Annotated in this window: 47 protein-coding genes, 2 other RNA genes and 1 other annotated feature (2 of these 50 running past the window's edge); of the genes, 35 read left to right on the forward strand and 14 right to left on the reverse strand. The window is 58.9% G+C overall.

Annotation, left to right across the window (positions count from 1 at the left end; all coding sequences use genetic code 11):
* From D3F01_RS04505 to gpmI, 12 genes are all read left to right on the forward strand, one after another.
* A protein-coding gene (locus D3F01_RS04505) for a sugar transferase (protein ID WP_242886169.1) crosses the window boundary here: on the forward strand, positions 1-464 show its 3' end. The gene continues 988 nt to the left of window position 1, outside the view; the window shows 464 of its 1,452 coding nt (coding positions 989-1,452); its start codon lies beyond the left edge, outside the window; it ends in the stop codon at positions 462-464.
* Entirely contained in the window at positions 461-1,465 is a 1,005-nt protein-coding gene (locus tag D3F01_RS04510; protein WP_242886177.1) for an NAD-dependent epimerase/dehydratase family protein, read from the forward strand. The genes D3F01_RS04505 and D3F01_RS04510 overlap by 4 nt, the downstream gene beginning before the upstream one ends.
* A gap of 2 nt (positions 1,466-1,467) precedes the next feature.
* Complete coding sequence (locus tag D3F01_RS04515) at positions 1,468-2,571, forward strand: glycosyltransferase family 1 protein (protein ID WP_242886180.1); 1,104 nt, start codon at positions 1,468-1,470, stop codon at positions 2,569-2,571.
* 9 nt (positions 2,572-2,580) lie between these two features.
* Positions 2,581-3,555, forward strand: a complete 975-nt coding sequence (locus D3F01_RS04520; RefSeq protein WP_242886188.1) for a glycosyltransferase — start codon at positions 2,581-2,583, stop codon at positions 3,553-3,555.
* Between the two features lie 15 nt (positions 3,556-3,570).
* Positions 3,571-4,569 (forward strand): glycosyltransferase family 2 protein, encoded by a 999-nt coding sequence (locus D3F01_RS04525; protein ID WP_242886190.1) that lies wholly within the window; start codon positions 3,571-3,573, stop codon positions 4,567-4,569.
* 12 nt (positions 4,570-4,581) lie between these two features.
* Positions 4,582-5,730: an EpsG family protein gene (locus D3F01_RS04530; protein ID WP_242886192.1), complete on the forward strand. Its 1,149-nt coding sequence runs from the start codon at positions 4,582-4,584 to the stop codon at positions 5,728-5,730.
* 11 nt (positions 5,731-5,741) lie between these two features.
* On the forward strand, positions 5,742-6,698 hold the full coding sequence (locus D3F01_RS04535) for a glycosyltransferase (protein ID WP_242886194.1): 957 nt from the start codon (positions 5,742-5,744) through the stop codon (positions 6,696-6,698).
* 13 nt (positions 6,699-6,711) lie between these two features.
* Positions 6,712-7,695, forward strand: coding sequence for a glycosyltransferase (locus tag D3F01_RS04540; protein WP_242886196.1), 984 nt, complete (start codon positions 6,712-6,714; stop codon positions 7,693-7,695).
* Positions 7,696-9,144: a flippase gene (locus D3F01_RS04545; protein WP_242886198.1), complete on the forward strand. Its 1,449-nt coding sequence runs from the start codon at positions 7,696-7,698 to the stop codon at positions 9,142-9,144.
* 267 nt (positions 9,145-9,411) lie between these two features.
* Positions 9,412-10,620 carry a phosphoglycerate kinase gene (locus D3F01_RS04550; protein ID WP_097773591.1) on the forward strand — a complete coding sequence of 403 codons (1,209 nt, stop codon included), beginning with the start codon at positions 9,412-9,414 and terminating at the stop codon, positions 10,618-10,620.
* A 199-nt stretch (positions 10,621-10,819) separates the two neighbouring features.
* The gene (gene tpiA / locus D3F01_RS04555) at positions 10,820-11,590 is read left to right on the forward strand and encodes a triose-phosphate isomerase (RefSeq protein WP_005931061.1); all 771 of its coding nucleotides are present in this window, start codon (positions 10,820-10,822) and stop codon (positions 11,588-11,590) included.
* A gap of 97 nt (positions 11,591-11,687) precedes the next feature.
* Entirely contained in the window at positions 11,688-13,214 is a 1,527-nt protein-coding gene (gene gpmI, locus D3F01_RS04560; protein WP_242886200.1) for a 2,3-bisphosphoglycerate-independent phosphoglycerate mutase, read from the forward strand.
* An 86-nt stretch (positions 13,215-13,300) separates the two neighbouring features.
* Here gpmI and D3F01_RS04565 read toward each other — a convergent pair whose 3' ends face one another.
* Both D3F01_RS04565 and pyk read right to left on the reverse strand, forming a co-directional pair.
* A complete protein-coding gene (locus D3F01_RS04565) occupies positions 13,301-13,753 on the reverse strand; it encodes an S-ribosylhomocysteine lyase (protein WP_097770351.1) in 453 nt (150 codons plus the stop codon).
* Positions 13,754-13,770: 17 nt separating this feature from the next.
* The gene (pyk, locus tag D3F01_RS04570) at positions 13,771-15,519 is read right to left on the reverse strand and encodes a pyruvate kinase (protein ID WP_242886208.1); all 1,749 of its coding nucleotides are present in this window, start codon (positions 15,517-15,519) and stop codon (positions 13,771-13,773) included.
* 335 nt (positions 15,520-15,854) lie between these two features.
* Between pyk and D3F01_RS04575 the strand changes: the two genes are divergently transcribed.
* Positions 15,855-17,033: a phosphopentomutase gene (locus D3F01_RS04575; RefSeq protein ID WP_242886210.1), complete on the forward strand. Its 1,179-nt coding sequence runs from the start codon at positions 15,855-15,857 to the stop codon at positions 17,031-17,033.
* A gap of 169 nt (positions 17,034-17,202) precedes the next feature.
* Positions 17,203-17,682, forward strand: coding sequence for a hypothetical protein (locus D3F01_RS04580; RefSeq protein WP_181967566.1), 480 nt, complete (start codon positions 17,203-17,205; stop codon positions 17,680-17,682).
* A gap of 80 nt (positions 17,683-17,762) precedes the next feature.
* On the opposite strand, the gene D3F01_RS04585 is transcribed toward D3F01_RS04580, so the two are convergent.
* From D3F01_RS04585 to rnpB, 4 genes are all read right to left on the reverse strand, one after another.
* On the reverse strand, positions 17,763-19,469 hold the full coding sequence (locus D3F01_RS04585; RefSeq protein ID WP_242886212.1) for an LCP family protein: 1,707 nt from the start codon (positions 19,467-19,469) through the stop codon (positions 17,763-17,765).
* 25 nt (positions 19,470-19,494) lie between these two features.
* Complete coding sequence (locus tag D3F01_RS04590) at positions 19,495-19,851, reverse strand: NusG domain II-containing protein (protein ID WP_117504707.1); 357 nt, start codon at positions 19,849-19,851, stop codon at positions 19,495-19,497.
* Between the two features lie 3 nt (positions 19,852-19,854).
* Positions 19,855-21,789, reverse strand: a complete 1,935-nt coding sequence (locus D3F01_RS04595) for an NAD(+) synthase (RefSeq protein ID WP_242886214.1) — start codon at positions 21,787-21,789, stop codon at positions 19,855-19,857.
* A 183-nt stretch (positions 21,790-21,972) separates the two neighbouring features.
* Positions 21,973-22,310: RNase P RNA component class A (gene rnpB / locus D3F01_RS04600), an RNA gene on the reverse strand.
* A 105-nt stretch (positions 22,311-22,415) separates the two neighbouring features.
* Here rnpB and D3F01_RS04605 point away from each other — a divergent pair.
* The 3 genes from D3F01_RS04605 to deoD all read left to right on the forward strand — a co-directional run bounded on the left by D3F01_RS04605 (position 22,416) and on the right by deoD (position 26,336).
* Positions 22,416-23,345 (forward strand): RluA family pseudouridine synthase, encoded by a 930-nt coding sequence (locus D3F01_RS04605; RefSeq protein WP_242886216.1) that lies wholly within the window; start codon positions 22,416-22,418, stop codon positions 23,343-23,345.
* Positions 23,346-23,464: 119 nt separating this feature from the next.
* Complete coding sequence (locus D3F01_RS04610) at positions 23,465-25,351, forward strand: M23 family metallopeptidase (RefSeq protein ID WP_242886218.1); 1,887 nt, start codon at positions 23,465-23,467, stop codon at positions 25,349-25,351.
* A gap of 265 nt (positions 25,352-25,616) precedes the next feature.
* Positions 25,617-26,336, forward strand: coding sequence for a purine-nucleoside phosphorylase (gene deoD, locus D3F01_RS04615; protein WP_242886220.1), 720 nt, complete (start codon positions 25,617-25,619; stop codon positions 26,334-26,336).
* Between the two features lie 51 nt (positions 26,337-26,387).
* On the opposite strand, the gene D3F01_RS04620 is transcribed toward deoD, so the two are convergent.
* Both D3F01_RS04620 and D3F01_RS04625 read right to left on the reverse strand, forming a co-directional pair.
* Positions 26,388-26,651, reverse strand: coding sequence for a Txe/YoeB family addiction module toxin (locus D3F01_RS04620; RefSeq protein ID WP_097773600.1), 264 nt, complete (start codon positions 26,649-26,651; stop codon positions 26,388-26,390).
* Positions 26,652-26,918 carry a type II toxin-antitoxin system RelB/DinJ family antitoxin gene (locus tag D3F01_RS04625; RefSeq protein WP_005931018.1) on the reverse strand — a complete coding sequence of 89 codons (267 nt, stop codon included), beginning with the start codon at positions 26,916-26,918 and terminating at the stop codon, positions 26,652-26,654.
* A gap of 274 nt (positions 26,919-27,192) precedes the next feature.
* Between D3F01_RS04625 and D3F01_RS04630 the strand changes: the two genes are divergently transcribed.
* The 8 genes from D3F01_RS04630 to D3F01_RS04665 all read left to right on the forward strand — a co-directional run bounded on the left by D3F01_RS04630 (position 27,193) and on the right by D3F01_RS04665 (position 37,209).
* Complete coding sequence (locus D3F01_RS04630) at positions 27,193-27,642, forward strand: cytidine deaminase (RefSeq protein ID WP_005931014.1); 450 nt, start codon at positions 27,193-27,195, stop codon at positions 27,640-27,642.
* Between the two features lie 202 nt (positions 27,643-27,844).
* A complete protein-coding gene (locus D3F01_RS04635) occupies positions 27,845-29,008 on the forward strand; it encodes a BMP family ABC transporter substrate-binding protein (protein WP_242886222.1) in 1,164 nt (387 codons plus the stop codon).
* A gap of 261 nt (positions 29,009-29,269) precedes the next feature.
* Positions 29,270-30,778 carry an ABC transporter ATP-binding protein gene (locus D3F01_RS04640; protein ID WP_242886421.1) on the forward strand — a complete coding sequence of 503 codons (1,509 nt, stop codon included), beginning with the start codon at positions 29,270-29,272 and terminating at the stop codon, positions 30,776-30,778.
* A 6-nt stretch (positions 30,779-30,784) separates the two neighbouring features.
* Positions 30,785-31,954: an ABC transporter permease gene (locus D3F01_RS04645; RefSeq protein WP_097770340.1), complete on the forward strand. Its 1,170-nt coding sequence runs from the start codon at positions 30,785-30,787 to the stop codon at positions 31,952-31,954.
* 1 nt (position 31,955) lies between these two features.
* On the forward strand, positions 31,956-32,873 hold the full coding sequence (locus tag D3F01_RS04650; protein WP_097770339.1) for an ABC transporter permease: 918 nt from the start codon (positions 31,956-31,958) through the stop codon (positions 32,871-32,873).
* A gap of 155 nt (positions 32,874-33,028) precedes the next feature.
* A complete protein-coding gene (locus D3F01_RS04655) occupies positions 33,029-34,348 on the forward strand; it encodes a thymidine phosphorylase (protein ID WP_242886224.1) in 1,320 nt (439 codons plus the stop codon).
* Positions 34,349-34,395: 47 nt separating this feature from the next.
* Positions 34,396-35,754: a Trk system potassium transporter TrkA gene (trkA, locus tag D3F01_RS04660; protein ID WP_242886225.1), complete on the forward strand. Its 1,359-nt coding sequence runs from the start codon at positions 34,396-34,398 to the stop codon at positions 35,752-35,754.
* 12 nt (positions 35,755-35,766) lie between these two features.
* Positions 35,767-37,209 (forward strand): TrkH family potassium uptake protein, encoded by a 1,443-nt coding sequence (locus tag D3F01_RS04665; RefSeq protein ID WP_117533332.1) that lies wholly within the window; start codon positions 35,767-35,769, stop codon positions 37,207-37,209.
* 54 nt (positions 37,210-37,263) lie between these two features.
* Here the strand turns inward: D3F01_RS04665 and D3F01_RS04670 are convergent, their stop codons facing one another.
* Complete coding sequence (locus D3F01_RS04670) at positions 37,264-38,469, reverse strand: MFS transporter (protein ID WP_242886227.1); 1,206 nt, start codon at positions 38,467-38,469, stop codon at positions 37,264-37,266.
* 427 nt (positions 38,470-38,896) lie between these two features.
* Positions 38,897-39,138 (forward strand) — a binding site (T-box leader).
* 85 nt (positions 39,139-39,223) lie between these two features.
* Here D3F01_RS04670 and pheS point away from each other — a divergent pair.
* The 3 genes from pheS to D3F01_RS04685 are packed head-to-tail and all read left to right on the forward strand — an operon-like array spanning position 39,224 to position 43,180.
* The gene (pheS, locus tag D3F01_RS04675) at positions 39,224-40,246 is read left to right on the forward strand and encodes a phenylalanine--tRNA ligase subunit alpha (RefSeq protein ID WP_005930972.1); all 1,023 of its coding nucleotides are present in this window, start codon (positions 39,224-39,226) and stop codon (positions 40,244-40,246) included.
* A gap of 18 nt (positions 40,247-40,264) precedes the next feature.
* On the forward strand, positions 40,265-42,676 hold the full coding sequence (gene pheT, locus D3F01_RS04680) for a phenylalanine--tRNA ligase subunit beta (RefSeq protein WP_242886230.1): 2,412 nt from the start codon (positions 40,265-40,267) through the stop codon (positions 42,674-42,676).
* Between the two features lie 3 nt (positions 42,677-42,679).
* Positions 42,680-43,180, forward strand: a complete 501-nt coding sequence (locus tag D3F01_RS04685; protein WP_242886232.1) for a methylated-DNA--[protein]-cysteine S-methyltransferase — start codon at positions 42,680-42,682, stop codon at positions 43,178-43,180.
* Between the two features lie 64 nt (positions 43,181-43,244).
* Here the strand turns inward: D3F01_RS04685 and ssrA are convergent.
* The 3 genes from ssrA to D3F01_RS04700 form a co-directional block, all read right to left on the reverse strand.
* Positions 43,245-43,593, reverse strand: a transfer-messenger RNA (tmRNA) gene (ssrA, locus tag D3F01_RS04690).
* A 62-nt stretch (positions 43,594-43,655) separates the two neighbouring features.
* Entirely contained in the window at positions 43,656-44,138 is a 483-nt protein-coding gene (smpB, locus tag D3F01_RS04695) for an SsrA-binding protein SmpB (RefSeq protein WP_005930963.1), read from the reverse strand.
* Positions 44,139-44,251: 113 nt separating this feature from the next.
* Entirely contained in the window at positions 44,252-44,770 is a 519-nt protein-coding gene (locus tag D3F01_RS04700; protein ID WP_242886234.1) for a GNAT family N-acetyltransferase, read from the reverse strand.
* A 324-nt stretch (positions 44,771-45,094) separates the two neighbouring features.
* On the opposite strand from D3F01_RS04700, the gene D3F01_RS04705 reads away from it, so the two are divergent.
* From D3F01_RS04705 to D3F01_RS04720, 4 genes are all read left to right on the forward strand, one after another.
* On the forward strand, positions 45,095-46,168 hold the full coding sequence (locus D3F01_RS04705) for an alpha/beta hydrolase (protein ID WP_242886236.1): 1,074 nt from the start codon (positions 45,095-45,097) through the stop codon (positions 46,166-46,168).
* An 18-nt stretch (positions 46,169-46,186) separates the two neighbouring features.
* Positions 46,187-47,668 carry a transglutaminase-like domain-containing protein gene (locus D3F01_RS04710; protein ID WP_242886238.1) on the forward strand — a complete coding sequence of 494 codons (1,482 nt, stop codon included), beginning with the start codon at positions 46,187-46,189 and terminating at the stop codon, positions 47,666-47,668.
* Positions 47,669-47,671: 3 nt separating this feature from the next.
* Complete coding sequence (gene rmuC / locus D3F01_RS04715; protein WP_227611906.1) at positions 47,672-49,003, forward strand: DNA recombination protein RmuC; 1,332 nt, start codon at positions 47,672-47,674, stop codon at positions 49,001-49,003.
* A gap of 89 nt (positions 49,004-49,092) precedes the next feature.
* Positions 49,093-50,274: an MBL fold metallo-hydrolase gene (locus tag D3F01_RS04720; RefSeq protein ID WP_215666103.1), complete on the forward strand. Its 1,182-nt coding sequence runs from the start codon at positions 49,093-49,095 to the stop codon at positions 50,272-50,274.
* Between the two features lie 152 nt (positions 50,275-50,426).
* On the opposite strand, the gene D3F01_RS04725 is transcribed toward D3F01_RS04720, so the two are convergent.
* Together D3F01_RS04725 and D3F01_RS04730 are read right to left on the reverse strand one after the other, a co-directional pair.
* Positions 50,427-50,804, reverse strand: a complete 378-nt coding sequence (locus D3F01_RS04725) for a PAS domain-containing protein (RefSeq protein ID WP_242886247.1) — start codon at positions 50,802-50,804, stop codon at positions 50,427-50,429.
* Entirely contained in the window at positions 50,792-51,802 is a 1,011-nt protein-coding gene (locus tag D3F01_RS04730; protein ID WP_242886255.1) for an RluA family pseudouridine synthase, read from the reverse strand. The genes D3F01_RS04725 and D3F01_RS04730 overlap by 13 nt, the downstream gene beginning before the upstream one ends.
* A 252-nt stretch (positions 51,803-52,054) precedes the next feature.
* Between D3F01_RS04730 and D3F01_RS04735 the strand changes: the two genes are divergently transcribed.
* The 3 genes from D3F01_RS04735 to uvrA form a co-directional block, all read left to right on the forward strand.
* A complete protein-coding gene (locus D3F01_RS04735) occupies positions 52,055-52,780 on the forward strand; it encodes a JAB domain-containing protein (RefSeq protein ID WP_242886257.1) in 726 nt (241 codons plus the stop codon).
* Between the two features lie 84 nt (positions 52,781-52,864).
* Positions 52,865-54,922, forward strand: a complete 2,058-nt coding sequence (gene uvrB / locus D3F01_RS04740; protein ID WP_005930935.1) for an excinuclease ABC subunit UvrB — start codon at positions 52,865-52,867, stop codon at positions 54,920-54,922.
* Positions 54,909-57,671, forward strand: the 5' portion of a protein-coding gene (gene uvrA, locus D3F01_RS04745) for an excinuclease ABC subunit UvrA (RefSeq protein ID WP_242886259.1). 120 nt of this gene lie beyond the right edge of the window; only the first 2,763 of its 2,883 coding nucleotides appear in the window; it begins with the start codon at positions 54,909-54,911; its stop codon lies beyond the right edge, outside the window. Before uvrB ends, uvrA begins: the two co-directional genes overlap by 14 nt.

Consider the following 57,671-nt stretch of genomic DNA (forward strand, 5'->3'; position numbering starts at 1 on the left):
TGGGCCGGAATGGACGTGTGTTCTACATCCACAAGCTGCGCAGCATGTATGTGGACGCGGAGGCACGCAAAAAGGAGCTGATGGCCCAGAACGAAATGAACGGCCTGATGTTCAAGATGGAGGATGATCCCCGAATCACCCGGGTGGGGCGCTTTATCCGGCGCACCAGCATCGATGAGCTGCCGCAGTTTTTTGACGTTGTGCGGGGCTCCATGAGCCTGGTGGGTACCCGTCCGCCCACGCTGGATGAGTACCGGCAGTACGAGAGCCATCACAAGCGCCGCCTTTCCATGAAGCCGGGAATTACCGGCCTGTGGCAGGTAAGCGGCCGCAGCGATATTGATGATTTTGAAGAAGTGGTCAAGCTGGATGTCCAGTACATCGACAACTGGTCCATCTGGATGGATATCTACCTGCTGTTCAGGACGGTGGGCGTTGTGTTTGACCGGAAAGGGGCAAAATGAATTATATTCTTTTTGGTGGGTCCGGTTTTATCGGCACCCATCTCATTCATTTGCTGCTGAGGGAATGCGTCAGACCCGGCGACGTGATCTACGACCTGGATCTTGTGATGCCCGGGGAAGAGGGCGTGGTGCCGGGCGTTGTGGAAAAGAACGATGGGGTGCAGTATATCCGGCTGGATGTGCGCAAGCCCATCGATTTTGAGTTCGTTCCGACTCCGGAGGATGTGATCTTTGATCTGGCAGCGGTCCACCGCACCCCCGGCCACCCGGAAGAAGCCTATTTTGAAACAAATATCCGGGGTGCGGAAAATGTGACCGCATTTGCGGAAAAATACGGCATCCGGAAGATCCTGTTCACCAGCTCCATTGCACCCTATGGCGCGTCTGAGGACCTCAAGACGGAGGAGACTCTGCCAACGCCCAACACGCCGTATGGGATCAGCAAGCTGGTGGCAGAAAAGATCCACCAGATCTGGCAGGCCCGTGATCCGGCCCGGGAGCTGACCATCGTGCGGCCGGGCATTGTTTATGGCAAAGGGGAGCACGGCAACATGACCCGCCTGTACAGGGGGCAGAAGAAGGGCTACTTTTTCTATGCCGGCCGGAAGGACACCATCAAGGCGTGCATCTACGTCAAGGAGCTGGTGCGCTTCTTCAAGTACCGGATGCTGGATCATTCCTTCCCCGGAGCAGAGATCTATAACTGTACCTACGAGCCGGCCTATACCATTGAAGAGATCTGCGATGCAATGCAGAAGGCGACCGGCCTGCACCGCCATGTGCCGTTGGTGCCCGCCGGACTGCTGCTGTTTGCGGCGGGCATTCTGGGACCCATCGGGGGCAAAAAGGTGGGCATCCATCCCGCCCGTGTCCGGAAACTGATGGTATCCACCAATGTCTGCGGCAGAAAGCTGGCCGCCACCGATTACAGGTTCCACTATACGCTGGAGGAGAGCTTCCGGGACTGGTTCGAGGATTGTGACCGCAAGGAGCTGGTATGACCATGGAGCAGAATGCACAGCCCATCCGTGTGGCCCAGATGATGACGGATATGAACTACGGCGGTGTGGAGATGGTGGTGATGAACTACTACCGCCACATGGACCGTTCCAGAGTTCAGTTCGATTTTTTCGCGCTGAAAGGCTCGACCCTGCCCCAGCGGGAAGAGATCGAACGGCTGGGCGGCCGGGTGTATGTGGTGCCAAAATATACCCACCTGCCGCAGTATGAACGGGAGATCGGGCGGCTGTTCCGTCAGAACGGATACCAGATCGTTCACTCCCACATGAACACCCTGAGCGTGCTTTCCCTCTGGGGGGCAAAGCGTGCAGGGGTGCCCAACCGGATCGCGCATAACCATTCTACGGTGGGCAGGGGAGAAGGGGCAAAAAATGTGATGAAGTACCTGCTCCGTCCCTTTGCCGCGGTGTATCCCACCCGGCTCTGTGCCTGCTCCAGAACGGCAGGCAGCTGGCTTTATGGCGAAAAGCCCTTCCGGGTGTTCAACAATGCCATTGAGCTCGACCGCTTTACTTATGATGCCTCCAAACGGAAAGCCGTCCGGCAGGAGCTTGGCCTGGGGGATGAACTGGTGCTGGGCCATGTCGGACGGTTCTGCTATGCCAAGAATCACGAATTTCTGCTGGATGTAATGGCAGAGGTCTGCAAACAACGGCCGGATGCCGTTTTACTGCTAATTGGAGAAGGGGAAAGCGAAGCCGCTGCCCGCCGGAAAGCGGAGGCGCTGGGGCTGCAGGAGAATGTCCGTTTTCTGGGCCGACAGAGCGATCCTGCAAAGTTCTATCAGGCCATGGATGCCTTTGTTCTGCCATCGCGGTATGAGGGGCTTGGGATCGTGCTGATCGAAGCACAAGCGGCGGCATTGCCGGTCATCTGTTCCACAGAGGTGCCGCAGGAGGCTCAGGTCCTGCCCGAGATGCAGTACCTGAGCTTGCGGGAAAGCCCGGCAGTCTGGGCGGATGCGGCGATCCGGGCTGCAGAAGATGCCCGGCGGCGGGACACCTCTGCTGAGATGCGGGCAGGCGGTTTTGATATCGTCACCGAGGCGAAGAAGCTGGAAGAGTTTTACTTCGACCTGCTGAAATGAGGAGATAAGATGGACCCTTTGGTAAGCATCGTTGTTCCTGTTTATAATGTAAAGCCATATCTGAACCGCTGTGTGGACAGTCTATTGGGGCAGAGCTATCAGAACATGGAGCTGCTGCTGGTGGACGACGGCTCCACCGATGGCAGCGAGGCCCTCTGTGATGAATATGCGGCACAGGATGCCCGGGTGCGGGTGCTCCACAAGAAAAATGGTGGTCTGTCCGATGCCCGCAACGCTGGTGTGGACGCGGCAAAGGGGGAATACCTCTCTTTTGTGGACGGCGATGACTGGGTGTCACCCTATTACATCGAGAACCTGTACCGGGCACTGGAGCAGGCGGGAGCGGATTTTTCAGCCAGCTGTTTTGAAGAGGTGTTCGAGGGCCAGCCGGTGCAGTCCGTGCCCACAGAGCGTCTGGAAGCATTCGAGATCCTGACCCGGGAGGAATGCCTGCGCCGCATCCTGTATCAGGAGGGCATGGAGGTGACCACCCCCACCAAGCTCTATAAGCGTGCACTGTTTGAGGGCGTGCGCTACCCGGTGGGCAAGCTCTATGAGGATATCCCGGTCGCCTACGAGGTGACAAAGCGTGCCCATAAGGCGGCACATATCGCAAACCGGGATTACTACTATTTCCAGCGGGGCAGCAGCATCCAGAATATGGTCTTCAACCCCAGAAAGCTGGACAGCGTGCGGCACTGCCACGCGCTGATGGAAAACGTAAAGCGTGATTTCCCCCAGTTGAGCCGTGCGGCGGAGTGCCGCTATCTGAGCAATGTCTGCAATATCCTGTTCCAAATCCAGGACAGGCAGCATGAAAAGATTGAAAAGGCCCTCTGGCAGGAAGTGAAAAAATACCGCCGGAACGTTCTGCTGGACCCGCAGGCCCGCAAAAAGGCCCGGCTGGCGGCGGCGCTCTCCTACAGCGGCTATGCCATGACCCGACGGGTCTATGAAAAAACGCAATGGCGTGGAAAAAAGTAAAGTGGAGGGATCCGGTTGGAGGAAAGAAAATCGCTTGTATCGGTCATTGTGCCGGTCTATAATGTTTATCCGTATCTGAGGGACTGTGTGCAGAGCGTGCAGGCGCAGAGTTACCAGAACTGGGAGCTGCTTTTGGTAGATGACGGCTCCACCGATGGCAGCGGAGAGCTTTGTGATGAACTGGCTGCGGAGGATGGCCGCATCCGGGTGTTCCATAAGCCCAATGGGGGGCAGTCCGATGCCCGGAATGTTGGGTTGAAACAGGCGCAGGGAAAATATTTTTACCTGCTGGACAGCGATGATCTGATCCGCTCCACGGCGCTTGCTCAGTTCGTGGAGCGCTGTGAGGCAGATGGTGCTGATGCAGCCCTGACCCCGCTGGAGATGTTCTCGACAGAGCAGCCGGAGGGGCGGACGGAAAATCCGCACCAGATCCCAGAGTTGCTGAACCGGGAAGAGACCATGCGCCGGATGCTGCTGCATCAGGGCATCGGGCATGGGGCAGGCGGCGTTTTCTTCCGGCGGGAGGTTTGGGGAGATCTGCAGTTTCCTGCGGGCATCCTGTACGAGGACTATGCGGTGATGTACCGTGCCATTGCCCGCTGTGCAAAAGTGGAAGTGTTTCCGGAACCGATGTACGATTACCGCATCCATACCGGTTCGACCATGAAGAGCGGCATTGCCGAGAAGAATCTGGTCATTCTGGATGTGGGCGAGGACGTGACCCGCTTTATTGCAGAAACGGTTCCGGTGCTGAAAGCAGAAGCGGAATACCTGCAGCTGGTTACATACCTGAAGACACTGAAAGGCATTCTGGATGGCGGCTTTGGCAGCTATCCGGAGGCTCAAGCACGGATCTGCCGGTTTGTGCAGGAGTACCGGGTGCTTGCCCGGCGGCCCTGGGCCAAAAAGGCAGACCGGATCAAGGTGGAAACACTTTTGATCAGCAAGCGGCTGTTCTATGCCGTTTATGGGCTGGGAGAATGGAAAAATAAACACACAGTCGAAAAATAAAATGGAGAAGTTATGCTGATTTATCTGGGAACCTTTGCTGCTTCTGTGGGCATTGCTGCCTATGGCGAGCACCTGCGGACGAAGAAAAACAACGAGAAGGGCTTTTATCTCTGCCTGGCGCTGGCGGTGCTGGTGATGGCGGTATTGGCAGGCTTGCGGGACCCGTCCATTGGCACGGACAGCGTGGTGTATGAGGGATGGATGACAGATGCAAAGCTGCAGGATGGTCTGCTGGCCTGCATCCGGCAGCGGTGCAAAACAGAGCCGCTGTTTATGACGCTGGTCTATCTGGCGGCCCATGTTTTTGGCGATGTCCATTGGCTTTACTTTATGGTGGACCTGTTGGCCTGCGGCCTGTTTATGATCGGGCTGGTGCAGTATAAGGAGTATGTCTCTGTGCCCTATGGCTGGCTGGCTTACCTCTGCCTGTATTATGGCGATACTTATAATGCCGAGCGGCAGTCTGTGGCGCTGGGGGTGGCATTTCTGGCGTTCAGCTTTGCGTGGAAGAAAAAGTATCACTGGGCGGTCCTACTGCTGGCGGTCTCCTGCCTGTTCCACAATGCCACCTTTATCTCGTTTGGTGCACTGCTGATCTATATCCTGCTTCAGCATTTCGACAACCGATGGGTCAAGGGTGGCCTGGCGGCATTTTCGGTCTACCTTGCCTTTTTCAGCAAGGCTGTGGTCAGGCTGGCCCTGAATGTGGACTTCATTGATCGACATTACGGATATTATTATGATGCCAATGCGGGCGGTTTCACGCTGAATCCCATCATTGTGCGTCTGCCGTTCCTGATCCTGCCCATTGTGCTGTACCGCTGGTACGCAAAAGAGGAAGGGGAGGGCCGCCGCCGCTTTACCCGCTCGGATGCTGATTTCTGGATCGTGATGATCCTGATCGAGATGGCAACGGCCCAGCTGCGCAACATCAATGTGCCGCTCTACCGCATCTGCCTGTATTTTGCGTTCTTCCGTTACCTCGCCATTGGCCGTGTGGTCAAGTGCGTGGAGGATGAGCGTCTGCGCAAGCTGCTGAAGGCTGCCATGTGGGGAATGCTGGTCATCATCTGGATCTATCAGGCGTATATTCAGGGCAACAATGCCATTTGCCCGTACACCTCGGAGATCCTCCACATCGGCAGAGAAACATTCTTCTGAGGGAACAGAACATGGAGACAGAGCTGATCAGTGTCATTGTTCCGGTCTACAATGTGGAGCGATATCTCCGCCGCTGCGTGGACAGCATCCTGCACCAGACCTATCAGGATCTTGAGGTCCTGCTGGTGGACGATGGTTCCACCGATGCCAGCGGAGCCATCTGCGACGAATATGCCGCACAGGAAGAACGTGTAACGGCAGTCCACCAGAAAAACGGGGGACTCTCTGCAGCGCGCAACACAGGGCTCGAACGGGCACAGGGAACGTATCTCTGCTTTGTGGACAGTGATGACTTTCTGGACAGCCGGATGCTGGAAACGCTTTGCCGTGACCTGCAGGAACAGAATGCGGATGTTGCTGTGGTGGGCTTCCGGATGTTTGAACGGGAAGAAGAGCTTGCCCCGGCTGAACTCACCGTACCGGTGCAGTGCATGACAGGCCGGGAAGCCATCCGCAGCACCCTTGTCTCGGATGAGCTGGGGGATTTTGCCTGGAACAAGCTCTACAAGCGGGAGCTGTTCCGGGATGTCCGCTATCCGCTGGGCCGGATGATGGAGGATCAGGGTACGACATACCGCATTTTTCAGCAGTGCAGCAAGGTCGCATACCGTCCGGTGCCGCTGTATTATTACTATCAGCGCCCGGACAGCATCCTTCACCGCAGGAACATGAAGTTCTACGAGGATAAGCTGGATATGGGCTACCAGAAGTACCGGGCCATCCGGGAAGCGTACCCGGGAATGCCGGAGAATGATGCCGCCATGCTGAGCGTGGTGGAGCACTGCTATCCGTATCTGATGCAGGACACGGAGCGCCGCGCAAAGATGGAGGCCTTTCTGCAGGAGTGTGACCCGGCGGCGGCAAAGCTGCTCTGCACCAGCAGCCAGCGGAAGTATCAGTTGCTCAGATGCAGCCGGAGGCTGTATGCAAAACTGTTCCTGCTGAAAAACGGCCCGGCGGCAAAATAAGGGAGGAGAATTTGTGCTGAACGATACCGTCAGTATCATTGTGCCGATCTATAACAAAGAAAAGTATCTGGAAAAATGTCTGGACAGCATCCTTGGTCAGACCTATCGGGATCTGGAGATCATTCTGGTGGATGATGGGTCAACAGACAACTCCCTTGCCATCTGCCAGCGCTACGCGGAAAAAGATCCGCGGATCAAGATATACCATAAGTCAAACGGTGGTGTTTCCTCTGCGCGAAATCTGGGATTGGAAAAAAGTACAGGCACACTGATTTCTTTTGCTGACCCGGATGATTCGCTCCATGCCGAGTGCATAGAGCGGCTCAAAAGAGTGCTAGATGAGACCGGTGCGGAGATTGCTTATTGCTACGGTCTGGATCTTCTGGGCACGACCGGACTAACCCAGACAAAGAGCGATGAGACGGAGAAAGTCAGTGTTATGCCGGTCAGACGATATGACTGGAACAGCCGGAAGGCACATACAGTGTGCTGGGGTGCGCTTTACCGCCGTGCGGTCACACAAGATGTTGTGTTCGATATTGACTTGAAAATTGGTGAGGATACGCTGTTTCTTGCAAAATGTATCCGAAAGGCAGAAAAAATTTCCTGCATCGACAAGGCACTTTACTATTACTATGTCAACGATGACTCGGTGACGAGCGGGCATTATTCGGCAGGAAAACTGACAGAGCTGAAGGCATGGCGGCGTATCTGTGAAGTGTTTGTAGATGAACCGTTCGTGTACCGGTCTGCACGGGCCGGATATGCGCTGCGGTGCAGAGAAATTGTGGTGAAATACTGCAAGGATGATGCTTTTATGGAGCAGGCGTGTGCCGAAGCGGAACGGGAGTTTAAGAGAAATGCCGGCCCCCTTCTGGCAGGCTGGCTTCGTGCAGGGCAGTATCGGTATTTTATAAAAACGTTGTATTCGTATCTGCTCTGGAACAGCTGGCTGAAAAAGAAACAGGCCAGAAAAACTTACGAAGTGGAGATCTGAATGAAAAAGTCCCTCAGTCTGAATGCGGCAATGAGCGCATTCAAAACATTGATGAATATCATCTTTCCGCTGATCACATTCCCCTACGCTTCCAATGTTCTTCAGGTGGAAAACCTGGGCAAAGTGAACTTTGCAAGCTCCGTCTGCGGGTATTTTCTGCTGTTTGCAGGCCTTGGCATCTCCTCCTATGCGGTGCGTGAGGGGTCCCGCTATGTGAACGACCGGGAAAAACTGTCGGCTTTTGCATCGGAGATGTTCTCCATCAATATGATCTCCACGGCCCTGACCTATGCGGCATTGGCGGTGACGATGCTTTTCTGGACAAAGCTCCATGCCTATACCGACCTGATGTTGGTACTGAGTTTACAGATCTTATTCACGACCATCGGCACCGAATGGGTGTTCACGATCTTTGAGGAGTATACCTATATCACCATCCGAGGTCTGCTGTTTCAGGTGCTGTCTATTTTCATGCTGTTTGCCTTCGTCAAGACCCGGGATGACTACTGCATCTATGCGGGCATCACGGTGTTTGCGGCGGTAGGTGCCAATGTGCTCAACTTTTTCCGGGTCCGGCGGTACTGCACCATCTGGCTGACAAGAAGGATCGACTGGAAAAAGCACCTCAAGCCAATCCTCATCATCTTTGCATCCACGCTGGCAACGACCCTTTATGTCAGCTCGGATACCACGATCCTGGGCATTCTGGGAACAGATTACAATGTGGGCATTTACTCGGTGGCGGGTAAGATCTATGGCATTGTAAAGAACCTGCTTTCGGCGGTGCTGGTGGTGTCCATCCCGCGGCTGTCCCATTATGCGGGCGTGGGAGACAAGGCAAACTTCAACAAGCTGTTCAACAATATCTTCAACGCGCTCATCGTGGTGGTGGCTCCGGCTGTGGTGGGACTGTTTGCCCTCAGCCGGGAGGTCGTCCTCTTTATTTCCGGGGAAAGCTATCTGGATGCGGTGATGCCACTGCAGATCCTGAGCCTTGCCCTGATCGTCTGTCTGTTTGGCTGGCTGTACAATTCCTGCGCGCTTCTGCCCTGCGGAAGAGAAAAGGAACTGTTCTGGATCACGCTGGTCAGCGGTCTGCTGAACGTGGGGCTGAACATCCTGCTCATCCCGCGGTTCCGGGAGAATGCGGCGGCCTTTACCACCCTGCTGGCAGAGCTGTGCTCCATGGTGCTCTGTATCCGCTGCTCCAGGGGTCTGGTCACGGTCTCAGCTGACCGGCGCACCGTTGGCTCGGTGCTCTGCGGCTGTGTGGGCATCGTTCTTGTCTGTACCGGGGTCAAGGCACTGGCTCTGCCCAATCTCGTCTCCATTCTGGCGGCGGTGCTGGGCGCAGTGGCTGCATACGCGGTCATCCTGCTGGGCATGAAAAATCCGCTGGTGCTGGAATATCTGGAAAAAGCGAAGCAGAAGCTCCGGAAAATATCCTGAATGGACAGACCCGCTGCGGGGGGCGAACACTCCCTGCGGCGGGACTTTTTCAGAAAAAACGGCGCTTTTTGGTGCGTTCCGGCAAAATCACCACATTTCTTTGCTTCTGCAACAAATGTTTGTTAATAAATTATCCATCTCCCATCCTTGCAATACACACGCTTTTTGTTTATAATAAGGATGTACGGGGAAGTTCGCAGTGCGCGGCCCCCGATGAAGAGCAAAATTCGATTCCGAACGAAAAGAATTTGAGAGGAGTTTGTTACCATGGGTTTAGGTAAGAAAACGATCGACGATCAGAATTACTGCGGCAAGAAGGTCCTTGTCCGCTGCGATTTCAATGTCCCGATGAAGGACGGCGTGATCACCAACGAGAACCGCATCAATGCGGCTCTGCCCACCATCCAGAAGCTGGTCAACGATGGTGCTAAGGTCATCCTGTGCAGCCACCTGGGCAAACCCAAGAACGGCCCCGAGGCAAAGTTCAGCCTGGCACCCGTTGCTGTGGCTCTGAGCGCAAAGCTGGGCAAGACCGTTGTGTTCGCTGATGACGATAACGTTGTGGGCGAGAACGCAAAGGCTGCTGTTGCTGCAATGAACAACGGCGATGTCGTTCTGCTGCAGAACACCCGTTTCCGCAAGGAAGAGACCAAGAACATGCCTGAGTTCAGCCAGGAGCTGGCTTCTCTGGCAGATGCATACGTTGACGATGCATTCGGCAGCTGCCACCGTGCACACTGCTCCACCGCAGGTGTCACCGACTACATCAAGGATACCGCTGTCGGTTACCTGATGGAGAAGGAGATCAAGTACCTGGGCAACGCAGTCAACGATCCCGTCCGTCCCTTCACCGCCATCCTGGGCGGCGCTAAGGTCGCCGATAAGCTGAACGTCATCTCCAATCTGCTGGAGAAGGTCGATACCCTGATCATCGGCGGCGGCATGGCTTACACCTTCGTCAAGGCTCAGGGCTACGAGGTCGGCAAGAGCCTGTGCGACGATACCAAGCTGGATTACTGCAAGGAAATGATGGCCAAGGCCAAGGAGAAGGGCGTGAAGCTGCTGCTGCCCGTGGATGCAGCCTGCATCAAGGACTTCCCCGATCCCATCGACGCTCCCGTGGATGTCACTGTGGTGCCCGTCACCGCCATCCCTGCTGACATGGAGGGCTGCGACATCGGCCCCGAGACCATGAAGCTGTTTGCCGATGCTGTCAAGGCATCCAAGACCGTGGTGTGGAACGGCCCCATGGGCGTGTTCGAGAACCCCACCCTGGCAGCCGGCACTCTGGCTGTTGCCAAGGCTATGGCTGAGAGCGATGCTACCACCGTGATCGGCGGCGGCGACAGCGCAGCAGCTGTGCAGCAGATGGGCCTGGGCGACAAGATGACCCACATCTCTACCGGCGGCGGCGCTTCTCTGGAGTATCTGGAGGGCAAGGAGCTGCCTGGTATCGCTGTGATCCAGAACGCATAAGCATCTGAACCAGCATCACTGAGGTGCGGCGGCATATACGCCGCCGCACTTTTTATTTTGGGTAATAAGATCTCTCAGCCTTGCCGACGTTCGCCAGCCCCCATCCGGGAGGCAGGAGATGTCGTTTATCCTGCCTCTCCTGCCGGGAGAGGCGGCAACGAAGGCGGCGGAGAGATATTTTGATAAGGAGATCGTAAGAATGGATAAGGCAAAGCGTAAGGCAATCATTGCAGGCAACTGGAAGATGAACAAGACCGCCACTGAGGCAGCCAAGCTGGTGGATGAGCTGATCCCCGCCGTCAAGGATGCTTCCTGTGAGGTCGTTATCTGCACCCCCTACACCGATCTGGTCACCGCTGTGGAAAAGACCAAGGGCACCAACATCCATGTGGGTGCTGAGAATGTCCACTTTGAGAAGTCCGGTGCGTTCACCGGCGAGATCAGTGCCGATATGCTGGTGGATCTGGGTGTGGAGTACGTCATCGTCGGCCACTCCGAGCGCCGCCAGTACTTTGCAGAGACCGACCAGACCGTGAACAAGCGCGCTCTGGCTGCCCTGAATGCGGGCCTGAAGGTCATCATCTGCGTGGGCGAGAGCCTGCAGCAGCGCGAAGAGGGCGTGACCGAGGAGCTGGTGCGGATGCAGACCAAGATCGCCCTGCGCGACGTGACCGCCGAGCAGATGGCAAATGTGGTCATTGCCTACGAGCCCATCTGGGCCATCGGCACGGGCAAGACCGCGACCGCTGACCAGGCCGAGGAGGTCTGCGCTCAGATCCGCAAGGTCATCGGTGAAGTGTACGGCGAGGCTGTGGCCGAGGCTGTCACGGTCCAGTACGGCGGCAGCATGAACGCCAAGAACTGCGAGGAGCTGCTGAGCAAGAAGGATGTGGACGGCGGCCTGATCGGCGGCGCATCTCTGAAGGCTCCTGATTTTGCTGTTATCGTCAATGCCGCTTCCAACGGCTGAGAAAGCCCTCTGACCTGTTTTCCCAGCGCCCGGCTGCGCCGTTTTTCCAGCGCTGTGCCGGGCGCTATTTGTTCTAAATCAAAGGAGATTCAACGTTATGTCCAAGAAACCTGTACTTCTGTGCATCATGGATGGCTTTGGCTGGGTGCCCAACGAGACCTACGGCAATGCTGTGGTCGCCGCAAAGACCCCCCATCTGGATGCCCTGATGGCAAAATATCCCATGACCACCATCGATGCCTCCGGCATGGCTGTCGGCCTGCCCGATGGCCAGATGGGCAACTCTGAGGTGGGTCATACCAACATGGGCGCTGGCCGCATCGTTTACCAGCAGCTGACCCTCATCACTAAGTCCATCCGGGACGGTGAGATGTTCAAGAACCCCGTGCTGGTCAAGAACATGAAGGCCGCCATTGAGGCAGGCAAGGCCATCCACCTGATGGGCCTGGTGGGCACCGGCGGTGTCCACAGCCACGCTGACCACTGGTTCGGCGTGCTGGAAATGGCAAAGCACATGGGCGCAAAGGAAGTCTATCTGCACTGCATCACCGATGGCCGTGATACCGACCCCCACGCCGGCAAGGGCTTCCTGGCTGACCTGCAGGCCAAGCTGGATGAGCTGGGCGTTGGCAAGATCGCCAGCGTTTCCGGCCGTTACTACGCCATGGACCGCGACAACAACTGGGACCGCGAGGAGAAGGCTTACGCCGCATTCGTCTACGGTGAGGGCAACCACGCTGCCAACGCTGCCGAGGCCATTGAGGCATCCTATGCTGCCGATAAGACCGACGAGTTTGTTCTGCCCTGCGTCACCTGTGAGGGCGGCCGCGTGCAGGATGGCGATACCGTCATCTTTATGAACTTCCGTCCCGACCGTGCCCGCCAGATGACCCGCATCTTCTGCGATGACGACTTCAAGGGGTTCGAGCGCCGCGGCGGCCGCAAGCAGGTCAACTATGTCTGCATGGCCGAGTACGATGCCACCATGCCCAACTGCGAGGTCGCCTATCCTCCCGTGGAGCTGAAGAATGTTCTGGGCCAGTACCTGTCCGAGAACGGCAAGACCCAGCTGCGCATTGCCGAGACCGAGAAGTATGCACACGTCACCTTCTTCTTCAACGGCGGTGTGGAGGCTCCCTACGAGGGTGAGGACCGCTGCGTCATCCCCAGCCCGAAGGTTGCCACCTACGACCTGCAGCCTGAGATGAGCGCCCCTGAGGTGGCTGCTGAGTGCGTCAAGCGCATCGAGAGCGGCAAGTACGATGTGATCATCCTGAACTTTGCCAACTGCGACATGGTTGGCCACACCGGCGTGTTCGATGCCGCTGTCAAGGCTGTTGAGGCTGTGGATACCGCTGTGGATCAGGTGGTCACCGCTGTGCTGAACGCAGGCGGCTGCGCCTTTATCACGGCTGACCACGGCAACGCCGAGAAGATGATGAACCCGGACGGCACTCCCTTCACCGCCCACACCACCAACGTGGTGCCTTTTGTGGCCGTTGGCTGCGGCGATGTGAAGCTGCGCGAGGGCGGCTGCCTGGCAGATATCGCCCCCACCATGCTGCCCTATATCGGCCTGCCTGTCCCCGCTGAGATGACCGGTAAGAGCATCATCGTGGAGTAAGCACTCTGTAAAAGAGCTTTCCTGAAACGCAAAAAGACCTCCCCGTGCAGGTGCTGCCTGCATGGGGAGGTCTTTTGCTGTATTGCTTAGTAGTGCAGCTGGTCAGCGGTCAGTGCTTCCAGCACCGGCAGCATGGCGGCTGCCTCGGCCTTGGCGGCGGGCAGATCCATATCGCGGTAGTTGCCGCATTCCACCTCGCTGGCACCGGGGATATCCCCCTCAAAGGCGGCCATGAAGCGGAAGGAATCCACGGTCAACTCCAGTGCCTGCGCCGGGGTCAGCCCGCGGGTGAGCAGGTAGAAGCCGGTGCGGCAGCCCATGGGGCCAACATAGATCACGCCGTCCTTCACCGCGCTGTTGCGGGCGTAGGTGGCAAACAAGTGCTCCAGCGTGTGGGCGGCACCGGTGGTCAGATAATCGCCCTGGTTGGGCTTCTTCATCCGGATGTCCCAGGTCAGCACATCACCGTCCTGGCGGCTCAGGTACATGCCCCGGTCCAGTTTGGTGTGATCGACACAGAAGCTTGCAATGCGTTCCATGATGTTCTCCTTCAGGATCAGGCCTGCAGGCGCTGGACGCTGCCGTGGGCACAATCCACAGCGATATCCAGGCCGTCGCGGATGTGGCTGCAGGCACCTGCAGCACCCACGATGGTGGGTTTGAGCAGGGAGTTGCCCACGATGGCAGCGTGGCTGTTCAGGCCGGGCTCCTCAACCACCAGAGCGGCGGCATCGCGGACATAGCCCAGCATCTCGTTGGTGGTGGAGGGAACGACCAGCACCATGCCGGGGCGGAACTTTGCCTTGACCTCCTCCAGAGTGCGGCAGACGCAGGCCTTGCCGCTGGCGGAGACCAGATCGGTCTTGCTGCGGCCCACGCCTACACCGGTGGCCAGGCAGTTGCCCACCATGTGGATCTTGATCATGTTGGTGGTGCCGGAAACGCCCACGGGCACGCCTGCGGTCACAACGGCCAGCTCGCCGTTGTGCAGGTAGCCGTTCTTCTCGGCCAGAGCGGTGGACATCTCGATCAGCTCATCGGTGCTGTGGGCGGGGCCCATCAGCAGGGAAGTGATGCCCCAGCTCAGGGAGAGCTGACGCTGCACCTGCTCGTCCATGACGCAGGCAATGATGGGCTGCTTGGGGCGGTACTTGCTCAGCAGGCGGGCGGTGTTGCCGGATTCGGACACGGTGACGATGGCGGCAGCGTTCACGTCCTTGGCGGTCAGGCAGGCAGCATGAGCGGTTGCATCGCTGACGCTGATCTGGATCTCGGCGTGGCGCTGGGGGCGGTAGTGCTCCTCATTCTCGGTGCGCTCTGCAATGGCAGACATGGTCTTGAGGGCCTCCACGGGGTAGTCACCGGCAGCGGTCTCGCCGGACAGCATGATGGCGGAGGTGCCATCGTAGATGGCGTTTGCCACGTCGGAGATCTCGGCACGGGTGGGGCGGGGGTTGACCATCATGCTGTCCAGCATCTGGGTGGCAGTGACGATGGGCTTGCCGAAGGAGAAGGAGCGGTCGATGATGTCCTTCTGGATGCCGGGCAGCTCGGTGAAGTCGATCTCAACGCCCAGGTCACCACGGGCCACCATGACGGCATCGGCTGCGGAGAGGATGCTGTCGATGTTGTTCACGCCCTCACGGTTCTCGATCTTGGCAATGATGCGGATGTTGGAATCGTACTCGTTCAGCAGGTTGCGGATGTCGTACACATCCTGTGCGGTGCGCACAAAGGAAGCAGCGATGAAGTCAAAGCCGTTCTGCACGCCAAAGATGATGTCCTCGCGGTCCTTCTGGCTCAGGTAGGGCATGGACAGATGCACGCCGGGCACATTGACACCCTTTTTGGTTTTGATCTTGCCGCTGTTCAGCACGGTGCAGATGATGTCGGTGTCGGTGACCTGCTCAATGTGCAGCATGATCAGGCCGTCGTCCAGCATGATGGTGCCGCCGGGCTGCACATCCTGGGGCAGATCCTTGTAAGTGACGGAGCAGATCTCCTTGGTGCCCTCCACCTCGCGGGTGGTCAGGGTAAAGGTCTGGCCGGCTTCCAGCATCTCCACACCGTTCTTGAACTCCTTCAGGCGGATCTCGGGGCCCTTGGTGTCCAGCAGGGCGGCAACGGGCTTGCCCAGCTCCTCACGCAGCGCCTTCAGCTTTGCCAGACGGCCGCCGTGCTCCTCGTAGGAACCGTGGGAGAAGTTGAAACGGGCCACGTTCATGCCGTTTGCGATCAGGTCGCGCAGGACATCGCCCTTATCGGTAGAAGGGCCCAGGGTGCAGATGATCTTCGTTTTTCTCATAAAATACCTCCAATGTTCACGCTATAATGCTCTCTATCTTGACGCAGCAGCCCAAGCTGGCTGCTCTCTGGCGGGCAGTGATTGCTTTGCGCCCGCGGCGGCAGTATACGCCAATATGGCTGTTTCAACAAACCATACCACTATACATTATAAGCTCTTGGATACAATAGCGCAAGAAAAATCTTTGCAAAGAAACTGCTAAGATTTCATCAGGTTTGAACAAAAAACTTTCCACCACAAAGCGCTTGCATAACCGGCGGGATTTGCTTATAATGAGGGTAAGCAAAAGTGCGACTGTTCCGGGGCAGCCCCGGAGGAAAATGGAGTGAAAACATATGGAAAAGCGTGTATTTTTGATCGTACTGGACAGCTTTGGCATCGGCGCGGAGCCGGATGCAGCCGCCTTTGGCGACGAGGGCACCAACACGCTGGGGGCCATTGCAGGGCATCCCAATTTCAACTGCCCCAACCTGAAAAAGCTGGGCCTGTTCAACATTGACGGTGTGACCGCGGGCGAAAAGACCGACGCGCCCGCCGGTGCCTTTGCTCGTCTGCAGGAGCAGAGCATGGGCAAGGATACCACCATCGGCCACTGGGAGATCGCCGGTGCGGTCAGCCCGAACCCGCTGCCCACCTTCCCCAACGGCTTCCCGGAGGAGCTCATTCAGGAGTTTGAGGCAAAAACCGGCCACAAAGTCCTCTGCAATCTGCCCTATTCCGGCACCGAGGTGCTGAAGGACTACGGCGAGCAGGCCATGAAGGAAAATGCTCTCATCGTCTACACCAGCGCCGACAGCGTGTTCCAGGTGGCTGCCCACGAGGAGCTGGTGCCTGTGCACGAGCTCTACCGCTACTGCGAGATCGCCCGCGAGATGCTGAAGGGCGCGTACGGCGTGGGCCGTGTCATCGCCCGGCCCTTCCTGGGCAGCAGCGCCGAGACCTTCTACCGCACCACCAACCGCCACGACCTGAGCCTGAAGCCGCCCCGTGCCACCATGCTCGACCTGCTGAAGGAGGCCGGCAGGGATGTCATTGCCGTGGGTAAGATCTTTGATATCTTTGACGGACAGGGCGTGACCGAAAAGATCAAGACCACCGGCAACACCAATGGCATCGCCTTCACCAAGGCATTGCAGACCCGGGATTTCGAGGGCCTGGCCTTTGTGAATCTGGTGGATTTTGATATGCTCTACGGCCACCGCCGCGACGTGCCCGGCTATGCCGCCGCCGCCACCGAATTTGACCGCTTCCTGGCCGACTTCATCCCCGGGATGCGGGAGGGCGACCTGCTGATGATCACCGCCGACCACGGCTGCGACCCCTCCTACACCAAGACCACCGACCATACCCGCGAGTATGTGCCGTATCTGGTCTGCGGCAAGGGCGTGAAGCCCGGTGTGGACCTGGGCACCCGGCTCTGCTTTGGCACCATTGCACAGACCGTGTGTGAATATCTGGGTGTGGATGCTTCCAGCCTGGACGGCCACAGCGTGCTGCAGGAGATCCTGAAGTAATATCGGCCCTCTCAGTCATGCGACAGCGTGACCGAGAGGGCTATTTTTTGTGCAAAGTCTTGAACAATATAGTCAGTTGTGGTAGACTAGCACATGCACGCCCGGTGCGTACAAAGTTTACGCCGGGCGCAGGAATTGATATGGTTTCAGAATAGAAGGAGACTATCACATGAGAATCAATCGTACTCTGGGTCTGGCACTGACCGCTGCTGTGCTGGCTGTTGCCATGACTGGCTGCTCCAATAGTGCATCTTCCACCGCATCCTCCGCTGCTTCCAGCGAGGCTGCTTCCTCTGTGGCCGCTTCCAGCGAAGCTGCCGAGAGCGAGGTCGCTGCCGCCAGCGTTGTCAGCACCGAGGATCTGGATGTGAACGGCACCACCTACTCCGCTGACTGCTACGGCGAGTTCACCCTGTCCAACGGCGACACCATGAAGCTGTGGAAAGTGAAGGACGCTTACGCAGACCTGAGCGCTCTGCCCATGAAGGGCATGGCCGAGGAGTTCCCCATCGAGGCCGAGGCCGAGCAGATCTATGTTGCTGACGTGACCAGCAACGGCGAGACCACCCGCCAGTATCTGCGTACCGACAAGGCTGGCCGCAACGGCACTGTCTCTGTCAAGACCTTTGAGCTGGGCGACGCTGAGTAATCGCGCTTCCCTGTAAAATCAGCAGACAACAAGCCCCGGACCTTTTGCAAGGCCCGGGGCTTGTGCTGTTTTATCCTGTTTTATTCTCCGCTGCTGCTGGAACCGAACAGGGCATCCAGCACGGTGGAAGCGGCCTGATGCAGGGAGTTGGCAGCAGATTCCACCTGCTCCTGCGTGGGCAGAGAGATAGAAGGTGTTTCTGCTCCGCTGGTGGATCCACTGCTGGCTTCACTCTCAGCAGGTGCTTCGGTGGAAGCCTCGCTCTCGGCAGGCGCTTCGGGGGTGGGTTCTGCGGGCTGCTCATCGGCAGGCTGTTCCGCAGGCACGCTCTCGGCAGGTTCCTCCACAATGACGCTGTCGGGCGATTCCTCCACAGAGGTGCCCGCGTTGGGATCGGCCGTGGGGGTGTATACCTCGGTCTTTTCAGGGGTCTGCTGGGTATCGCTCACGGTGCCCTCGCCGCCCAGAACGGATGCGATCAGCTCCTTGGCCTGGTTGACGGAGTTCTCATCCGGCTTCATCACATAGAGGCTCTGACCCTTTGCGGAGTAGCACTGGGAGCTCTTGCCGCCGGTGCCGGTCACGGTATAGCTCTGAATATCCCAGTCAGACAGGCTTGCCAGCTGCATCCGCACCAGTGCGGAGATCTGCTCCTGAGAAAGGCTGGTCACAAAGCAGTCGGACACAGCATCCATCAGCTTGGAGAAGCTCATCAGCACGGTGGGAGATTTGATCTTGTTCATCATGGCATCGATGACTTTCATCTGGTTGATGCCGCGCTGGATATCGCCGGAGGCAAAGGCGTGACGTTCACGGGCAAAGGCCAGAGCACTCTTGCCGTCCAGATGGTTCCAGCCCTCGGCAAAGGTGGTGGGGTCATAGTAGCCGGGGCTGCCCACCGAGGTGAACGCCTGATCGGAGTAGACATCCACGCCGCCCACGGCATCGATGATGCTGATGAAGCCCGCAAAATTGATGCGGAGGTATTGGTCCACATTGACCCCGTACAGGTTGCCCAGGGTTGCCATGCTGGTCTCCACGCCGTACAGACCGGCATGGGTCAGCTTGTCCTTGCTGTTGGTGCCCGCCAGATCAACGTAGTAATCGCGGGGGGTGTTGATGAGCGCCACCCGTTTGGTGGAGGGGTTGACCACGGCAAGGATGTTCACATCGCTGCGGGCCTTTTCGGTCAGTTCGCCGCGGTTGTCCACACCGCTCAGGTAGACCACAAAGGGCTCCTTGGTGATTTTGTTGGCTTCGGTGCCGGTGACAAGGCCGGAGGTCACGTTATCCAGTGCACTCAGGCCCTGCTGAGCCCAGACACAGCCCAGTGCCAGAAAGGCGCACAGGAACACCGAGAACACCCGGGATACCTTGCGGGGGGCGCTGTACTCCTGGCAGCGCTTGACCAGCAGCCAGAACAGCACCAGCAGCGCCGCAATGATGACCAGATACAGCGCGGGCAGCATCTGGGTGCGCCAGAGCTGCAGGAAAGCCGCAATGCTCAGAATGGCTTGTACGATCAGCAAAACAGTACCTCGTTTCGGGTTGGCCGCGCCGGTATTTGCATCCGGCTTGCGGCGGGGGGGCTTTGACTCCGGGGCAGGCCCGCCGGAATGCTTCGGCGGCTTGGGCGGTGCAGGCGGCGGGGTGGGAGCGGCAGTTTCCGGCGCAAAAAAAGCCGCGCTGTCTACCTCCACAGTCTTTTCTTCCGGTGGGCGGTGGCCCCGGTGGATGTGCCGGGTGCTGTCATCGTCCGTGTGGGAACGGGAAGTTTCATCAAACATAGGAATTCTCCTTTTTGACATGTCCTCAGGCAAGGGGCACGATGGTCAGAACGGCCCGTGCCGGCAGGCAGGTGGCCGTCTGATCCTCCTGCGAGATCCAGCCAAAGCTTTCGCAGATGTGGTCAGGGCAGGGGGAATCAATGAACCGTGCCGCGCCGTCTTTGACCTCGATGTGCACCGTCAGATAGCCGGTGTCGATGTCATAGACGGCATCCTTGTCCAGAGAAATCTTCTGCACCGTGTTCGCATCGCCGTAGATCAGCTCCGCGCCCAGGGTGCTGCCGCTCTGCCCGGCACTGCGGAGGTAAAAAAGCACCCCCGCGATCACCAGAACAACTGCGGCGAACAGTAAATTGACCCAGAGATTTTTTTTCTGCTTCATGGCTCAGGCATCCTTCTGGGGGAACAGCTGTTCCAGCTCGGCCAGCCACAGGGCGGCGCAGGCATCGCTGGGCATCCGCCAGTCCCCGCGCGGCGAGAGGGTCACGCTGCCGATCTTGGGGCCGTCGGGCAGGCAGCTGCGCTTGAACTGCTGGGCAAAGAACCGCCAGTAGAAGTTGCGCAGCCACTTGTAAAGCACCGCGTCCGGGTATTCCTCCCGGCCTGCAAAGGCTGCCCTGGCCAGCCGGAAGATCTTTGCCGGGCCAAAGCCGAAGCGGAGCACATAATAAAGGTAGAAGTCGTGCAGTTCATAGGGGCCCACCAGATCCTCGGTGCGCTGTGCGATCTCACCGTTGTCCTTGGCGGGCAGCAGCTCGGGGGACACAGGGGTGTCGAGGATGTCCAGCAGCACCTCTTTCAGGGCCGGGGTGGCGGCAATGTCGGCTTCGTACCGGACAAGGTGGCGCACCAGCGTTTTGGGTACGCCTGCGTTCACGCCGTACATGCTCATGTGGTCGCCGTTGTAGGTGGCCCAGCCCAGGGCCAGTTCGGACAGGTCGCCGGTGCCCACCACCAGACCGCCGGTGCGGTTGGCAGTGTCCATCAGCTCCAGGGTACGCACGCGGGCCTGGCCGTTCTCGTAGGTCACGTCCAGCACGCTCTCGTCCTGGCCGATGTCCCGGAAGTGGCTGTGCACTGTGGCGGCAATGTCGATCTCGGTAAAGCTGACGTGCAGCTCGTCACAGAGGATCTCCGCATTGCTGCGGGTGCGCTTGGTGGTGCCGAAGCAGGGCATGGTCACGGCCAGCACATCGGTGGTGGGGCGGCTCAGCTGTTTCATGGCGCGGACAGCCACCAGCAGGGCAAGGCAGCTGTCCAGACCGCCCGAAATGCCGATGACGGCTGTTTTGGCGCGGGCGTGCTCAAGCCGCTTGGCCAGGCCATCGGCCTGCATCTTCAAAATCAGCTCACAGCGCTCGGCGCGCAGCTGCTCGTTGTGGGGGATAAAGGGGGTGGGGTCTACCCAACGGGTCAGCACGGTGTCGGTCAGGGTCAGGTCGAACTCCACGGTCTGGTAGCCCTCGGTGCTGGGCTCAAAGCTGGTGTTGCGTGCCCGCTCCAACTCCATCCGCTGGCAGTCCAGCTCTGTCTCGGCAAGGCCGCCCGCAAAGGGCTTCACCTCGGCCAGCAGGGTGCCGTTCTCGGCGATCAGGTCGTGGCCTGCGAACACCATGTCCTGGGTGCTCTCGCCGTGGCCTGCCGAGGCGTACAGGTAGCCGCAGAGCAGGCGGGCAGACTGGTTCTCCACCAGTGCCCGGCGGTACTCAGCCTTGCCTACCGTTTCATCGCTGGCCGAAAGGTTGGCGATGACGGTAGCGCCTGCCAGTGCGTGGAAGGTGGAGGGCGGCAGGGCGCTCCACAGATCCTCGCAGAGCTCCACGCCCAGCACAAAGCTGGGCATCTGGCGGCAGCGGAAGAGCAGGGAGGTGCCAAATGGGACATCCTGCCCGCAGACATTCACCCACTCCACCTCGGTGGAGCCGGGGGTGAACTGCCGCTTTTCATAGAACTCGCCGTAGTTGGGCAGGTACGTTTTGGGAACCAGACCCAGCAGCTGCCCGCGGCAGAGCACGGCAGCGCAGTTGTACAGCTTGCCCCGCACCATCAGGGGCAGGCCCACAAGGGCCACGGTGTCCAGCTCCCGGCTGGCATCCAGCAGCTCCTGCAGGCCGGTCAGGGCTCCCTGCTGCAGGGTGCGCTGCAAAAACAGGTCGCCGCAGGTATAGCCGGTCAGGCAGAACTCAGGGAACACGGCCAGCTTTACGCCGCGGGCGGCGGCGGCACGCAGCTCTGTGAGGATCTGCCGGGTGTTGTAGGCGCAGTCCGCCACCCGAAGCGCGGGCGAGAGGGCTGCTGCTTTCAAAAAACCATCTTTCATCGGAGGATTTCACATCCTGTCTCTCTTGTTTGCCCACGGCGAACAACTGTGCTCCCGTGGTGAGGATAGTATACCACACTCTGGCCAAAACGAAAAGAGGGCTGTTATCAACCTTCTCTATCCCTGCGCCTGACGGCGGGGCAAAGAAGGGTTCTAACAACCCCCTGCAGATACACCAAATGGAAAACGAGATGGACCGTAAGCCGGGTTCTGTATTAAACGACGATCTGTCTAGGCCTGCCATTGCTGACAGGCTCGTGCCGCCTTCGGGACACGCGAGCAGCGCTGTACGTCCCATATAGGCGTTGCTTCCGGTAGGGTTTACAAAGCCGCATAGTCACCCATGCGCTGGTGAGCTCTTACCTCGCCCTTTCATCCTTACCGCATTGCTGCGGCGGTTTCCTTTCTGTTGCACTTTCCCTGAGGTCACCCTCGGCTGCCGTTAGCAGTTACCGTGCTCTGTGAGGCCCGGACTTTCCTCAGAGCGGTCAAAGCCGCCCCGCCGCCGTATGTTCCACTCGTTTTCCGTTCCCCATGATACCATAAAAAAACAAGATTTGCAAGTGACGATGAAATTTGGTATAATAAATCTAAATATGGCGTGAAATTTTTGGGAGGGACAAAGGATGCAGCTGCTTTTCAATGTCCCGCCCGAAGCCGATGGCGTGCTGCTGCGCGGCTTTCTGCGCCGGTGTGCCGTCTCCACGGAGCTGGCCCGGGCGGTCAAATTCCATGGCAGCGGCTTTTTTGCGGACGATGTTCCCATTCTGGCCAACCGCCGTGTGCAGGCAGGGCAGGTGATCCGCTTTTCGCTGCCCGCCGACGGCCCCGGCGTGGAGCCGCAGCCTGAGATCCCGGTCAGGGTCGTTTACGAGGATGCTTTTGCCGTGGTGCTGGAAAAACCGCCCCATCTGGCGGTCCATCCCACCCTGAACTACCCCCGGGACACCCTGGCCAACGGCTATGCCGCCTGGGCGGCTGCCCACGGCGAAAGCCCGGTGTTCCGCCCGGTGAACCGGATCGATAAAGACACCAGCGGGCTGGTGCTGGCCGCAAAGAACGGCTATGCCGCGCCCCTGCTGGCCGAGGGCGTGGAAAAGCTCTATTACGCCATCGTGGAGGGTGAACTGCCCCTTGGCCCCGGGATCATCGATGCCCCCATCGGCCGGAGAGGGGACAGCATCATCGGGCGGTGTGTGACCCCCGAGGGCAAGCCCAGCCGCACCGAGTATACCATATTAAGGGCAGCGCAGGGCATGAGCCTTGCCGCCTGTGTCCCCGTGACGGGCCGCACCCATCAGATCCGGGTGCATTTTGCGTCCATCGGCCACCCGCTGGCTGGGGACGACCTTTACGGCGGGCACCGTGACCGCATTGCCCGGCAGGCGCTCCATTGCGCCCGGCAGAGTTTCCGGGTGCCGGCTTACACCAAGGTGCCCGGCGGCATCCGGTTGGAAACGCCGGTGGAGGAACACGCCCGCACCGTTGGAGTGGAGAGCCCCCTGCCCGAGGATATGCGGGCATTGCTGGATGCTGAAAATATGAAAATACGGTGAAACCTCTGTGAAAGCTCTGCCCAAATTTTGTGACAAGCCTTGTATCGGCCCGGGCAGAGTGTATAATTGATATGAATTTGTAACTTTCGACCCAAAACGTCAGGAAGGAGCAACCCCTTTTGATCGAAGAAAAAACAAAGGAGCCGCAGAGCCAGGCTCCTGCAGCGCCGGTGAAGGGCAGAGAAAAACTGCGAAGCTTCTGGGCAAAGGTCCAGATCTCCGGCCTGCTGCGGCGGCACCGTTTCCGCCGCAAAACGCAGCGGCACATGAATGATGTGGCCAAAAAGCTGCGGGCCAGTGCCGTGGTGCTGGCAGTTGGCGAGGCACTTTATGCACTGGGCTTTGCGGCAGAGTACATGGTGGTGCGCACAGGGCGCGGTATTGCTGCCGTGGCCCGCAGACTGGCCCGCTGGTGCAGGAATGCCCTGCATACCATCATTGCAACAGCCTTTCCCGGTGCGGCGCAGATGTTCAAGGATCTGCTGGCACCGCTTTACCTGTTTTTCAAGGGCCTCGGCGCTGTGGCGGCCCACGCCAACGATGTGCGCCGGGAGCGGGGCTTTGGTGCTTCCGTAAAAGCGGCCGGGCGCTATTTTGTGGGCGGGCTCAAGCGCAACCTGAGCCTGCTGCCCCGGACAGCAATGTACATCCTGCCCCTGTGTATGCTGGCCGTGTTCGTCACGGTCTGGAACAGGACGATGGCCCAGCCCTATGCGCTGGCTGTGCAGGTGAACGGCCAGACCGTTGGCTATGTGGCCAATGAGGAAGTGTTCAACCTCGCAAAAGAGGATGTGATGCAGCGCATCAACTACGCCGGTTCGGACAAGACCGAGCTGACCATCGAGCCGACCTATACCATCTCCGTGACCCACAAGACCATGGACGAGAGCGAGACGGCAAACGCCATTCTGCAGAGCGCCAGTGACCAGATCAGTGAGGGCACCGCTCTGTATCTGGATGGGGAGCTGACGGCAGTCTGCTCCGATGGTGACACCCTGCGCGGCTATCTGGAGAGCCTGCTGGCCCCCTACGAGGATCAGGCAGACGAGAATGTCAGCGTGGGCTTTAGCAAAAATGTGACGCTGGAAGATGGAGTCTATTTCAACGACAGCTTTGAGGATGACAATTCCATTGAGGATATGCTGACCGGCGTGCAGCAGCAGGAGAAGATCTACACGGTCAGGGCGGGCGATACCCTGTGGGCCATTGCCCAGAAGAACGACCTGACCTTCCGGGAGCTGTGTGCCCTGAATACGAATTTCAAGGGTGCTCCCCTGGCCGAGGACTCCAATATCCAGGAGGGCGACCAGCTGATCGTGACCAAGCAGGAGGCTCTGCTGGAAGTCCGCATCACCAAGGTGGAGACGCGGGAGGAGGAGATCCCCTTCGGCACCGAGACCACCCAGTCCAACGAGTACACCAAGGGAACCACCAAGACCCTGCAGGAGGGCCAGAATGGCCTGCGCCGCGTCACCATGCAGAACGTCTACGATACCAACGGCGTGCTGCTGGAGCAGACCATCCTTTCCACCGAGACCATCCGGGAGCCGGTGAACAAAAAGGTGGTCGTTGGCACCAAGAAGGTCACGAAGAACGGTGCGGCGGCATACATCGGCGGCAGCGGTCAGTTCATCTGGCCTGTGCCGGGCTACCGCAACTGCTCGCGCTGGTATGGCAGCGGCCACAAGGGCGTGGATATCTGTGCCTCTGCCGGTACGCCCATCTATGCATCGGCGGGCGGCACCGTGACCAAGGCGGGTTATAACAAGGCCGGTGCCGGTACGGGCTATGGTTATTCTGTGATCATCAGCCACTCCGGCGGCTATACCACGGTCTATGCCCACTGCCTGTCTCTGGCGGTCAGTGCGGGCCAGACCGTGCGGCAGGGCCAGCTCATCGGCTATGTGGGCAGCACGGGCCGCTCTTCCGGCAACCACTGCCACTTCGAGATCCGCCGCAACGGCTCGTACATCGCACCGCAGAGCGTGTTCTCCGGAAAGCGATAAATCAGAACAGAACCTCTCAGTCAATGCTTCGCATTGCCACCTCTCCTAATAGGAGAGGCAAGAGAGCGGAAGCATAAACTTGGCTCCCCTATCAGGCAACAACGACGACCGCCGCCAGTGGCGGATGAAGGGAGGCGTTGTTGGGGCAGCGGCCAGCAGGACACGAGTGCAATACTTTGCACGAAGTGGACGCTGGGAGCCGCAACTCGTATGCTGGCGTGAAGCGCCTGAGAGGTTTATTTTACAAACAAAAAGGAGAATGATTATGGCAACACCCCACATCAGCGCTGAAAAAGGCGATTTCGCAAAGACCGTCCTGATGCCAGGCGATCCGCTGCGGGCAAAGTTCATCGCGGATACCTTCCTCGAGGATGTCCGCCAGGTCACCGGTGTCCGTGGAATGCTGGGCTTTACCGGCACCTATGAGGGCCGCCCCATCAGTGTGATGGGCAGCGGCATGGGAATGCCCTCCATCGGCATCTACTCCTACGAGCTGTACAAGTTCTACGATGTGGACAACATCATCCGCATCGGCTCTGCCGGCAGCTACACCGACAAGGCCAGGCTGTTCGATGTGGTTCTGGCCGCCGGTGCCGTGAGCGAGAGCAACTATGCCCGGGTCCAGAGCGGCTTTGAGGGGGATCTCACCCTGCCCAGCCAGACCCTGAACGACAAGCTGCGCGCCTCCGCCGCAAAACAGGGCATCCCCCTGATCGAGGGCAACATCCATTCCTCCGATGTGTTCTATCGCCAGCCCTCCGATGAAAAGCCCACCTACTGGGAAAAGCTGCGGGATGAGCGCGGCTGCCTGTGTGTGGAGATGGAGAGCTTTGCCCTCTTCGCCAACGCTCAGGTCCTGGGCAAGAACGCCGCCTGCCTGCTGACCATCTCCGACAGCTTTGTCTCCCCGGAGATCACCACCGCCGAGCAGCGTCAGACCAGCTTCACCAACATGATGAAGGTCGCACTGGGCGCGGAGTACTGATTTGCATTCACAAAAAGGGTTGTTGTCACACGACAACAACCCTTTTATGTTTTAAGTGTCACTATAATGTCCGAAACAGGATGCGATAATGATATTGCCGTCCTGCTCTTTATAAACAATGCGGTGCGTATCGTCGATGCGGCGGCTCCACCATCCACTCAAATCACCTTTTAAGGGTTCGGGTTTTCCAATGCCCTCGTAGGAGTTCCGCTGGATGTCTTTCAGAAGTGTGTTGATACGCTTCAGCAGCTTTTTGTCTCGCGTCTGCCAAAGGCAGTAGTCCTCCCATGCTTCCTCTTCCCAAAGCAATCTCATTTAATCTACCTCAATCAGGTCGTGTTCGGTGAGTTTGGCCTTGCCGGTGTCGATATCGTGGACGATCTGGCGGAGATGATTGATGTTGCTTTCCGAGTAGAACGGGTCGGCGGAAACCTCAAAGGGAATGCGGTGCTCCCGGGAAACTTTTTTGGCGAAAATCGTGAATGCCGTTGTCATAGAAAGTCCCATCTCGGCGCAAACCTCTTCCATGCTGCGTTTCAGGTCTGGGTCCATCCGGAAGTTCACATTGACTGCATTTGCCATTCTAATACGCCTCCTTCTTGATTCTATTATATGCGTCTGTAATGAAAAATGCAAGAACTTTCGTTACATAATAAATGAACAACGAGAAATCTCTTGAAGAATTTGAGAACACGCCGTATAATTGAAGTGCAAAAGAGGGGATGAAAGATGAACGACTTTCAACCAAATCAGGATATCTGCCTTGTACCTTATTACCCAGCCTATGAAATTGCGCTTCCGTGGTATCGCGATGCAGAAACGTTTGTTTATACTTTAGAATGAAAAGGAGGCCCCTATGACCAATCTGACTTTAGACGAAAAGAAAGCCCTGATCCGGATGGCACTGGAAGCCCGGGAGCAGGCCTATGTGCCTTACTCCGACTTTATGGTGGGTGCCGCCCTGCGGGCCGAAGATGGCCGCATCTTCACCGGCTGCAATGTGGAAAACGCCGCTTTCACCCCCACCAGCTGCGCTGAGCGTACGGCCCTGTTCAAGGCGGTGAGCGAGGGCGTGACCCGCTTCACCGACATTGCCGTGGTGGGCTCCCGCCGCGGCGAGGTGAACAAGCAGATCACCTCGCCCTGCGGGGTCTGCCGTCAGGCGCTGTTTGAGTTCGGCGGACCGGAGCTGAATGTCATCATGGCAAAGACCCCCGATGATTTCATCGAGCGCAGCATGGACGAGCTGCTGCCCTTCGGCTTTGGCCCCTCCAACGTGGCGGGCAACAAAGCCGTGGAAGAATGAGGCGGGAAGCGGATATTTTGCCAAAATTGGTGAAGCAGTACGACTTTTACGCGAATTTTACAAAAAATCTGTAAAGATTTTGTAATCGGAAATGCCTTGCTTTCCTCACATGACCCGGCTATACTTGGGTTAGTAAATGTGCAAGTGTGCGCATTCCTATTGTAAAGCGCAATTTTTAATGTATAAAAAGGAGAGTTTTCTTATGATGATTTCTCGTCGTAACTTCCTGGCTGTGGCTGGCGCTGCAGCTGCTGCCGCTGCTCTGACCGCCTGCGGTGGTTCTTCCTCTTCCACCAGCACCGCTTCTTCCACTGCTTCTTCTGCAGCTTCTGAGGCTGCCAGCAAGATCGCAAAGGTCGCTTTGACCTGCGATACCGGCACGATCGATGACGAGAGCTTCAACCAGGCTTGCTGGAGCGCTGTTTCCAGCTACATGGGCGATGACTGCCAGTACTACATCCCCGAGGCTGATGCTTCCGATGAGGATCGTGAGACCATGATCCGTCAGGCTGTCAACGACGGCGCTGAAGTCATTGTCTGCGTCGGCTACCTGTATGGCGCTTCTCTGGCATGGGCTGCTGAGCAGTACCCCGATGTCAAGTTCATTGCTATCGATGTCACCCAGGGCGATATCGGCACCGATGAGATCCCCTCCAACTGCTACTGCATCACCTTCAAGGAGGAGCAGGCAGGCTATCTGGCAGGTTACGCCATTGCCAAGGACGGCAAGACCAAGCTGGGCTTCCTGGGCGGCATGGCTGTTCCCGCTGTCATCCGTTACGGCTACGGCTTTGTGCAGGGCGCTGATGCTGCTGCTCAGGAGCTGGGTCAGAACATCGACATCAACTACTTCTACGGCGGCCAGTTCTACGGCGATGCCAACATCACCTCCCGTATGGAGGGCTGGTACTCCAACGGCACTCAGGTCGTCTTTGCCTGCGGCGGCGGCATCTACACCTCCGCTGTTGAGGCTGCTCTGAAGAACAACGGCTACGTCATCGGCGTTGACGTTGACCAGAACTACATCGGTGCAAACGGTGTTGCTGACGGCACCTATGCTTACAACCCGTTCATCACCTCCGCTATGAAGGGCCTGTCCGAGGCTGTTTCTACTTCTCTGTCCGACATCGAGGCAGGCGAGTGGAGCACCATCGCAGCAACCAACGGCAACTTTGGTCTGGAGGACGGCGATTACGTCGGCCTGCCCACCGCTGAGGACAGCTGGAACTTCGAGACCTTCACGGTTGAGGAGTACGAGGAGCTGAAGCAGAAGATCGCTTCCGGCGAGATCGTTGTTGACAACAGCTCTGACGATGCTACCAAGCCCACCGTCAGCGAGTTCACCAACGTCACCTACATCCAGTAAAATTTGAACAGTCCGCAAGGGCTGCAGGGAACGACCCTCTCCGTCATTGCCGCCAGGCTTTGACGGAGAGGGTCGTTTTTGTCTCGCGAAAAATCGTGCAGCTTGCACAAAAGTAATACTTATAAGAGCACATCCCGCCAAAAAATCAAAAAGAAGTGTGCAAAACCGCAAAAATACGGTATAATGGTACACAGAATAGTACAGGTGTCGATTTGACACGAAAGGAGAGTGAGCAGATTGGCAGAGGATTTTGTGATCGAGATGCTCCACATTACCAAGGAGTTCCCTGGAATCAAGGCAAACGATGATATCACCCTGCAGCTGCGCAAGGGCGAGGTACATGCCCTGCTGGGCGAGAACGGTGCTGGCAAAAGTACGTTGATGAGCGTGCTGTTCGGCTTGTACCAGCCGGAGGCCGGTAAGATCCTCAAGAACGGCAAGGAGGTCGCCGTCCGCAACCCCAACGATGCCAACGCACTGGGCATCGGCATGGTGCACCAGCACTTCAAGCTGGTGGAATGCTTCAGCGTGCTGGACAACATCATTCTGGGCGTGGAGCCCAATAAGATGGGCTTTTTGCAGAAGGCTGAGGCCCGCAAGAAGGTCGTGGCCCTGAGCGAGAAGTACGGCCTGCGTGTGGACCCCGATGCACTCATCAGTGATATCTCGGTTGGTATGCAGCAGCGTGTTGAGATCCTGAAGATGCTCTACCGCGACAACGAGATCCTGATCTTTGATGAGCCCACTGCTGTTCTGACCCCGCAGGAGATCGACGAGCTGATGGAGATCATGCGCGGGTTCAAGAAGGAAGGCAAATCCATCCTCTTCATCACCCACAAGCTCAACGAGATCATGGCAGTGGCAGATCGCTGCACGGTTCTGCGCAAGGGCAAGTATATGGGCACTGTGGACATCAAGGACACCACCAAGGAAGAGCTCTCCCGCATGATGGTCGGCCGCGATGTTCAGCTGCAGGTGGACAAAAAGCCCGCCGCCCCCGGCGAGGTGGTGCTGGACGTGCAGAACGTTACCATGCACAATGCCCAGCACAAGAAGGATGCCGTCAAGAACGTCTCTTTCCAGGTGCGTGGCGGTGAGATCGTCTGTCTGGCAGGCATCGAGGGCAACGGCCAGACAGAGTTTGTCTACGGCTTGACTGGTCTGGAAAAGTTCAGCAGCGGCAAGGTGCTGCTGGACGGCAAGGAGATCACCAACGAGAGCATCCGTCAGCGCTCCAAGGACGGCATGAGCCATATCCCTGAGGACCGCCACAAGCATGGTCTGGTGCTGGATTACAGCCTGGAGAACAACATGGTGCTCCAGCGCTACTGGCAGCCCGAGTTCCAGCACAACGGCTTTATCCGCAGTGAAAAGGTGCGGGAGTACTCTGATAAGCTGATCGCCCAGTATGACGTGCGCAGCGGCCAGGGCAGCGCCACCATCGTGCGCAGCATGTCCGGCGGCAACCAGCAGAAGGCGATCATTGCCCGTGAGATCGACAAAGACCCCAAGCTGCTGGTGGCAGTGCAGCCCACCCGCGGTCTGGATGTCGGTGCCATTGAGTATATCCACAAGCAGATCGTGGATGAGCGCGACAGGGGCAAGGCCGTGCTGCTGGTCAGTCTGGAGCTGGATGAGGTGATGAACCTTTCTGACCGGATCCTTGTGATGTACGAGGGTGAGATCGTGGGCGAGTTTGACCCCAAGACCACCACAGTCCAGGAGCTGGGCCTGTACATGGCCGGTGCCCGCAAGCAGGGAAAGGAGTAAGCAGAAATGAAAAACAAAAAACTTTCCCACAACGGGCTGCAGGGTTCTGTCACCAGCGTGATGGCTGCTCTGCTGTGCATCCTGATCGGTCTGGCTGTGGGCTTCCTCGTGCTGCTGGCCATCAACCCGGCCCACGCATGGGCAGACGGTTTTGTCCGCATCCTCAAGGGCGGCTTCCATGATGCCCCCTATGGTGTCGGCAAGGAACTGGCCAACGCCGCGCCCCTGATCATGACCGGCCTTTCCGTGGGCTTTGCCTTCAAGACCGGCCTGTTCAACATCGGTGCCGCCGGTCAGTACACGCTGGGCGCTTACGGTGCCCTCTACTGCGCCATCATGCTCAAGCTGCCCTGGTTCGTCTGCCTGCTGGCTGCGGCCATTCTGGGCGGTCTGTGGGGTGCCATCCCCGGTTTCTTCAAGGCCTACTTCAACATCAACGAGGTCATTACCTCCATCATGTTCAACTGGATCGGCCTGTACCTTGTCAATGAGCTGGTCTACCAGAACGGCACCGGCCCCATGTATGATGTGCGCAACACCCGCACCCTGAACCTGGGCAAGAACGCGGATCTCGCCCAGTCTGTCATCCCGGACTTCGGCCTGAACAAGCTGTTCCAGACCAATAGCACCACCATTGCCATCTTCCTGGCCGCTGTGGTGGCCATCCTGATCTGGGTGGTGCTGAACAAGACCACCTTTGGCTATGAGCTGAAGGCGGTCGGCCTGAATAAGAGTGCTGCCCGCTACGCCGGTATCAACGAAAAGAAGAACATCATCCTCTCCATGGCCATTGCCGGTGCGCTGGCAGGCTTTGGCGCGGGCCTGTTCTACCTGTCCAACGTGGGCCAGTGGAACCCCCTGAACTCCACCAGCCTGCCCGCCATGGGCTTCAACGGCATCTCCGTTGCCCTGCTGGCAAGCTCTAACCCCATTGGCACCATCTTCTCGGCCCTGTTCATCTCCCACATCTCGGTGGGCGGCACCTTCCTTTCCACCAAGTATTATCCCACGGAGATCGCCGACCTGATCAGCGGCATCATCATCTACCTGTGTGCATTCTCCATGCTGTTCCGCGGCAAGATCCAGAAGCTGCTGTTCAAGAATGCGGACAAGACCAATGTGAACGCAGAGCCTGCCCCGGCGGAAAAGGCCAACGCGAAGAAGGAGGGCAAGTAAGATGCTGCTTTTGATCAAATATACCCTGCTGTATGGCATCGTCCTGATGCTGGTGGCACTGGGCGGTATGTTCAGTGAGCACTCCGGCATCATCAACATCGCGCTGGAAGGCATCATGGTCATCGGCGGTGTGGCGGGTGTTCTGACCCTGACCATGCTTCCGGCCGACATGTCGCCGTTCCTGGTGGTGCTGATCTCGGTCCTGGTGGCTGCGCTGGCCGGTATCGTGTACAGCCTGCTTCTGGCCTTTGCTTCCATCAACCTGAAAGCGGACCAGACCATCGGCGGCACGGCCCTGAACCTGCTGGCCACCGCCATTGCCGTGGTCATTGCCAAGTATTTCAGCGACAGCGGCAGCGCCAAGCTGAACTATTCCAACAAGCCGTTCCTGTTCAGCATCGGCGGCCTGGAGCTGAGCATCTTTGTGCCGCTGGGCATCGTGCTGCTCGTCATCAGCTATGTGGTGCTGTACAAGACCCGCTTCGGTCTGCGCCTGCGCGCCTGCGGCGAACATCCTCAGGCAGCCGATTCTGTGGGCATCAACGTCTACAAGATGCGCTACGCGGGTGTGCTGCTTTCCGGTGCGCTGGGCGCTATCGGCGGTCTGGCATATATCGTGCCCCCGGTGCAGACCTGGAACTTTGAGGTCGGCGTGGCTGGCGCGGGCTTCCTTGCACTGGCTGTTATGATCTTTGGCCAGTGGAAGCCCTTCAACATCTGTGCCGCCGCCATGTTCTTTGCCGTGTTCAAGAGCCTGGCAAACATTGCGGACTCCACCTTCCTGGCGCAGCTCCACTGGTCCAGCAACATCTATAACATGATGCCGTTTATCGCATCCATGATCATTCTGGCCTTTACCTCCAAAAACAGCATGGCCCCCAAGGCTGAGGGTATCCCTTACGACAAGGGTTCCCGCTGAGCGAGGTTTGTTCCAAGGGCGCAGCTGCTTTTCCGGGCAGCTGCGCCCTTGGTGTTCAAAACCCGGCAAAGGAGACGGAATGTGGATTGCCTTTATCAAAAAGTCTGTTATAATGGAATTTATTGAAAGTCATACTGTCAGACAGGAGAATTGCGATGCGTATTTATGATCTGATCGCGAAAAAGCGCGATGGCGGTACCCACACCCGGGAAGAGCTGGAAGCCATTGTCAACGGCTTTGTCAGCGGGGAAGTGGCCGATTACCAGATGGCTGCCTGGATGATGGCGGTCTACCTGCGCGGCATGACCAACGAAGAAACAGCCGAGCTGACGGACGTGATGGCCCACAGCGGCGTGATGGTCGATCTTTCCCCCATCCCCGGCATCAAGGTGGATAAGCACTCCACCGGCGGCGTGGGCGATAAGACCACCCTTGTGATCGCCCCTGTGGTGGCGGCCTGCGGTGTAAAGATCGCCAAGATGAGCGGCCGCGGCCTGGGCCATACCGGCGGCACCATTGATAAAATGGAGAGCGTGCCCGGCACCAGAACTGCCCTTTCGCAGGAGGAGTTCTTTGCCCAGGTGAACAAGATCGGGCTGTCGGTCATTGGCCAGAGCGAGGGCATTGCCGTGGCGGATAAGAAGATGTACGCCCTGCGGGATGTGACCGCCACGGTCAGCTGCATCCCTCTCATTGCCTCCTCCATCATGTCCAAGAAGCTGGCCTCCGGCTCTGATGCCATCCTGCTGGATGTGACCACCGGCACCGGTGCCTTTATGAAGACCGTGGACCAGAGCATTGAGCTGGCTGAGCTGATGGTCGCCATCGGCACCCACCATGGCCGCCGGGTGGCCGCCATGATCACCGATATGGACACCCCGCTGGGCCGCAACATCGGCAACAGCCTTGAGGTCATGGAGAGCATGGACGTGCTCAAGGGCAAGGGCCCTGCCGACCTGACCGAGGTCTGCCTGCAGCTGGCCGCCAATATGCTGGTGCTGGCAGGCAAGGGGAGCCGCGACGCGTGCCGCGCCATGGCCGAGGCTGTGATCGCGGACGGCTCTGCCTTTGCCAAGTGCAAGGAGATGTTTGCGGCCCAGGGCGGCGACACCCGTGTGCTGGACGATTACAGCCTGTTTGAGCAGCCCGTAGCCAGCTTTGAGCTGCTGGCTGAGCAGGACGGCTACATCGTGGCCAACGATGCCGAGAAGATCGGCTCTGCCAGTGTGCTGCTGGGCGCTGGCCGCCAGAAGAAGGGAGACCCGCTGGACTTTGCGGCCGGCATCACCCTGCACAAAAAGCGCGGCGATTATGTGCACAAGGGCGAAAGCCTGGCCACCTTCTACGGTGCGGCAGATAAGTTTGAGGCCGCTGCTGCGGAGTACCGCAGCGGTCTGGTCTATGGTGCGGAAAAGCCCGAGGAGGCCCCGCTGGTCTACGCCCTTGTCACCAAGGACGGCGTGGAGCGCTACTGAGAAAGCATCCTTCCCGCAAGGCGGGAGGGACGGAAAGGACATTTTCTATGAAGATCATTCTGGTGGGCTGCGGCAAAGTCGGCACAGCGCTGGCACGTCAGCTCAGCGAGGAAGGCCACAATGTCACGATCATCGATACCAACAAGGCCCGTGTGGAGCATATCAGCGAATCCTATGACGTGATGGGCATTACCGGCAACGGCTCCTCCATCACAACGCTGTCCGAGGCAGGGATCGAGGAAGCGGACGTGTTCATTGCGGTCACCGGCTCGGACGAGCTGAACCTGCTCTGCTGCATGTTTGCCAAAAAGGCGGGCCACTGCCACGCCATTGCCCGTGTGCGCAACCCATCCTACAGCCATGAGCTGGACTTCATCAAAAAGCAGATCGGCATTTCGGCCATCATCAACCCGGAGATGGCGGCGGCGCGGGAGATCTCCCACCTGCTGCGCTTCCCCGGTGCCAGCAAGATCGATACCTTTGCGGAAGGCCGGGTGCGGCTGATCAAGTTCACCCTGACCGAGGCACAGGCACTGGACGGCGTGGCCATCCGGGAGATCCCCACCCGGCTCAAGAGCGATATCCTGGTCTGCGCCGTGGAGCGCGACGGCGGGGTCATCATCCCCAACGGTAATTTTGTGCTCCAGACCGGCGATCAGGTCACCTTTCTTGCAACGCAGGAAAAGGCCCACGCGTTCTTCCAGCGTATCCATCTGGCCGTGCGCCCGGTGCGCAATGCCCTCATCGTGGGCGGCGGTGCCATTGCCTTCTATCTGAGCCAGGAGCTGCTGGAAAACCATGTCCGGGTGCGGATCGTGGAGCGGGACCCCGCCCGCTGCGATGTGTTGGCCCAGGCCCTGCCCGAAGCACAGATCCTGTGTGAGGACGGCTCCAACCGCGAGTTCCTGCTCTCCGAGGGCCTGACCTCCACCGAGGCCTTTGTGGCCCTGACCAACATCGACGAGGAAAATGTTCTGCTGACCCTGTTTGCCAAGAAGCATTCCAACGGCAAGCTGGTCACCAAGATCAACCGCCTGGAATTTGACGATATCCTGGCCGGGCTTGATCTGGGCAGCATCGTCTACCCCAAGTACATGACCTGCGATTACATCGTGCAGTATGTGCGCGCTTTGCAGAACGAGGCAGGCAGCAACATCAAGACCCTGTACCGCATTCTGGACGACCGCGTGGAGGCATTGGAATTTACGGTCCATGAGAAGAGCCGCGCCACCGGTGTGCCCCTGAGCCAGCTCCACCTGAAAAAGAACCTGCTGCTCTGCTGCATCACCCGCGGCAATGAGATCAAGATCCCGCGCGGCGGCGATGAGATCCAGGTGGGCGACAACGTCATCGTGGTCACGCTGGAGCACGGCCTGCATGACCTGCGGGACATCGTGGAAGATTAACGGAGGCGCGGCATGAATTATGCAATCGTTCTGCGGCTGCTGAGCTACATCCTCTATTGCGAAGCCGCGCTGCTCCTGCTGCCTGCCATGGCCAGCCTGATCTACGGTGAGTGGATGGTGCTGGGCGTGTTCCTGCTCACGGCAGCGCTTTCTGCGGTGGCGGGCGCTCTGCTCCACCGCATCAAGCCCAAGAGCCAGATCTTCTATATGCGGGAGGGCTTTGCCACCACGGCGCTCTGCTGGCTGCTCATCAGTGTGGTGGGCGCGGTGCCCTTTGTGCTCACGGGCAGCATTCCCAACCCGGTGGATGCCATGTTTGAGACCGTTTCCGGCTTCACCACCACCGGTGCCAGTATCCTGCCTGCTGTGGAGGACCTGCCCAGGGGCATCCTGTTCTGGCGCAGCTTCACCCACTGGATCGGCGGCATGGGCGTTCTGGTGTTCCTGCTCTCCCTGCTGCCCCTGACCGGCGGCTCCCATGTCAACCTGATGAAAGCCGAAAGCCCCGGCCCGCAGGTGGATAAGTTGGTGCCGAAGGTGCAGTCCACGGCAAAAATTCTGTACGGCATCTACTTCCTCCTGACGGTGTTGGAATTCATGTTCCTGATCGCCGGGCGGATGCCGGTGTTTGAAGCCCTGCTGACCTCCTTTGGCACAGCGGGCACCGGCGGCTTCGGCTTCCGCAATGACAGCTTTGCCAGCATGTCGCCCTATATCCAGTGGGTCGTGACCATCTTTATGATCCTGTTTGGCGTGAACTTCAACGCCTATTTCCTGCTGCTGATGCGCCGCTTCCGCCGCGCTGCCGCCAGCGAGGAGGTGCGCGCCTACTTTGTGATCATCGGTGTGGCTGTGGTCATCATCACGGCCAACATTTACAGCATGTACAACGGCTTGGGCGAGGCCCTGCGCCACGCCGCCTTCCAGGTGGGTTCTATCATCACCACCACCGGTTTTTCCAGCTGTGATTTTGACCTGTGGCCCACCCTCTCCAAGGAGATCCTTGTCATGCTGATGTTTGTGGGTGCCTGCGCAGGCAGCACCGGCGGCGGCATAAAGGTCAGCCGCCTCCTGCTGATGGGCAAGACTGTGGGCAAGGAGCTCAAGCAGGCCCTTCACCCGCAGGTGGTGGCCCCCGTCCGGATGGACGGCAAGGTGGTCAACCATGAGACCATCCGCGCCACCAATGTCTTTGTGGCCGCCTACATCTTCATCTTTGCGGCATCCTTCTTCCTCATCAGTCTGGATGGCTTTGACATGGTGACCAACTTCACCGCCATTGCCGCCACGTTGAACAACATCGGCCCGGGCCTTGCCCAGGTGGGCCCCATGATGAACTTTGGCAGCTACTCCAACCCCGCCAAGCTGGTTATGATCTTTGACATGCTGGCGGGCCGTCTGGAGATCTTCCCCATGCTGGTGTTCTTTATGCCGGACACCTGGCGGCGGTTCTGAGCAAAATAACAAAGCGGATGCGCTCCTACCGGAACGCATCCGCTTTTTGCTGTATCAGGATTCCTGCGGCTTTTTCCCCAAGAGCGCCGCGCCGCTCAGCACGATGACCCCGCCCAGCAGGGCAAGGCCTGCACCGGCCTGCCCGAAGGCATCGCCGACGGCACCCACCAGAGGACTTGCGGGGATCATGAGCAGACTGTAGGCCATGCTGTCCACGCTGATGAGGGTAGCCCGCTGGTCACTGGGAATGGCGTCGTTCAGCTTCTGTCTTTCATGCAAAAGGTACACTTCCAGTGCGCCCTGCACCAGCATCATGCCGAACAGACCGCCCCACGCGGGGGCAAGGCCCACCAGCAGCGTGCCGACGCCGCAGAGCAGGGCGCAGACGGAGTAAAACCGCCGCATGGAGCGGAACCGGACCCGGCGGCCCACTTCAGCGCCCAGCACACAGGCAGCACCGCCCAGCAGCAGGGGAAGGAAGAGCAGCTCCGTGGGCCAGCCCAGCTCAACGAGCCGCTGCTGCAAGAACATTTTGGTCAGGTAGCTGGGCACCGAGACGACGGCGCTGGAAACGATGAGCTTGGCCGCCAGCGGCGTGGTGCGCAGGATGCTCAGGCTGTTGCGCGCCAGTTTGGTGAACTGGCCGGGCAGCGCGCGGAGGGTCTGCTTTCCCCGGCTGGCCTGTGCCTTGGTGACGATGGGCTCCTCCATCAGCGCAAGGGCGGCGGTGGAAACGCCCTCGAACGCAGCGCTCAGCAGGTAAAAGCCCGCAAAGCCGAGGAAGCGCTTCAAAAGGCTGGCCAGCGAACCTATGGCGTTGGCCAGCATGGAAATCTGGGAACTGTTGGCGGAGACTTGGATGTACTCGTCCTCGCGGCCCTCGGTCTTCAGGCTGTCGTAGACAAGGGCTGTGAAGGTGCCGGAAAACATGGTCATAGCCAGCGCGCTCAGCCCCATGGCAAGGCAGATGGTGAACAGGTTCGGCGCAAAAGCCATCAACAGATTGCAGGTCACGGTCAAGACTCCGCCGGACAGGAGGGTCTTCCGGCGGCCCAGCAGGTCTGCCGCCATGCCGCTGGGCACTTCGCAGAAGAGGCTGACGATGTGATACACGCTTTCGGCCAGGCCGATCTCCCACAGGGAGAAGCCCCGGGCCGCCAGCAGGGCCACCCATACCGCATCCGTGATGCGCAGACCGGAGAAAAAGTCGGAGATGTAAATGCAGCGAAGCTGCTGTTTCAAGTTGAGATTCTGATTCATGGGGAGCACCCTTTCTATTACAATGGATAGGACTGTGTGCCCATTTTCAGGCAAAACAAAAGCGCCCCACAGCAAAGCTGCGCGGCGCTGAAAATCATGCTCCACGTCTTGCTGAAAGGTTTCCTCGATTTGGCTCCTCTATGAGGGGAGCTGGCTGCGCCAGAGCGCAGATGGAGAGGTTTTGTTTCCAATAAAAGGGTACACTTCGAGCCGGAACGTATTAAATCTGACCTTTTTTGAAAAAGATGCAGCCATTCCAACCCATCTGGGTGTACCCTCCTTTCAGTAAAACGTTACGCTTACAATACCATACTTTCGGCCAAAATACAAGCAAAACCGTAAAATTCAGGGAAAAAGTGCCGCCCTGGCTTGCAAACAGGCCCAAAGTGTGGTAAGATGATATCCGGTTATGAAACCTGAATATCTTGAAAACGCAGCGACGGAGAGAGTACGCACGCAGTTCCACAGCAAAGAGAGAAGCTTCACCGGCTGAAAGGGCTTCCGCGTGGGTGTGTGCCGAAGTTCGCTCCTGAGCGGCCTGCCCGAACGGCTTCTATTAGGGCAGGACGGTGCGCCCCGTTACGGCGTTTGAGAGCCGCCCTTGTTTGTGCAGGGCGGAAACCGGGTGGTACCGCGGAGCATTGGATTTGCAAAGGCTTCGTCCCTTTTGTCCGGCCAGAAATGGCCCGGCAGGGGACGGGGCCTTTTTTGCTGCCCCGCTTTGAAAACACGAACTGAGAAGGAGAGAATTTCCATGCAAGCAATGATCGACGAGCTGGCCAAACAGGCCGCAGAGAGCCTCGGTCAGGTCTCTTCCAAGGAGACGCTGGCCTCGTTCTGGCAGGAATATCTGAGCAAAAACGGCAAGATCCCCGCGCTGATGAAGAATCTGCGCTCTGTCGCGCCCGAAGAGCGCCCCGCCATGGGCAAGATCATCAACGAGCTCAAGCAGAAGGTGCAGGCAGACTACGATGCCGCCGCTGCCAAGGTGAAGGAGGCCGAGCTGGCCGCCCGCAACGCCGCTGAGACCGTGGACATCACCCTGCCCGCCAAGACCCGCACGGTGGGTGGTCTGCATCCCCTGACGCTGGTCACCAACCAGATCATCGACGTGTTCTCTGGCATGGGCTTTGCCGTGGCCGACGCACCTGAGATCGAGGACGACGACCACAATTTCACCCGCCTGAACGTGCCCAAGGATCACCCCGCCCGCGACATGCAGGATACCTTCTACCTGTCCGACGAGTTCCTGCTCCGCACCCAGACCTCCGGCGGCCAGATCCGCACCATGGACAGCCAGAAGCCGCCCATCAAGGTGCTGATCCCCGGCCGTGTGTTCCGTTCCGATTCCGATGCCACCCACAGCCCCATGTTCCACCAGATGGAAGGCCTGGTCGTGGATAAGGGCATCACCCTGGGCGACCTGCAGGGCGCGCTGAACACCTTTGTGCAGAAGCTGTTCGGCAAGGACACCCGCACCCGCCTGCGTCCCTCTTACTTCCCCTTCACCGAGCCCAGTGTGGAGGTCGATGTCAGCTGCTTTGAGTGCGGCGGCAAGGGCTGCCCCCTGTGCAAGCACACCGGCTGGATCGAAGTTCTGGGCGGCGGTGTTGTCAACCGCAAGGTGCTGGAGAACTGCAACATTGACCCGGATGAGTATTCCGGTTTCGCCTTCGGCATTGGCATCGAGCGCATCGCCATGCTGAAGTACGGCATCAACAACATCGGCCTGATGTTCGAGAACAACCTGCAGTTCCTCAAGCAGTTCCATGAATAAGAGGGGAGAGAACAGACAATGAAAGTACCTTTCAGTTGGTTAAAAGAATTCGTTGATATCGACGTTACCGCTCAGGAGCTGGAGGAGAAGCTGTTCTCCTGCGGCTTTGAGGTGGAAGAGCTGATCCCGCTGGATGCAGGCATCAGCAAGGTGGTCGTTGGCAAGATCGTGGAGATGGAAAAGCAGGAGGGCACCCACCTGACCAAGTGTGTGGTGGACTGCGGTGACTACGGCCACGATATCCGCATCAGCACCGGTGCCGCCAATATGAAGCTGGGCGACTGTGTGCCCGCCGCTCTGGATGGCTCCACCCTGCCCGGCGGCATCAAGATCAAGGCCCGCAAGATGCAGGGCGTGGAGTCCAACGGTATGCTCTGCTCCGGCGAGGAGCTGGGCCTGAACGACGACCTGTTCCCGGGCTCTGAGGTCTATGGTCTGCTCATCCTGCCCGAGGATTCCGTTCCCGGCACCGACATCGCACCCGTTGTCGGCCTGGATGACTATATCTTCGATATCTCCATCACCGCAAACCGCCCCGACTGCCAGTCCGTGCTGGGCATTGCCCGCGAGGTCGCTGCCATTCTGGACAAGCCCCTGCACATGCCCGCCATGGATTATAAGGCTGTCTGTGAGCCGGATGCTCCCATCACCGTCCAGGTGGAGGCCCCTGACCTGTGCCCCCGCTATATGGCGCATTACGTCCGCAACATCCGCATGGGCGAATCTCCCCGCTGGATGAAGCGCCATCTGGCCCTGTGCGGCCTGCGCTCCATCAGCAATGTGGTGGATATCACCAACCACACCCTGCTGGAAATGGGCCAGCCCATGCACGCCTTTGACCTGAACAAGGTCGCCGGCCGCACCATTGATGTGCGCCGTGCCCACGAGGGTGAGAAGATCGTGACCCTCGATGAAAAGGAGTTCACCCTGAACCCCAACAATCTGGTCATCTGTGATGCCGAGAAGCCGGTGGCTCTGGCCGGCATCATGGGCGGTGCCAACTCCGGCATGGATGAGAACACCACCAGCCTGCTGTTCGAGTGCGCCACCTTCGCCCGTGACTGCGTCCGCAAGACCAGCCGTGCCCTGGGCCAGAACAGTGATTCTTCTGCCCGCTATGAAAAGGGTGTGGACCGCAACTCTCCCGAGCTGGGCCTGGCCCGTGCCCTGCACCTGATCCAGGAGCTGGACTGCGGCGATATCACCACCCTCGAGTATGACCTGACCGATGGCCGCCCGCTGGAGCGCAAGCACATCGTGACTACCCCTGCCAAGATCTGCGGCGTGCTGGGCATCACTGTGCCCGAGCAGACCATGATCGATATCCTGCAGCGCCTGGAGTTCACTGTGGATGTGCAGGCCGATGGCAGCTGGGATGTGTCTGCTCCTCTCTACCGTGAGGATGTGGAGAGCTTCCCCGATCTGGCGGAGGAGGTCATCCGTGAGTACGGCTATGACCACATCAACCCCACCTTCCTGAACACCGCCTCTGTCACCAACGGCGGCCTGAACTATGCACAGAAGCAGCAGCTCAAGACCAAGCGCCTGCTGGCTGCACAGGGCTTCTATGAGGCCTCCACCCTGGCCTTCTACTCCAACGCGGAGCTGGATATGCTGCACATCCCCGCTGAGGATGCTGCCCGCAAGGCCATCCGCATCCTGAATCCCATCAGCGAGAACCTGTCCATCATGCGCACCCTGCTGACCCCGTCCATGCTGAATGTCATCGTGGACAACCTCAAGAAGGGCAATGCCGAGGGCCGCCTGTTCGAGATGGCTCCCGTCTATCTGGCCAAGGAGCTGCCCATCAGCGAGCATCCCCACGAGCGTCAGACCCTCTGCATTGGTGCCTTTGGCCCCGAGGAGGACTTCTTCACCGTCAAGGGTGCAATGGAGGCGCTGGCCGCAGGCTTTGACCTGACCTTCACCTACGAGCGCGAGACCACCCCGTGGCTCCACCCCGGCATCAGCGCCGCTGTCTACTGCAACGGCAAGCGTCTGGGCGTGTTCGGTAAGCTCTCCAATGAGATCAACGGCGAGCTGGAGATCGCAAAGGACCAGAAGGACAGCCAGAACATCTATCTGGGTGAGCTGGACTATGAGGCTCTGATGTCCTGTGTGGACGGTGAGCTGCGCTATAAGCCGCTGAGCCCCTACGCCGCTGTCAAGCGTGACCTGGCCCTTGTCTGCGAGGAAAAGGTCACCTGCGGAGAGATCGAGGACACCATCAAGAAGGCAAGCTCCCTCATCACCGAGGTCAAGCTGTTCGATATCTACCGCGGCGCAAACCTGGGCGAGGGCAAGAAGAGCATGGCCTTCTCCCTGACCCTGTCTGACCCCAGTGCGGAGATCTCCGCTGAGCAGGTTGAGCGCACCGTCAAGAAGGTGCTGGGTAACCTGAAGTTCAAGCTGGGCATTGAGATCCGATAAACGGTGATCTATACACAACACTACAAGTCTCCTCTGGGCGGCATCCTGCTGGCCTCTGACGACACAGGCCTGACCGGCCTCTGGTTCGAGGGGCAGAAATACTTTGCCCGCACCCTGGATGCGGTGCATCAGGAGCAGGAGACCGCCGTGCTCTCCGAGGCCAGACGCTGGCTGGATGTTTATTTCGGCGGGCAGGAGCCGGACTTCACCCCGCCGCTCCATCCCGCTGGCTCTGCCTTTCAGCAGGAGGTGTGGGTGCTGCTGCGCCGCATCCCCTGCGGCCAGACCACGACCTATGGTGCACTGGCAAAGCAGCTGGCTGCAGAGCGCGGCCTTTCCCGGATGTCTGCGCAGGCTGTGGGCGGGGCTGTCGGTCACAATGTGATCTCTATCATCATTCCCTGCCACCGCGTTGTCGGAACAAACGGCAGCCTGACCGGATATGCAGGCGGCATCGATAAAAAAGCCGCGCTGCTGAGACTGGAAATGAAAATGACGCTGTAAGAAATGCAGCAAATGAAAAATCCGAACCTTTTCCCGATGGGAAGAGGTTCGGATTTTTCTTGTGTGGTGGAGGCGATGGGAGTCGAACCCATGTCCGAAAAGAGTTCAGCGTAGGTGTCTCCGGGTGCAGGCGATCAACAACATTCCCTCCGCGTCACGCCGGTCGCCAGGCTAACGCATTGGTAGCTTCATGAGTTCCTGCCGGTCCGCAAAGCTTAGGTCCGTTCAGGTGCTGTGTCTAAAGGACGCCCCGGCCCCACACGACACAAGAGTGGGCGGAACGCGCAGCACTCAGGCTGCGAGCAACTGATAATTATTGTTGTCAGTTAATTTTTTGGAGGAGTTTAGAGCAGATCCCCCACTGCTACCCGCTGCCCAGGCCTCGCTCCCCCCGTCGAAACCTTTACGCCCCCATAAAACACACCTTGCGGTGTGGGTAAGCTTTGAAGTTTCCGGGCAGGAATGCTGCCTGAAATCAATAGTAAACGCCGTTGGATTTAACGGCCCGGTCGATGGAGCGCTTGGCATCGCGCTTGGCGGCATCTGCGCGCTTATCATAGAGCTTTTTGCCCTTGCACAGGCCCAGCTCCATTTTGACGCGGCCATGCTTGAAGTAGAGCGAAAGCGGCACAAGAGTGTAGCCCTGCAGCTTGCACTGCTGGTGCAGCCGTCGGATCTCATTCTTGTGGGCCAGCAGCCGCCGCACCCGCATGGGGTCCTGATTGAAGATGTTGCCGTGGTCGTAGGGGGTGATGTGCATTCCCTTGACCAGCAGCTCGCCGTCCTCAATATCGACCCAGCTGTCTTTCAGATTCACGCCGCCGGCACGCAGGCTCTTGACCTCAGTGCCTTTCAGCTCAACGCCGGTCTCCAGCGCTTCCAGAACGAAATACTCGTGGCGCGCTTCCCGGTTTGTGGCAATCGTCTTGGTTGCCGGACGCTCTTTGGTCGGTGCCATTCCGCGCGCCTCCTTTCTATCGCTTTGGTATCGTTACGTTAGTATATCATATTTTTGTGGATTTTCAAGGTCACTTTTTGAAGAAACTGTAAATCTTTCCCGCAAAAAGCGCCTTACAGCTTTTTATAGCCCGCCGGTTCGTCCGCTGTACACCGCCGCTCCATCAGGTAGGTGTCCAGCCAGCGGCCGTGGCAGTCCCGGGCAATGCGCTCCCGGCGACCCACCACGCGGAAACCGCATTTCAGGTGCAGGCCCCGGGAGGGGACGTTGTCCTGCAGCACCGTGGACTGCAGCGTCCAGTACCCGGCCTGTTCGGCCTCACGGCAGAGCGCTGTGAGCAGGTGAAAGCCCAGTCCCTTGCCCCGGAATTTCTCCCCGACATAGATGCTCACCTCGGCCACGCCGCGGTAGCACCAGCGGGGGTCTACCCGATGCAGGGCTGCCCAGCCGGCTACGACCCCATCGTCCAGCACCACCAGCCGGCATTCCCTGGCATGGGATGCGTCCCAGGCGGTGTAGGGCGGGCAGTTGGTCTGGAAGGTGGCGTGCTCGGTGGCAATGCCCTCCAGATATATTTTGGACACGGCAGTCCAATCCTCCGGCATCATGGGCCGGACTGTGATCTCACTCATATTCCTATCCTGACTGGAGCCGCAGTGCTCCGGTTTCCCCTCATTGCGTGTGCAATATCTTTTTTCAGTATAGCAGAATCTGCCGCAAATCACAATGGAAACCTGTTCACCTCAGACCGGGCAGAGTGTCCGGAATCTGAATACCCGGCCCCCGGAAGCGCGGAGATCACAACGCATGGATTTTGTGGGCAGATTTGTTTTGACAATACCGGCGGGTGTGATACAATAGAAAAAAACCAACCGGTGCCGCCTGTGCAGTCTCATATTATAGTCCTCTGTGTGGGAAAATGCAATCAGGGCGGTGCCGGGGGAAAGGAACGGAACATGAAACAGGCAAAACGAATCGTTGCGATGGTGCTGTGTCTGCTGGCACTGCTGGCCCTGCCCGCCGGTGCCGTGATGGAAAAGGGAGAGCCCAACATCACGGCCCAGACCACCATGAAGGAAGTGCGCAGCAACCCGGGCATCAAGAACTCCGGCTTCTACACCTACTCGCAGGATAAGGACTGCCCGCCGGGTCAGGCCCTGTGGGAGATGACCACTGTGGAGGGCTACACCAACGAGTATGTGGCCGAAGGCTGTGCCAAGGGGCTGAATCTGGTCATTGAGAACTACAACAATGGCGTTCAGGTCACCCACTCGTTCTACACGGATGTGGAAAAGGCGGCGGACCGCACCAAAAACAACACCGGCCTGTTCTATTTCCCGGCCAAGGCCGAAAATGCCAAGTTTGCGCTGATCCTGGCTGGCAGCGGTGCCAATGAGAGCGCCGAGCTGGAGGAGGGGGCCTGCACGGCCTGGCAGCTGCATGAGCTGGGCTATGCCGCCTTTATTCTGCGGTATCGCGTCTGGACGGATGCTTCCGATGACGCTCCGCTGGAGGACATCGGCCGGGCCATGCAGTACATTGAGGAACACGCTGCGGAGTTTGGCATCCAGCCGGAGCAGTACGCCATCGTGGGATATTCCATGGGCGGCCACCTGACGGGCCTGTTCGGCACGGAATCGGTGGGGTATAAGCATTACAATGTGCCCAAGCCTGCCGCCCTGCTGCTGGGCTACCCCATCAACGATATGACCTATATCAAGCCCATCTACCATGTCATCCAGGATATCGGCGCGTACGGCCCCAAATACTATACCCGGAACCTTTCGGATGAGATCACGCCGGATTATCCCGCCACCTATCACTGGCACGGCGTGAACGACACACTGCTGAAAGAGCTGGTCTACTGGCGGCAGGGACCGCAGCTGGAAGCTGCCCTGCAGGCCAATCACGTCAAGCATGTTTACCGGGTGTTCAACAATGCACCTCACGTCTGCGGCATCGGCACAGGAACAGATGCCGAGAACTGGCTGGTGGAAGCCACTGCTTTCTGGGAAGAGCAGTGCGCCTGAGAGAAAGGATGAAACAGGATGAGAGATCTGAATGAAGCATTTGTGCATCTGAACGTCGGTCTGCCCGATGATGTGGAGCGGCTGAAGGCCGCAGGCTATTACAAAGAAGCCATGGCACGGATCGATGAATATCTGGCCGAGGACTGGACGGAGACCCAGAACAGCCCCCGCAGTCAGGGGTTGGAAATGCCGGAGTATGAGCAGCCCGCCAACCCTGTGCCCCACGGCGTGGACGCGCTGCGGGATGCCCTGCTGGTGCAGAAGGAGATCATGTGCCGTCTGCCGCAGGAATACTGCTGGAACGAGGCACAGGCCGTGGCCCGGATGCAGGGCCTTGTGCGGGATTTCACGGTGGAGGAGTTCCGCCAGCTGGTGCATGATGGCCGGGTGGACTGGCGGTTCGTGGAAGGGGAGAAGCACTACCTTGACCGCTTTGCCGAGACGCTGATCGCCACCCACGCCGACCTTGCCGCCCGTCAGCTCGACCCGCCCGCCCCGGCTACGCTGGCCCGGGAGCGCCGCCGCCGCATCCATGACCAGATGGAGCGGGAAGGGCAGGCCAGTGCCCGCATCACGCTGAAGACCAGCGTGGGAATGTCGGATGAGGCCTTTGCCGCCGCTCTGGCCAAGGCAAAGGCAGAGGGCCGGGAGAGCGTGCACGTCCGCGCCTGGCTGCCCATCCCAGCGGAATGCCTGGCCCAGAGTGAGATCGAGCTGCAGAGCTTTACCGAGCAGCCGGGCCGCATCGCCGATGCAAACGCCCCCCAGCGCACGGTCTGCTGGGAGGCTGACCTGACCGAAAACCGCCGCTTCGGGGTGCAGTACCGTTACAAGACAACGGCAGTCTATGCCGACCCGCTGGACTTTGTGCCCGCACCGGAACAGCCGACCTTTGATACCGAGGAGCAGGCCCCGCATATCGTGTTTACGCCTTACCTGCGGGCGCTGGCCGCACAGCTGACCGAAGGAATCACCGACCCGGCGGAAAAGGCAAAGCGCATCTATGATTACGTTACCCTGAACGTGCGGTATCACTATCAGCCCGCCTACTTTGTGCAGGACTGCCTGCCCGACCGCTGCGCGCGGGACCGGCGCGGTGACTGCGGCATTATGGCCCTGACCTTCATCACCCTCTGCCGTCTGGTGGGCATTCCGGCCCGCTGGCAGAGCGGCCTGTCGGTGTCGCCCACCGGTGTGGGCTGCCACGACTGGGCCATGTTCTACATTGCCCCCAAGGGCTGGATGTATGCCGACTGCTCGTTTGGTGCCTCCATGGCACGGCAGGGTGAGGAAGAGCTGCGCCGCCACTACTTCGGCAATCTGGACACCGGGCGCATGGTGGCAAACCGCGCCTTTGAGGCACCCTTTGACCCGCCGATGTACGGGTTCCGTTCCGACCCCTATGATAACCAGTCGGGCGAGTGCGAGGTGGACGGCGTGGGCCTTTATGGCGATGCGCTGGATACCCGGAAAGAATTGGTCGATTTCGAGGACTTATAATCAATGGAATTTTTAGCTGGATTGTACACCCTGCTGCTGGTCACCATCTGCCTGCTGCTGGCGGTGGTGCTCTGGAAACTGAACAAGCCCCGGAACGGGGGAGACTACGAGGAGCTCAAGCGCTGGATGCAGCAGCAGCTCGATGCACAGGCAAAAGACTTTGCGGCCAGACAGGCGGCAATGGCGGAGCAGAATTACACCGCCATCCGCAGCGTCAGTGAGACGCTGCAGACCTCAGTGCAGAGCATGAGCACCACGCTGGCACAGGGCCAGAGCGGCCAGCAGCAGATCCTGACCCAGCGGCTCCAGAGTCTGGAGGCCGCCAACACCCAGAAGCTGGAAGAGCTGCGCAAGACCCTTGCGGAAAACATGACCGCCCTGCAGGCCGAGAACGCCAAAAAGCTGGATGAGATCCGCCACACCGTGGATGAGCAACTGCAGGATGCCCTGCAGAAGCGGGTGACCGAGAGCTTCAAGGCTGTGAACGACCAGCTGGAACAGGTGTACAAGGGGCTGGGCGAGATGCAGAACCTTGCCGCCGATGTGGGCGGGCTGAAGCAGGTGCTCTCGGGCGTTAAGACCCGCGGCATTCTGGGTGAGATCCAGCTGGGGGCCATTCTGGAAGAGATCCTGGCTCCGGAGCAGTACGAGACCAATGTGGCCACCATCCCGGGCAGCACCCAGCGGGTGGAATATGCCATCAAGATGCCGGGCACGGACGGCGGCACGGTCTGGCTGCCCATCGACTCCAAATTCCCCGGCGATACCTACGCACACTTGCAGGATGCCCAGGCCTCCGGCGATGCGCAGGCGGTGGAGAATGCCCGCCATGCGCTGGAGCTGGTGCTGCGGAGCGAGGCAAAGGATATCCGGGAAAAGTATGTGGAGCCGCCCTACACCACGACCTTTGGCATCCTCTTCCTGCCTTTTGAGGGGCTGTACGCCGAGGTGGTGAACGCCGGTCTGCTGGAGGTGCTGCAGCGGGATTATCAGGTGAACATTGCAGGCCCCAGCACCATGGCAGCCCTGCTCAACAGCCTGCAGATGGGCTTCAAGACCCTTGCCATCCAGAAGCGCTCCGGCGAGGTCTGGCAGCTGCTGGGTGCCGTTAAGACGGAGTTCGACAAGTTCGGGCAGGGACTCTCCAAGATGCAGCAGCGCCTGCGCCAGACCGATGAAGAGCTGGACAACCTCATTGGTGTCCGCAGCCGGGCCATCAGCCGCAAGCTCCGCAGTGTCCAGAGCCTGGATGATGCCAGTGCGGCAGCCCTGCTGGAGCTGGACACCGAGCCCGGCCGGCCGGTGGCAGCAAGACTGCCGGAGGAGCTTGAATAATTCTTAACAATGTGCTATACTAGGAACCGTTCTTAGTATTATACTGCCGCTTTTCCGGCACAGCAATATGGATAGAGAGGATGTCTGCTATGAGCGTGAAAAAGATCAGCGAAGCCATTCTGGGCGTGGGTGTGGACGATACCACCATTGACCTGTTCGAGAGCCAGTACCCGGTGCCCACCGGCGTGAGCTACAATTCCTATGTCATTCTGGACGAAAAGACCGCCATTCTGGATACGGTGGACAACCGTGCCACGGAGCCCTGGCTTGCCAACCTGACCGAGGCACTGGCCGGACGCAAGCCGGATTACCTGGTGGTCAGCCACATGGAGCCTGACCACGGTGCCAATATCGCCAGACTGGCCGCCCTCTACCCGGAAATGCAGGTGGTGGGCAACGCCAAGACTTTCCTGTATATGGATCAGTTCTTTGGGGCGGATGCCGTTGCCAAGGAGCGCCGCGTGGTGGTGAAGGACGGCGAGAGCCTGAGCCTGGGCACCCACACCCTGACCTTTGTGCTTGCCCCCATGGTGCACTGGCCTGAGGTCATGGTGAGCTATGAGAGCAGTGAAAAGGTGCTCTTCTCTGCAGACGGCTTTGGCCGGTTTGGTGCAGTGGCCAGGTTTGACGAAAACGCCGACTGGGCCAGCGAGGCCCGCCGCTACTACCTGAACATCGTGGGCAAGTACGGTCCGCAGGTGCAGGCTCTGCTGAAAAAGGCCGCCGCGCTGGATATCGCCACCATCTGCCCCCTGCACGGCCCCGTGCTGACCGGCGATCTGAGCAAGTACCTGAACTACTATGACCTGTGGTCCAGCTACAAGGCTGAGGAGCCGGAGAAGATCCTGGTGGCCAGCGCTTCCATCCACGGCCACACCAGAGCCGCCGCCCACACCATGGCTGAGAAGCTGCGCGCCAAGGGTGCCAAGGTGGTGGAGATGGATCTGACCCGCACCGATGTCTCCTATGCCGTCACTGAGGCCTTCCGCTGCGGCCGGATCGTGCTGGCCTGCGCCACCTACGATGGCTTCCTCTTCCCGCCGATGGAGAATCTGCTGACCCACCTCAAGACTAAGAACTTCCAGGGCCGCACCGTTGGCCTGATGGAGAACGGCACCTGGGCCCCCATGGCTGCAAAGCTGATGCGTGCCGAGCTGGACGGCATGAAGAACATCACCGTCTGTGATGCCGTTGTGACCATCCGCTCTGCCGCCAATGCCGCCGCTGAGGCACAGATGGATGTGCTGGCTGACGAGCTGCTGGCAAAGTAACGAATCGACTCCCATAAAAACGAACGAACGCCTGCCGAGTGAGAAAAGCCCGGCAGGCGTTCGTTTTGTTTATGCGGGAGGTATAGCAGAGTAGCATCTTCGCACAGGGGTAGGCGGCAAAGTCTTTTTTGTGTGGAGTTCGCCTTTCTTTGTCAGAACAAATCGTACTGCTTCATAGTTTCAGCTTTTCGGGAATCATGCTTCTCGTAGTAGCCGATCAGGGTGCCGCTTGCATTCCGCAGGGCTACCATGTAGACATCGCGGTCGTGCTTTGCGTTGTGATAGGTATAGACGATGTTGTGGCTGGCATCCGCCGCGAACCACTCGACCACCTTGCGGATGGCTTCCACCGAATGGGGGTTGTGGCAGTTCAGCAGGCTTTTGCCCAGCAGGGCGGCTCCGCCGTATTTTTTGTAATCCACCACGGCGGCAGGGTTCATATAGAGGATGGTGTGATCCAGGTCGCAGATAACCACGGCCTCGCGGTCCTGGTCGATGATGCTTTTGAAATAGGCGTTCAGGTCTGCCATGATGTTGCTCCTTCTTTATTCTTATCCAGCGCGTCGAACTGTTTGACGATCTGGGGGTCTTTCAGCTTGATGACCTTGCCGGTGAGGTAGTGCAAGGTGTTCTCCTCCGGGATATCCAGGAAGCTGATGCGGACGGCGCAGAGAGCCTGCGTCCGGGTGCCGGTGCGCTCGTTCATCTTGCGGTTGCCGTATTTGATATCTCCCAGCACCGGCTTGCCCAGGTAGGCCAGATGCGCGCGGATCTGGTGGGTGCGGCCCGTGACCAGGCCGATCTTGCACAGGGCAAAAGGCCCGGCAGTGCGCAGCACGTCCACATCGGTGATGATCTGCTTGCGGCGCTCATCCTGAGATTGGTGGGCATGGATGCTGACCTTGTTGTTCTTTTCGTCGTGCTCCCACCAGGCCGTGAATCGCCCGCTCTGGGGGATGCCCACGGTGATGGTGTAGTATTCCTTTTTGAGCAGGTCGGTGCGGATGATCTCGTTCATGTCCCGCAGGGCGGCGTAGCTCTTGGCAGCGATGACAAGGCCCTCGGTGCCGCGGTCCAGCCGGTTGCAGATGCCGGGCTTGAAGCGGTTCTCACCGCCCGCATCGTACTCGCCCTTCTGGGCCAGATACTGGGTGAATGCGTCCACAAGGTTGGCATCGCCGGTGCGGTCGCTGTGGCAGAGCAGATGGGTGGGCTTGTACAGCACGGCAATGTTCTCGTCCTCATAGATGACGGTCACCTTGGGCTGGTTCTGCTGCTTTTTGGGGGCAGGCTTACGGGCTGCAGGCTTTGCACCCTCGGGCGGGAAGAATTCATCGTTGATGTACAGCTCAATGAGGTCGCCCGTCTTGAGCCGATCCTCGGGTGCGCCCTTTTTGCCGTTGACCTTGACCCGCTTGTTGCGGAAGCTCTTGTACAGCAGGCTGGTGGGGAGATCGCGCGTCACGCTCTGGACAAAGCGGGAAAGCCGCACGCCCTCGTCGTTTGCGGTGGCAGTGAATTGTTTCATAAAATCGTTCCTTTTGTTGGATGAAAGACAAGCCCTCTCCGTCTTTGCTTCGCAATGCCACCACTCCTGATAGGAGAGGAAAGACACGTTTCTTGGCTCCCCTATCAGGGGAGCTGGCGCAAAGCGCCTGAGAGGTTTTCTCTATAATAAACCACCCTTTCTTTGAAGTCAACGCAGAATATTTCCTGTGCCCCCTTGTGTTTTGCTGAAAAAACGGTACTATTAGAGTAATAACGCAAAAGGAGAACGACCATGGCGAAGGAAAGCAGCCAGCATACGGGGCACCGCCAGCGGATGCGCGCCCGGGTGGAGCAGTACGGACTGGAAAGTCTGGAACCCCACGAAGCGCTGGAATATGTCCTTTATATCACCAACACCCGCAAGGACACCAACGGCCTTGCCCATGTCCTCATAGACCGGTTCGGAGACTTTGCCGGGGTGCTGGATGCCTCCGAGGAGGATCTGCTGACGGTGGAGGGGGTAGGCCCCTCTACCGCCCGGATGCTGCATCTTTTGCCGCAGGTCGGCAGATACTATACCCAGTGTGCGGTAAACGGCAAAAAGTGCATGAAGACCACCGACCAGCTGGTCGAATACCTGATGGCACAGTTTGCCGGGACTGTGCAGGAACGCGCCCTGCTGGCTGCGCTGGATGGCCGCAGCCGCATCAAGGGGCTGTTCTGGCTGCGGGACGGCACCAGCGACCGGGTGAGTCTGGAGATCAAGGATGTGGTGGCGGCAGCCCTCAAGGGCGGTACCGACAGTGTGGTGCTCTGCCATAACCACCCCAACGGCGTGGCCCTGCCCTCGCGGGAGGATCTGATGGCCACCGAGAACATCGTCCGGGCACTGGGGCTGGTCAAGGTGCATCTGCGGGATCATATCATTCTGACCGAGAGCGAATATTTCTCCATGCGGGAGGCCAACCGCCTGCCGTTCTACGATTTCCAGACCGGGGAGATGCTCAGGCCGTATTGATATTATAAAATAATTGTGTTATAATCAACATGAAAAGCACAACTATTTGTAGTTCTATCTGAGAACAGAAAGGAGAAACGAGACATGGCCGATGAACAGTTCCATCTCGTCTCCAACTATGCCCCCACGGGTGACCAGCCCCAGGCCATTGAGCAGCTGGTAGAGGGCGTTGAGCGGGGCGACCGCTGCCAGACCCTGCTGGGTGTGACCGGCAGCGGCAAGACCTTTACCATGGCCAACGTGATCGCCCGGTGCAACCGTCCCACGCTGGTGCTGGCCCATAATAAGACGCTGGCGGCCCAGCTCTGCACCGAGTTCCGCTCGTTCTTCCCGGACAATGCGGTGGAGTATTTTGTTTCCTACTACGATTATTACCAGCCCGAAGCCTACATCCCCAGCACAGATACCTACATTGAAAAGGACAGCGCCATCAACGATGAGATCGACCGCCTGCGTCATTCGGCCACGGCGGCGCTTTCGGAGCGGCGGGATGTCATCATTGTGGCATCGGTGTCCTGCATCTACTCTCTGGGCGATCCCATCGATTACCGCAGCATGGTCATCAGCCTGCGGCCCGGGATGCAGATGGAGCGGGATGACCTGTGCAAAAAGCTGGTCACCCTGCAATATGAGCGGAACGACATCAATTTTATCCGCAATAAGTTCCGCGTTCATGGCGACACGGTGGATATCTATCTGGCCTACATGAGCGACCTTGCCATCCGGGTGGAGTTCTTCGGGGATGAGATCGACCGCATCACGGAGTTCAACCCCGTTACCGGCACCCGGCAGAACGTGGTGAAGCATGTGGCCATCTTCCCGGCCAGCCACTACATCGTCAGTGCCGATAAAAAGGCAGCGGCCATTGAAAAGATCCGCGCCGAGTGCGACGAGCAGGTGAAAAAGTTCACCGCCGAGGGCAAGCTCATTGAAGCCCAGCGCATCCAGCAGCGAACGAACTACGACATCGAGATGCTGACCGAAGTGGGGATCTGCAAGGGCATCGAGAACTACTCGGCGGTGCTGTCGGGCCGCGCACCGGGCAGTATGCCCACCACTCTGCTGGATTATTTCCCGGAGGATTTTCTGCTTTTTGTGGATGAGAGCCATGTGACCCTGCCGCAGGTGCGCGCTATGTACGGCGGCGACTACGCCCGCAAAAAGACGCTGGTGGAATACGGCTTCCGTCTGCCGTCAGCCTTTGACAACCGCCCCCTCAAGTTTGAGGAGGTGGAAAGCAAACTGAACCAGATGGTGTTCGTCTCGGCCACGCCGGGCGAGTACGAGCGCCGGAACAGCACCCGGATCGCGCAGCAGGTCATCCGGCCCACCGGCCTGCTGGACCCGCTGATCTCGGTGCGGCCTGTGGAGGGGCAGGTGACCGACCTGTTGGGCGAGATCAACGCCCGCACGGCGAAGAACGAGCGTGTTCTTGTGACCACCCTGACCAAGAAGATGGCCGAGGACCTGACCGACTTTTTGACCGAGCAGGGCATCAAGGTCAAATATATGCACCACGAGGTGGACACCTTTGAACGGATGGAGATCATCAAAGATCTGCGCCTGGGCTCCATCGATGTGGTGGTGGGCATCAATCTCCTGCGTGAGGGCCTGGATCTGCCCGAGGTCAGCCTTGTGGCGATCCTGGATGCCGACAAGGAAGGCTTCCTGCGCAGTGAGACCAGCCTCATCCAGACCATTGGCCGCGCGGCCCGCAACGCCGAGGGTCTGGTCATTATGTACGCCGATGAGGTGACGGACAGCATGGAACGCGCCATCACCGAGACCGAGCGCCGCCGTGCCATCCAGATGGCCTACAATGAAGAGCACGGCATCGTACCTAAGACCATCGTCAAGGCCATTGCGGACAGCATTGAGATCAGCGATAAGGCGGAGAACGCAAAGCGGAATACCCGCCGCATGGGCAAACTGGAGCGGGAAGCTGCCATTGAGCGCCTGACCCGGGAGATGAAGGAGGCCGCCAAGCTGCTGGAATTTGAGCATGCGGCCTTCCTGCGTGACCAGATCGACCGCCTGCGCCGGGGCGAGAACCCCACCGTGGACTCGGATGCCGAGACCGAGCGCAGGCAGAACCATGCACAGACACAGAGAAGAGGGAGAAAGTACCTTGGCAAACGATAAGATCGTCATCAAAGGCGCACGGGAGCACAACCTGAAGAATATTGATCTGACCCTCCCGCGCGAAAAATTCATTGTTATGACCGGCCTGTCCGGTTCCGGCAAGTCGAGCCTTGCCTTCGATACCATTTATGCCGATGGCCAGCGTCGCTATGTGGAGAGCCTTTCCAGCTACGCCCGGATGTTCCTGGGCCGGATGGACAAGCCCGATGTGGATGAGATCACCGGCCTGTCGCCGGCCATTTCCATTGACCAGAAGACCACCAGCCACAACCCCCGCTCTACCGTGGGCACCGTGACCGAAATCTATGATTACCTGCGCCTGTTGTATGCCCGGGTGGGCGTGCCCCACTGCCCGGTGTGCGGCCGTGTCATCAGCCAGCAGACCGTGGATGAGATGGTGGATGCCGTGCTCAAGCTGGAGGACGGCACCAAATTCCAGGTGCTGGCTCCCGTGGTACGCCAGCGCAAGGGCACACAGCAGAAGGAGCTGGATGCCGCCCGGCGGGGCGGCTACTCCCGTGTGAGGATCGACGGCAATCTGTATGATCTGGACGAAGAGATCACGCTGGAAAAGAACATCAAGCACACAGTGGAGATCGTGGTGGATCGCCTTGCCATGCGCAAGGGCATCCGGGGCCGTCTGGCAGATTCGCTGGAAACTGCGCTGGCCCTGACCGGCGGCATCGCTGAGATCGATGTCATCGGTGGGGAGTGCATGACCTTCAGCCAGAACTTTGCCTGCCCGGAGCACGGCATCTCCATCGGGGACCTGTCGCCCCGGCTCTTCTCCTTCAACAACCCCCAGGGTGCCTGTGAGAAGTGCACGGGCCTTGGTACGTTTATGCGGGTAGACGAGGAGCGCATCCTGCCCAATAAGAACCTGTCCATCCGGCAGGGGGCCATCAAGGCCAGCGGTTGGTACTACGCCGAGGGCTCTGTCAGCGAAATGTACTACCTTGGTCTGGGTAAAAAATACGGCTTTACGCTGGACACGCCCATCAAGGATATGAGCACCGAGGCAGTGAACGCCCTGCTCTACGGCACCAACGGCGAAAAGATCGAGATGCACCGAACCAACGAGTTCGGCAGCGGTGTCTACTATAATACGTTTGAGGGCATCGTGGAGAACCTGGAGCGCCGCTTCCGGGAGACCAACAGCGAGTGGATGAAGGAAGAGATCGGCAGCTTCATGTCCGGCGTGGAGTGCCCGGACTGCCACGGCAAGCGCCTGAAGCCGGTGGTGCTGGCAGTGACCGTTGGGGATAAGAACATCAGCGAGTTCTGCGAAATGTCCATCCGGGATGAGCTGAAATTCATTGCCGAAAATGAGCCGAACCTGACCGAGAAGCAGAGGCAGATCGGCGGTCAGATCATGAAGGAGATCCGGAACCGCCTGCAGTTTTTGCAGAGCGTGGGTCTGGATTACCTGACCCTGGCCCGTGCGGCTGGTACCCTGTCCGGCGGCGAAAGCCAGCGCATCCGCCTGACCACCCAGATCGGCAGTGCGCTGTCCGGCGTGCTCTATGTGCTGGACGAGCCCAGCATCGGCCTGCACCAGCGCGATAACGACAAGCTCATTGCGACCCTGAAGAACCTGCGGGACCTCGGTAATACCGTCATCGTGGTCGAGCACGACGAGGATACCATGCGCAGCGCGGACTATATCGTGGATGTGGGCCCCGGCGCGGGCGTTCACGGCGGCGAGATCGTGGCGGCGGGTTCCGTGAAGGATATCTGTAAGGCCAAGCGGAGCATCACCGGCGATTATCTTTCCGGCCGCAAGCGCATTGCCGTGCCCCAGACCCGCCGCACAGGCAATGGAAACTTCCTGACCGTGAAGGGTGCCCGGGAGAACAACCTGCGCAACATTGATGTCCGGTTCCCGCTGGGGGAGTTCGTCTGTGTGACCGGCATTTCCGGTTCCGGCAAGTCCAGCCTGATCAATGAGATCCTGTACAAGACGCTGGCCTGTGAGCTGAACGGTGCCCGCAGCCGTGCGGGCAAGTGCGACGGGGTGGAGGGTCTGGAGTTTGTGGATAAGGTCATTGGCATCGACCAGCAGCCCATCGGCCGCACGCCCCGCTCCAACCCGGCCACCTATACCGGCGTGTTCAACGATATTCGCGCCGTCTTTGCCGAGACCCAGGATGCAAAGATGCGCGGCTATGGCCCGGGAAGGTTCAGCTTCAATGTCAAGGGCGGCCGCTGTGAGGCCTGCGAAGGCAATGGTATCTTGCAGATCGAGATGCACTTTCTGCCGGATGTATATGTGCCCTGCGAGGTGTGCAAGGGCGCGCGCTACAACCGCGAGACGCTGGAGGTAAAGTATAAGGAAAAGACCATCTCCGACGTGCTGAATATGACCGTGGAGGAGGCTGTGGTGTTCTTTGCCAACCAGCCCAAGATCGCCCGCAAGCTGCAGACCCTTCTGGATGTGGGTCTTGGCTATGTGACCCTTGGCCAGAGTGCCACCACCCTGTCCGGCGGCGAAGCTCAGCGGGTCAAGCTGGCCAATGAGCTGGCCCGCCGCGGCACCGGTAAGACGGTGTATATCCTCGATGAGCCCACCACCGGCCTGCACATCGCGGACGTGCATCGCCTGATCGAGGTGCTGCAGAAGCTGGTGGATGCGGGCAACACAGTCATTGTCATTGAGCACAACCTGGATCTCATCAAGTGTGCGGACCACATCATTGACCTTGGCCCTGAAGGCGGCAGCGCCGGCGGCTTGGTGATTGCCGAGGGTACG

Origin of the sequence: Faecalibacterium sp. BCRC 81149 (assembly GCF_022750605.1) — a bacterium.
GTDB lineage: Bacteria > Bacillota > Clostridia > Oscillospirales > Ruminococcaceae > Faecalibacterium > Faecalibacterium duncaniae.

Excerpts from the sequence above, each read along its gene's own strand:
- D3F01_RS04510 (WP_242886177.1), top strand. The coding sequence starts at position 461 with ATGAATTATATTCTTTTTGGTGGGTCCGGTTTTATCGGCACCCATCTC.
- D3F01_RS04515 (WP_242886180.1), top strand. The coding sequence starts at position 1,468 with ATGGAGCAGAATGCACAGCCCATCCGTGTGGCCCAGATGATGACGGAT.
- D3F01_RS04520 (WP_242886188.1), top strand. The coding sequence starts at position 2,581 with ATGGACCCTTTGGTAAGCATCGTTGTTCCTGTTTATAATGTAAAGCCA.
- D3F01_RS04530 (WP_242886192.1), top strand. The coding sequence starts at position 4,582 with ATGCTGATTTATCTGGGAACCTTTGCTGCTTCTGTGGGCATTGCTGCC.
- D3F01_RS04535 (WP_242886194.1), top strand. The coding sequence starts at position 5,742 with ATGGAGACAGAGCTGATCAGTGTCATTGTTCCGGTCTACAATGTGGAG.
- D3F01_RS04545 (WP_242886198.1), top strand. The coding sequence starts at position 7,696 with ATGAAAAAGTCCCTCAGTCTGAATGCGGCAATGAGCGCATTCAAAACA.
- D3F01_RS04550 (WP_097773591.1), top strand. The coding sequence starts at position 9,412 with ATGGGTTTAGGTAAGAAAACGATCGACGATCAGAATTACTGCGGCAAG.
- tpiA (WP_005931061.1), top strand. The coding sequence starts at position 10,820 with ATGGATAAGGCAAAGCGTAAGGCAATCATTGCAGGCAACTGGAAGATG.
- gpmI (WP_242886200.1), top strand. The coding sequence starts at position 11,688 with ATGTCCAAGAAACCTGTACTTCTGTGCATCATGGATGGCTTTGGCTGG.
- D3F01_RS04565 (WP_097770351.1), bottom strand. The coding sequence starts at position 13,753 with ATGGAACGCATTGCAAGCTTCTGTGTCGATCACACCAAACTGGACCGG.
- pyk (WP_242886208.1), bottom strand. The coding sequence starts at position 15,519 with ATGAGAAAAACGAAGATCATCTGCACCCTGGGCCCTTCTACCGATAAG.
- D3F01_RS04575 (WP_242886210.1), top strand. The coding sequence starts at position 15,855 with ATGGAAAAGCGTGTATTTTTGATCGTACTGGACAGCTTTGGCATCGGC.
- D3F01_RS04580 (WP_181967566.1), top strand. The coding sequence starts at position 17,203 with ATGAGAATCAATCGTACTCTGGGTCTGGCACTGACCGCTGCTGTGCTG.
- D3F01_RS04585 (WP_242886212.1), bottom strand. The coding sequence starts at position 19,469 with ATGTTTGATGAAACTTCCCGTTCCCACACGGACGATGACAGCACCCGG.
- D3F01_RS04590 (WP_117504707.1), bottom strand. The coding sequence starts at position 19,851 with ATGAAGCAGAAAAAAAATCTCTGGGTCAATTTACTGTTCGCCGCAGTT.
- D3F01_RS04595 (WP_242886214.1), bottom strand. The coding sequence starts at position 21,789 with ATGAAAGATGGTTTTTTGAAAGCAGCAGCCCTCTCGCCCGCGCTTCGG.
- D3F01_RS04605 (WP_242886216.1), top strand. The coding sequence starts at position 22,416 with ATGCAGCTGCTTTTCAATGTCCCGCCCGAAGCCGATGGCGTGCTGCTG.
- deoD (WP_242886220.1), top strand. The coding sequence starts at position 25,617 with ATGGCAACACCCCACATCAGCGCTGAAAAAGGCGATTTCGCAAAGACC.
- D3F01_RS04620 (WP_097773600.1), bottom strand. The coding sequence starts at position 26,651 with ATGAGATTGCTTTGGGAAGAGGAAGCATGGGAGGACTACTGCCTTTGG.
- D3F01_RS04625 (WP_005931018.1), bottom strand. The coding sequence starts at position 26,918 with ATGGCAAATGCAGTCAATGTGAACTTCCGGATGGACCCAGACCTGAAA.
- D3F01_RS04630 (WP_005931014.1), top strand. The coding sequence starts at position 27,193 with ATGACCAATCTGACTTTAGACGAAAAGAAAGCCCTGATCCGGATGGCA.
- D3F01_RS04635 (WP_242886222.1), top strand. The coding sequence starts at position 27,845 with ATGATGATTTCTCGTCGTAACTTCCTGGCTGTGGCTGGCGCTGCAGCT.
- D3F01_RS04640 (WP_242886421.1), top strand. The coding sequence starts at position 29,270 with ATGCTCCACATTACCAAGGAGTTCCCTGGAATCAAGGCAAACGATGAT.
- D3F01_RS04645 (WP_097770340.1), top strand. The coding sequence starts at position 30,785 with ATGAAAAACAAAAAACTTTCCCACAACGGGCTGCAGGGTTCTGTCACC.
- D3F01_RS04650 (WP_097770339.1), top strand. The coding sequence starts at position 31,956 with ATGCTGCTTTTGATCAAATATACCCTGCTGTATGGCATCGTCCTGATG.
- D3F01_RS04655 (WP_242886224.1), top strand. The coding sequence starts at position 33,029 with ATGCGTATTTATGATCTGATCGCGAAAAAGCGCGATGGCGGTACCCAC.
- trkA (WP_242886225.1), top strand. The coding sequence starts at position 34,396 with ATGAAGATCATTCTGGTGGGCTGCGGCAAAGTCGGCACAGCGCTGGCA.
- D3F01_RS04665 (WP_117533332.1), top strand. The coding sequence starts at position 35,767 with ATGAATTATGCAATCGTTCTGCGGCTGCTGAGCTACATCCTCTATTGC.
- D3F01_RS04670 (WP_242886227.1), bottom strand. The coding sequence starts at position 38,469 with ATGAATCAGAATCTCAACTTGAAACAGCAGCTTCGCTGCATTTACATC.
- pheS (WP_005930972.1), top strand. The coding sequence starts at position 39,224 with ATGCAAGCAATGATCGACGAGCTGGCCAAACAGGCCGCAGAGAGCCTC.
- pheT (WP_242886230.1), top strand. The coding sequence starts at position 40,265 with ATGAAAGTACCTTTCAGTTGGTTAAAAGAATTCGTTGATATCGACGTT.
- smpB (WP_005930963.1), bottom strand. The coding sequence starts at position 44,138 with ATGGCACCGACCAAAGAGCGTCCGGCAACCAAGACGATTGCCACAAAC.
- D3F01_RS04700 (WP_242886234.1), bottom strand. The coding sequence starts at position 44,770 with ATGAGTGAGATCACAGTCCGGCCCATGATGCCGGAGGATTGGACTGCC.
- D3F01_RS04705 (WP_242886236.1), top strand. The coding sequence starts at position 45,095 with ATGAAACAGGCAAAACGAATCGTTGCGATGGTGCTGTGTCTGCTGGCA.
- D3F01_RS04710 (WP_242886238.1), top strand. The coding sequence starts at position 46,187 with ATGAGAGATCTGAATGAAGCATTTGTGCATCTGAACGTCGGTCTGCCC.
- rmuC (WP_227611906.1), top strand. The coding sequence starts at position 47,672 with ATGGAATTTTTAGCTGGATTGTACACCCTGCTGCTGGTCACCATCTGC.
- D3F01_RS04720 (WP_215666103.1), top strand. The coding sequence starts at position 49,093 with ATGAGCGTGAAAAAGATCAGCGAAGCCATTCTGGGCGTGGGTGTGGAC.
- D3F01_RS04725 (WP_242886247.1), bottom strand. The coding sequence starts at position 50,804 with ATGGCAGACCTGAACGCCTATTTCAAAAGCATCATCGACCAGGACCGC.
- D3F01_RS04730 (WP_242886255.1), bottom strand. The coding sequence starts at position 51,802 with ATGAAACAATTCACTGCCACCGCAAACGACGAGGGCGTGCGGCTTTCC.
- D3F01_RS04735 (WP_242886257.1), top strand. The coding sequence starts at position 52,055 with ATGGCGAAGGAAAGCAGCCAGCATACGGGGCACCGCCAGCGGATGCGC.
- uvrB (WP_005930935.1), top strand. The coding sequence starts at position 52,865 with ATGGCCGATGAACAGTTCCATCTCGTCTCCAACTATGCCCCCACGGGT.